At 70.4% G+C, this 56,159-nt stretch carries 49 protein-coding genes and 1 pseudogene (1 of these 50 running past the window's edge); 28 read left to right on the top strand and 22 right to left on the bottom strand.

The annotated features are described in order from the left end of the window. The 5 genes from AB0N07_RS29230 to AB0N07_RS29210 form a co-directional block, all read right to left on the bottom strand. Positions 1 to 689 carry the 5' portion of an electron transfer flavoprotein subunit beta/FixA family protein gene (locus AB0N07_RS29230; RefSeq protein WP_365840057.1) on the bottom strand. Its footprint begins 103 nt before the window's first position, so 689 of the gene's 792 nt are visible here — the first part of the coding sequence; the start codon lies at positions 687 to 689; its stop codon lies off the left edge, out of view. Between the two features lie 24 nt (positions 690 to 713). Beyond that, positions 714 to 1,646, bottom strand: coding sequence for a 3-hydroxybutyryl-CoA dehydrogenase (locus AB0N07_RS29225; protein WP_365840055.1), 933 nt, complete (start codon positions 1,644 to 1,646; stop codon positions 714 to 716). Positions 1,647 to 1,755: 109 nt separating this feature from the next. Further along, positions 1,756 to 2,934, bottom strand: a complete 1,179-nt coding sequence (locus AB0N07_RS29220) for an acyl-CoA dehydrogenase family protein (RefSeq protein ID WP_365840053.1) — start codon at positions 2,932 to 2,934, stop codon at positions 1,756 to 1,758. 53 nt (positions 2,935 to 2,987) lie between these two features. Then, positions 2,988 to 4,142: a CoA transferase gene (locus AB0N07_RS29215; RefSeq protein WP_365840051.1), complete on the bottom strand. Its 1,155-nt coding sequence runs from the start codon at positions 4,140 to 4,142 to the stop codon at positions 2,988 to 2,990. Then, positions 4,139 to 5,647, bottom strand: a complete 1,509-nt coding sequence (locus tag AB0N07_RS29210; protein ID WP_365840049.1) for an aldehyde dehydrogenase family protein — start codon at positions 5,645 to 5,647, stop codon at positions 4,139 to 4,141. Before AB0N07_RS29210 ends, AB0N07_RS29215 begins: the two co-directional genes overlap by 4 nt. Positions 5,648 to 5,909: 262 nt before the next feature. Between AB0N07_RS29210 and gabT the strand changes: the two genes are divergently transcribed. From gabT to AB0N07_RS29190, 4 genes are all read left to right on the top strand, one after another. Next, entirely contained in the window at positions 5,910 to 7,286 is a 1,377-nt protein-coding gene (gene gabT / locus AB0N07_RS29205; protein ID WP_365840047.1) for a 4-aminobutyrate--2-oxoglutarate transaminase, read from the top strand. Between the two features lie 147 nt (positions 7,287 to 7,433). Beyond that, a complete protein-coding gene (locus tag AB0N07_RS29200) occupies positions 7,434 to 8,315 on the top strand; it encodes an ABC transporter substrate-binding protein (RefSeq protein ID WP_365840045.1) in 882 nt (293 codons plus the stop codon). Positions 8,316 to 8,320: 5 nt separating this feature from the next. Next, entirely contained in the window at positions 8,321 to 9,424 is a 1,104-nt protein-coding gene (locus AB0N07_RS29195) for an amino acid ABC transporter permease (protein WP_365840043.1), read from the top strand. Next, the gene (locus AB0N07_RS29190; protein ID WP_365840041.1) at positions 9,424 to 10,167 is read left to right on the top strand and encodes an amino acid ABC transporter ATP-binding protein; all 744 of its coding nucleotides are present in this window, start codon (positions 9,424 to 9,426) and stop codon (positions 10,165 to 10,167) included. Before AB0N07_RS29195 ends, AB0N07_RS29190 begins: the two co-directional genes overlap by 1 nt. 94 nt (positions 10,168 to 10,261) lie before the next feature. Here the strand turns inward: AB0N07_RS29190 and AB0N07_RS29185 are convergent, their stop codons facing one another. After that, positions 10,262 to 11,791 carry a PucR family transcriptional regulator ligand-binding domain-containing protein gene (locus AB0N07_RS29185; RefSeq protein WP_365840039.1) on the bottom strand — a complete coding sequence of 510 codons (1,530 nt, stop codon included), beginning with the start codon at positions 11,789 to 11,791 and terminating at the stop codon, positions 10,262 to 10,264. 89 nt (positions 11,792 to 11,880) lie between these two features. Here AB0N07_RS29185 and AB0N07_RS29180 point away from each other — a divergent pair, with 89 nt between their 5' ends. Genes AB0N07_RS29180 through AB0N07_RS29170 form a run of 3 tightly spaced genes read left to right on the top strand, consistent with a single transcriptional unit; the run spans position 11,881 to position 16,545 of the window. Next, a complete protein-coding gene (locus AB0N07_RS29180) occupies positions 11,881 to 13,374 on the top strand; it encodes an aldehyde dehydrogenase (RefSeq protein ID WP_365840037.1) in 1,494 nt (497 codons plus the stop codon). Between the two features lie 53 nt (positions 13,375 to 13,427). Then, positions 13,428 to 14,126 (top strand): type 1 glutamine amidotransferase, encoded by a 699-nt coding sequence (locus AB0N07_RS29175; protein ID WP_365840035.1) that lies wholly within the window; start codon positions 13,428 to 13,430, stop codon positions 14,124 to 14,126. A gap of 37 nt (positions 14,127 to 14,163) precedes the next feature. Continuing rightward, entirely contained in the window at positions 14,164 to 16,545 is a 2,382-nt protein-coding gene (locus AB0N07_RS29170; RefSeq protein ID WP_365840033.1) for a SpoIIE family protein phosphatase, read from the top strand. 90 nt (positions 16,546 to 16,635) lie between these two features. Here the strand turns inward: AB0N07_RS29170 and AB0N07_RS29165 are convergent, their stop codons facing one another. Next, positions 16,636 to 18,162: an amino acid permease gene (locus AB0N07_RS29165; RefSeq protein WP_365840031.1), complete on the bottom strand. Its 1,527-nt coding sequence runs from the start codon at positions 18,160 to 18,162 to the stop codon at positions 16,636 to 16,638. 199 nt (positions 18,163 to 18,361) lie between these two features. On the opposite strand from AB0N07_RS29165, the gene AB0N07_RS29160 reads away from it, so the two are divergent. Further along, the gene (locus AB0N07_RS29160) at positions 18,362 to 19,111 is read left to right on the top strand and encodes an FCD domain-containing protein (RefSeq protein WP_365840029.1); all 750 of its coding nucleotides are present in this window, start codon (positions 18,362 to 18,364) and stop codon (positions 19,109 to 19,111) included. Between the two features lie 44 nt (positions 19,112 to 19,155). Next, positions 19,156 to 19,890, top strand: coding sequence for a cache domain-containing protein (locus AB0N07_RS29155; RefSeq protein WP_365840027.1), 735 nt, complete (start codon positions 19,156 to 19,158; stop codon positions 19,888 to 19,890). Positions 19,891 to 19,968: 78 nt separating this feature from the next. Here AB0N07_RS29155 and AB0N07_RS29150 read toward each other — a convergent pair whose 3' ends face one another. The 7 genes from AB0N07_RS29150 to sigJ form a co-directional block, all read right to left on the bottom strand. Beyond that, a complete protein-coding gene (locus tag AB0N07_RS29150) occupies positions 19,969 to 21,192 on the bottom strand; it encodes an FAD-dependent oxidoreductase (protein ID WP_365840025.1) in 1,224 nt (407 codons plus the stop codon). Between the two features lies 1 nt (position 21,193). Beyond that, positions 21,194 to 21,382 (bottom strand): ferredoxin, encoded by a 189-nt coding sequence (locus AB0N07_RS29145; RefSeq protein ID WP_365840022.1) that lies wholly within the window; start codon positions 21,380 to 21,382, stop codon positions 21,194 to 21,196. A gap of 48 nt (positions 21,383 to 21,430) precedes the next feature. Continuing rightward, positions 21,431 to 22,630 (bottom strand): cytochrome P450, encoded by a 1,200-nt coding sequence (locus tag AB0N07_RS29140; protein ID WP_365840020.1) that lies wholly within the window; start codon positions 22,628 to 22,630, stop codon positions 21,431 to 21,433. Between the two features lie 40 nt (positions 22,631 to 22,670). Then, positions 22,671 to 23,372, bottom strand: coding sequence for a gamma-glutamyl-gamma-aminobutyrate hydrolase family protein (locus tag AB0N07_RS29135; protein ID WP_365840018.1), 702 nt, complete (start codon positions 23,370 to 23,372; stop codon positions 22,671 to 22,673). Further along, entirely contained in the window at positions 23,372 to 24,109 is a 738-nt protein-coding gene (locus AB0N07_RS29130; protein ID WP_365840016.1) for an ABC transporter substrate-binding protein, read from the bottom strand. Before AB0N07_RS29130 ends, AB0N07_RS29135 begins: the two co-directional genes overlap by 1 nt. Next, positions 24,106 to 25,488, bottom strand: a complete 1,383-nt coding sequence (locus AB0N07_RS29125; protein ID WP_365840014.1) for a glutamine synthetase — start codon at positions 25,486 to 25,488, stop codon at positions 24,106 to 24,108. Before AB0N07_RS29125 ends, AB0N07_RS29130 begins: the two co-directional genes overlap by 4 nt. A 983-nt stretch (positions 25,489 to 26,471) precedes the next feature. After that, a complete protein-coding gene (gene sigJ, locus AB0N07_RS29120) occupies positions 26,472 to 27,419 on the bottom strand; it encodes an RNA polymerase sigma factor SigJ (protein ID WP_365840012.1) in 948 nt (315 codons plus the stop codon). 172 nt (positions 27,420 to 27,591) lie between these two features. Here sigJ and AB0N07_RS29115 point away from each other — a divergent pair. The 5 genes and pseudogenes from AB0N07_RS29115 to AB0N07_RS29095 form a co-directional block, all read left to right on the top strand. Beyond that, positions 27,592 to 27,954, top strand: a pseudogene (locus AB0N07_RS29115) (NAD(P)H-dependent oxidoreductase); the annotation flags it as partial. Positions 27,955 to 27,979: 25 nt separating this feature from the next. Further along, entirely contained in the window at positions 27,980 to 28,813 is an 834-nt protein-coding gene (locus AB0N07_RS29110) for a radical SAM protein (protein ID WP_365840009.1), read from the top strand. A gap of 135 nt (positions 28,814 to 28,948) precedes the next feature. Then, positions 28,949 to 30,541, top strand: a complete 1,593-nt coding sequence (locus AB0N07_RS29105) for an alpha/beta hydrolase (RefSeq protein WP_365840007.1) — start codon at positions 28,949 to 28,951, stop codon at positions 30,539 to 30,541. Between the two features lie 62 nt (positions 30,542 to 30,603). Continuing rightward, complete coding sequence (locus AB0N07_RS29100) at positions 30,604 to 31,002, top strand: RidA family protein (protein ID WP_365840005.1); 399 nt, start codon at positions 30,604 to 30,606, stop codon at positions 31,000 to 31,002. A 20-nt stretch (positions 31,003 to 31,022) separates the two neighbouring features. Then, positions 31,023 to 31,523: a GNAT family N-acetyltransferase gene (locus tag AB0N07_RS29095; protein ID WP_365840085.1), complete on the top strand. Its 501-nt coding sequence runs from the start codon at positions 31,023 to 31,025 to the stop codon at positions 31,521 to 31,523. A 7-nt stretch (positions 31,524 to 31,530) separates the two neighbouring features. Here the strand turns inward: AB0N07_RS29095 and AB0N07_RS29090 are convergent, their stop codons facing one another. After that, on the bottom strand, positions 31,531 to 32,106 hold the full coding sequence (locus AB0N07_RS29090) for an adenylosuccinate lyase (protein ID WP_344398037.1): 576 nt from the start codon (positions 32,104 to 32,106) through the stop codon (positions 31,531 to 31,533). A gap of 397 nt (positions 32,107 to 32,503) precedes the next feature. On the opposite strand from AB0N07_RS29090, the gene AB0N07_RS29085 reads away from it, so the two are divergent. From AB0N07_RS29085 to pssA, 9 genes are all read left to right on the top strand, one after another. After that, entirely contained in the window at positions 32,504 to 34,309 is a 1,806-nt protein-coding gene (locus AB0N07_RS29085; RefSeq protein WP_365840003.1) for a 3-hydroxybutyryl-CoA dehydrogenase, read from the top strand. A gap of 136 nt (positions 34,310 to 34,445) precedes the next feature. After that, a complete protein-coding gene (locus tag AB0N07_RS29080; RefSeq protein WP_365840001.1) occupies positions 34,446 to 35,264 on the top strand; it encodes a TetR family transcriptional regulator in 819 nt (272 codons plus the stop codon). A 390-nt stretch (positions 35,265 to 35,654) separates the two neighbouring features. Then, positions 35,655 to 36,998, top strand: coding sequence for a crotonyl-CoA carboxylase/reductase (ccrA, locus tag AB0N07_RS29075; RefSeq protein ID WP_365839999.1), 1,344 nt, complete (start codon positions 35,655 to 35,657; stop codon positions 36,996 to 36,998). A gap of 17 nt (positions 36,999 to 37,015) precedes the next feature. After that, positions 37,016 to 39,064 carry a protein meaA gene (locus tag AB0N07_RS29070; protein ID WP_365839997.1) on the top strand — a complete coding sequence of 683 codons (2,049 nt, stop codon included), beginning with the start codon at positions 37,016 to 37,018 and terminating at the stop codon, positions 39,062 to 39,064. After that, positions 39,061 to 40,026: a CoA ester lyase gene (locus AB0N07_RS29065; protein WP_365839995.1), complete on the top strand. Its 966-nt coding sequence runs from the start codon at positions 39,061 to 39,063 to the stop codon at positions 40,024 to 40,026. Before AB0N07_RS29070 ends, AB0N07_RS29065 begins: the two co-directional genes overlap by 4 nt. Before the next feature lie 15 nt (positions 40,027 to 40,041). After that, complete coding sequence (locus AB0N07_RS29060; RefSeq protein WP_030936941.1) at positions 40,042 to 40,569, top strand: MaoC family dehydratase; 528 nt, start codon at positions 40,042 to 40,044, stop codon at positions 40,567 to 40,569. 3 nt (positions 40,570 to 40,572) lie between these two features. Then, complete coding sequence (locus AB0N07_RS29055; protein ID WP_365839993.1) at positions 40,573 to 41,778, top strand: acyl-CoA dehydrogenase family protein; 1,206 nt, start codon at positions 40,573 to 40,575, stop codon at positions 41,776 to 41,778. A gap of 170 nt (positions 41,779 to 41,948) precedes the next feature. After that, positions 41,949 to 42,605 carry a phosphatidylserine decarboxylase gene (locus AB0N07_RS29050; RefSeq protein ID WP_365840083.1) on the top strand — a complete coding sequence of 219 codons (657 nt, stop codon included), beginning with the start codon at positions 41,949 to 41,951 and terminating at the stop codon, positions 42,603 to 42,605. A 22-nt stretch (positions 42,606 to 42,627) separates the two neighbouring features. Beyond that, entirely contained in the window at positions 42,628 to 43,446 is an 819-nt protein-coding gene (gene pssA / locus AB0N07_RS29045) for a CDP-diacylglycerol--serine O-phosphatidyltransferase (RefSeq protein WP_365840081.1), read from the top strand. 168 nt (positions 43,447 to 43,614) lie between these two features. On the opposite strand, the gene AB0N07_RS29040 is transcribed toward pssA, so the two are convergent. Further along, a complete protein-coding gene (locus AB0N07_RS29040; RefSeq protein WP_365840079.1) occupies positions 43,615 to 44,733 on the bottom strand; it encodes a glycerate kinase in 1,119 nt (372 codons plus the stop codon). 204 nt (positions 44,734 to 44,937) lie between these two features. Here AB0N07_RS29040 and AB0N07_RS29035 point away from each other — a divergent pair, with 204 nt between their 5' ends. Both AB0N07_RS29035 and AB0N07_RS29030 read left to right on the top strand, forming a co-directional pair. Beyond that, positions 44,938 to 46,011, top strand: a complete 1,074-nt coding sequence (locus tag AB0N07_RS29035; RefSeq protein WP_365839991.1) for an ADP-ribosylglycohydrolase family protein — start codon at positions 44,938 to 44,940, stop codon at positions 46,009 to 46,011. A gap of 278 nt (positions 46,012 to 46,289) precedes the next feature. Further along, complete coding sequence (locus tag AB0N07_RS29030) at positions 46,290 to 46,784, top strand: NUDIX hydrolase (RefSeq protein WP_365839989.1); 495 nt, start codon at positions 46,290 to 46,292, stop codon at positions 46,782 to 46,784. Between the two features lie 12 nt (positions 46,785 to 46,796). On the opposite strand, the gene AB0N07_RS29025 is transcribed toward AB0N07_RS29030, so the two are convergent. After that, a complete protein-coding gene (locus AB0N07_RS29025; RefSeq protein WP_365840077.1) occupies positions 46,797 to 46,997 on the bottom strand; it encodes a DUF2191 domain-containing protein in 201 nt (66 codons plus the stop codon). Between the two features lie 82 nt (positions 46,998 to 47,079). Here AB0N07_RS29025 and AB0N07_RS29020 point away from each other — a divergent pair, with 82 nt between their 5' ends. Continuing rightward, positions 47,080 to 47,817 (top strand): Sir2 family NAD-dependent protein deacetylase, encoded by a 738-nt coding sequence (locus AB0N07_RS29020; RefSeq protein WP_365839987.1) that lies wholly within the window; start codon positions 47,080 to 47,082, stop codon positions 47,815 to 47,817. A 34-nt stretch (positions 47,818 to 47,851) separates the two neighbouring features. Here AB0N07_RS29020 and AB0N07_RS29015 read toward each other — a convergent pair whose 3' ends face one another. From AB0N07_RS29015 to AB0N07_RS29005, 3 genes are all read right to left on the bottom strand, one after another. Next, positions 47,852 to 49,105 (bottom strand): serine hydrolase domain-containing protein, encoded by a 1,254-nt coding sequence (locus AB0N07_RS29015; RefSeq protein WP_365839985.1) that lies wholly within the window; start codon positions 49,103 to 49,105, stop codon positions 47,852 to 47,854. 181 nt (positions 49,106 to 49,286) lie between these two features. Beyond that, on the bottom strand, positions 49,287 to 49,784 hold the full coding sequence (locus AB0N07_RS29010; RefSeq protein ID WP_365840072.1) for a methylated-DNA--[protein]-cysteine S-methyltransferase: 498 nt from the start codon (positions 49,782 to 49,784) through the stop codon (positions 49,287 to 49,289). 20 nt (positions 49,785 to 49,804) lie between these two features. Further along, on the bottom strand, positions 49,805 to 51,274 hold the full coding sequence (locus AB0N07_RS29005; protein WP_365840070.1) for an AlkA N-terminal domain-containing protein: 1,470 nt from the start codon (positions 51,272 to 51,274) through the stop codon (positions 49,805 to 49,807). Positions 51,275 to 51,433: 159 nt separating this feature from the next. On the opposite strand from AB0N07_RS29005, the gene AB0N07_RS29000 reads away from it, so the two are divergent. Next, complete coding sequence (locus tag AB0N07_RS29000; protein ID WP_365840068.1) at positions 51,434 to 52,579, top strand: MFS transporter; 1,146 nt, start codon at positions 51,434 to 51,436, stop codon at positions 52,577 to 52,579. Positions 52,580 to 52,927: 348 nt separating this feature from the next. Here AB0N07_RS29000 and AB0N07_RS28995 read toward each other — a convergent pair whose 3' ends face one another. Together AB0N07_RS28995 and AB0N07_RS28990 are read right to left on the bottom strand one after the other, a co-directional pair. Beyond that, positions 52,928 to 53,815 carry a M56 family metallopeptidase gene (locus AB0N07_RS28995; RefSeq protein WP_365839983.1) on the bottom strand — a complete coding sequence of 296 codons (888 nt, stop codon included), beginning with the start codon at positions 53,813 to 53,815 and terminating at the stop codon, positions 52,928 to 52,930. Between the two features lie 93 nt (positions 53,816 to 53,908). Then, entirely contained in the window at positions 53,909 to 54,292 is a 384-nt protein-coding gene (locus AB0N07_RS28990) for a BlaI/MecI/CopY family transcriptional regulator (RefSeq protein WP_266962662.1), read from the bottom strand. Positions 54,293 to 54,581: 289 nt separating this feature from the next. On the opposite strand from AB0N07_RS28990, the gene AB0N07_RS28985 reads away from it, so the two are divergent. Then, complete coding sequence (locus AB0N07_RS28985; RefSeq protein ID WP_365840067.1) at positions 54,582 to 55,937, top strand: hypothetical protein; 1,356 nt, start codon at positions 54,582 to 54,584, stop codon at positions 55,935 to 55,937. Positions 55,938 to 56,159: the final 222 nt, after the last annotated feature.

Below are 56,159 nucleotides of genomic sequence, written 5' to 3'. Positions count from 1 at the left end.
TGTACCACCTGCGAACGCGCGGTGACGAAGCTCTGGGAGCCGGCGGCCGGGAACAGCTCGTCCAGGTCGAGGGTGCGGATCGGCTTCTTCTTGGCGGCCATGATCCCTTTGAAGGAGGGGTAACGAGGCTCGTTGATCTTCTCGGTGACGCTGACCAGGGAGGGCAACGGCGCCTGGAGCGTCTCCTCGCCGTCCTCGGTGACGCGCTCGGCCCGCACCTGCCCGTCACCGATCTTCAGTTCGCGTACCTGGGTAAGCTGAGGCAGACCGAGCAGATCGGCGACGGCTGCCGGTACGGCGCCGGCGCGTCCGTCCGTGGCCGCGTTGCCCGCCAGTACCAGGTCGACGTCCTCGACGGTCCGGACAGCTGCGGCGAGCACGCGTGCGGTGGTCGGTACATCGGAGCCGAGCAGCGCCTCGTCGCAGACGTGGATGCCGGCGTCGGCCCCCATGGCAAGAGCCTTGCGCAGGGCGTCGGCGGCCGGGGCGGGGCCCATCGTCACGACCGTGACATGGGCGCCAGTGGTTTCCTTCAGCCGCAGGGCTTCTTCGACGGCGCGCTCATTGATCTCGTCCAGGACGGGATCCAGGGACTCTCGATCGAGCGTGATGTGGCCGTACTCCCCTTCCGTGAGGGTGCGTTCGGCGCTGGTGTCGGGGACCTGCTTGACGAGGACGACGATGTTCATGGGGGGTTCTTCTCTCGGCGGAGCTCAGCGGGAGTAGTCGTGGAAGCCGCGGCCGGTCTTCTTGCCGAGGAGCCCGGCGTCGACCATGCGCAGCAGGAGGGGCGGTGGGGAGTGCAGGGGCTCCTTGAACTCCTCGTACATGGAGTCGGCGATGGCCTTGAGCGTGTCGAGGCCGATGAGGTCGGCCAGCCGCAGGGGGCCCATGGGGTGGGCGCAGCCGAGGACCATGCCGTTGTCGATGTCGGCGGCGGAGGCGAAGCCGGATTCGAGCATGCGGATGGCGGAGAGCAGGTACGGCACGAGCAGCGCGTTGACGACGAACCCGGCCCGGTCCTGGGAACCGATGACCTGCTTGCCGAGCACGCCGGTGACGAACTCCTCGGTACGGGCGCGGGTCTGGCTGCTCGTCAGCAGGGAGGGCACCAGTTCCACGAGGCCGAGGACCGGTACGGGGTTGAAGAAGTGGATACCGATGACCTGGCCGGGCCGGTCGGTGGCCATCCCGAGTTTCATGATGGGGATGGAGGAGGTGTTGGAGGCGAGGATCGCGCTCGGGCTGGTGACGACTTTGTCGAGGGTGGTGAACACCTCGGTCTTGATCTGCTCGTCCTCCGCGACCGCCTCGATCACGAGGTCGCGGTCGGCCATGTCCGCGAGGTCGGTGGTGAAGTGGATGCGTCCGAGTGCGGCGTCGCGGTCGGCTTCGGTGAGCTTGTTGCTGCGCAGACCGCGGTCGAGGGAGGCGACGACTCTTCGGCGTCCTGCGTGCGCGGATTCGGGTCCCGTCTCCCTGACGAGGACGTCGAGGCCGGAGCGTGCGCAGATCTCCGCGATGCCGCTGCCCATGAGTCCGGCTCCGACGACGCCCACGCGGCGGACGTCCTCGTGAGTGACGCCGTACGCGGCGGACTGGCGCCGGGGCGACGGTGGTGGGGTGGATGGTGCCGATGGGGCCATGGAATCTCACTCCCTGACGGGAACAGAAAGAAGCAACGGACAGGGTCGGGCCCGGTTCCGGACGCGGGAAGGCCGCTTGCCGCGTCCGGAACCGGTGTGTGGGGCCGCGTCAGCGGTAGGCCGCGTGGCCGGTGAGGGCCTGGCCGACGACGAGGGTGTGCATCTCGCTGGTGCCTTCGTAGGTGAGCACCGACTCCAGATTGTTGGCGTGGCGCAGCGGCGAGTACTCCAGGGAGATGCCGTTGGCGCCGAGGATGGTGCGGCACTCGCGGGCGATGGCGATCGCTTCGCGGACGTTGTTGAGCTTGCCGACGCTGATCTGCTCGGGGCGGATGCGGTGCTGGTCCTTGAGCCGGCCCAGGTGCACGGCGAGCAGCGCGGCGTTGCCCACGGAGACGCTCATGTCGGCAAGCTTCTTCTGGGTGAGCTGGAAGGCACTGATGGGCTTGTCGAACTGCACCCGGGAGTCGCCGTACTCGATGGCCGCCTGCAGGGAGTCGCGGGCCGCGCCGACCGCGCCGAACAGGATGCCGAAGCGGGCCTCGTTCAGGCAGGACAGCGGCCCGCGCAGGCCCTGGGCGTGGGGCAGTCGGGCCGCGTCGGGCAGCCGGACGTTGTCGAAGTACAGCTCGGAGGTGATGGACGCGCGCAGCGACATCTTCTGCTTGATGTCCTGGGTGGTGAATCCGGGCGTGCCGCGCGGCACGAGGAAGCCGCGCACGCCGTCCTCGGTCTGCGCCCAGACGGTGGCCACATCGGCGATGCCGCCGTTGGTGATCCACATCTTGGAGCCGTTCAGGATCCAGTCGTCGCCGTCGCGGACGGCCCGGGTGCGCATACCGGAGGGGTTGCTGCCGAAGTCGGGTTCGGTCAGGCCGAAGCAGCCGATGGCCTCACCGGCGGCGAGGCGCGGCAGCCACTCCTGCTTCTGTTCCTCCGATCCCCACTTCCAGATGGAGAACATCGACAGCGAGCCCTGAACGGAGACGAAGCTGCGGAAGCCCGAGTCCGCCGCCTCCAGTTCCAGACAGGCCAGCCCGTAGGAGACGGCGTTGGTGCCCGCGCAGCCGTAGCCGTCCAGGTGCATGCCGAGTACGCCCAGCTTGCCGAGTTCGGGGGCGAGTTCGCGTGCGAAGTGGGCGTTCTCGAACCATTCGCCGATGTGCGGGCGGACCCGGTCGGCGAGGAACTTGGCGACGGTGGCCTGGATCTCGCGCTCCTCGTCGCTGAGGACGAAGGAGAGGTCGATGAGGTCGAGGGGGTCCTTCATCGCTTTGGCGCTGCTCATCATGTGCTCCTGGAGAGGGGTGATCGGGGCGGGAGAGGGGATGCGGCGGGCGGTCAGGCGTCCAGCCAGGCACTGAGATCGTCGGTGTGCTCGCCGAGGCGGGGCGGGCGGCGTTCGTAGCGGGGCGGGGTGTGGGAGAGGCCGATCGGGTTGGTGACCAGGTCCAGGGGGGAGCCGTCCGGCCCGGTGACCGTGGCGCGCGGGCTCAGGCCGAGCGTGTCGGCCAGGTCGAACGCCTGCGCGAGGTCGTTCACCGGTCCGCAGGGCACGCCGAGCGGCGTGAGGCGGTCGAACCATTCCGCTGCGGTCCGCGCCGACAGCAACCTGCCCAACCGCTCCGCGAGTTCGTCGACGTGTGCCACCCGGTCGGTGTTGGTCGCGAAGCGGGGGTCGCCGGCCAGATCCGGGCTGTCGAGCCCTTGGCACAGGGCACGGAACTGCCGGTCGTTGCCGACGGCGACGACCAGCGGCCGGTCCTGCGTCGGGAAGACCTCGTACGGTGCGATCGAGGGGTGCCGGTTGCCCAGGATGCCCGGCACCGCGCCGGCCAGGGTGTAGCCGGCGGCCTGGTTGACCAGGCTGGACAGCAGGCAGGAGAGGAGGTTGACCTGGACGTGCTGCCCTTCTCCCGCGGCCTCACGGTGCCGCAGCGCGGCCAGCACTCCGATGGACGCGTGCAGCCCGGTCAGGACGTCCACCAGGGCCACGCCCGTCTTCACGGGCTGACCGGGGGCCGACCCGGTGACGCTCATCAGGCCGCCGACCGCCTGGATCAGCAGGTCGTAACCGGGCAGGGCGGCCCCGGCCCCGGCGCCGAAGCCGGTGATCGAGCAGTAGACCAGCTGCGGGTTGAGTTCACGCGCCCGGTCGTAACCGAGCCCGTACTTGGCCATGGTGCCCGGCCGGAAGTTCTCGAACAGGACGTCGGCCCGGCGTACCAGCTCCCGCGCCCTGCGCAGGTCCCGCTCGTCGCGCAGGTCGAGCGCGAGCGAGCGCTTGTTGCGGTTGACCGAGAGGTAGTACGTGGCTTCGCCCTGGGCGTGGGGCGGTCCCCAGGCCCGTGTGTCGTCCCCGGTGACCGGCTGCTCGACCTTGATCACGTCGGCCCCGAGGTCGGCCAGCAGCATCGTGGCGTACGGGGCGGCCAGGACGCGCCCGAAATCGGCGACGAGCACGCCGGAGAGGGGGCCGCCGGATGCCGCGCTCACCGGTCGCGCCTCTCCGACGGGCGGACGTACACCGTCTTGGTCCGGGTGAAGAACTCGCGGGCCGCGCGGCCCTGCTCCTTGGGGCCGTACGCGCTCTGCTTGGCACCGCCGAAGGGGACGTGCGGGTCGGCCCCCGCGGTCTCGGAGTTGATGTGGAGCACGCCCACGTCGACCTGCTCCGTGGCGGCGGCCACGGCCCGCAGGTCATCGGTGAAGACGGCCGCGGAGAGGCCGAACTCGCTGTCGTCGGCCAGGGCGAACGCCTCCTCGACGTCGCGGGCCCGGCGCACGGACAGCACGGGGCCGAACAGCTCCTGTCGCCACAGCGGGTCGTCCCCGGCGAGTTCGACGACGGTGGGCTGCAGGAACGCGCCCGTCATACGGTCGTCGTCGTACGGGCGCCCGCCCGCGAGACACTCCACCCCAGGGCGCTCCGTCCCCGCGTTCACCGACGACTGGATCTCGTCCCGGGCCTGGAGCGAGACCACGGGCCCCATCTCCGTACCCTCTTCCAACGGGTCACCGACACGCAGGGCCGACGCCCGCTTGGTCAGCAGGGCCAGGAACTCGTCGGCGATCGGCTCCGCCACGACGAGCCGCGAGGTGGCGGTGCACTTCTGGCCCGTGGAGCGGAAGGCGCCGGCGAACACCTCGCCGGCCGCGAGTTCCAGATCGGCGTCGGCGAGAACGACGGCCGCGTTCTTGCCGCCCATCTCCGTCTGAACGGGCCGGGCCAGCCGGCCGCACGCGGCGATCAGGTTCCGGCCGACGGACGTCGACCCGGTGAACGTCACCGCGTCCACTCCCGGATGCTCGACCAGTCGGCCCCCCAGTGCGCCGCCGCCGATCAGAAGCGACAGCACTCCCTCGGGCAGTCCAGCCTCGACGAGGGCCTCGGCCAGCCGTACGGCCAGCAGCGGGACCAGGCTCGCGGGTTTCCAGACCACCGTGTTGCCGTAGCTGAGGGCGGGGGCGATCTTCCAGGCCGGGATCGCGATGGGGAAGTTGAAGGGAGTGACCACGGCGACGACGCCCACCGGGCGGTGGATCACGTGGATCTGCTCGCCGGGCCGTGGTGAGGCGAAGACCTCGCCGACCGGGCGGGACGCCTCGCTCGCGTAGTAGCGGAAGATCTCCGCGGCGCGCCGTACCTCGCCGACGCCCTCGGCCCTGGTCTTGCCCTCCTCCCACGACAGTTCCGCGCCCCAGACCTCGGCGTTCGCGTCGAGGACGTCGGCGGCCCGGTCCAGGATCCGGCCCCGTACGTGGTGAGGCGTCGCCGCCCAGCGGGGGAAGACATCGCGGGCGGCGGTGACGGCCTGGTCGAGATCGCGGTCCTGGGCGAGCCGGCCGGCGGCCACGGTCTCGCGGGGTCGCGTGGGACTGACGTCGAGCAGTTCGTCGCCGTCGCCGGTTCGCCACTGTCCCGCGACCAGGTGGCGCAGCGACCGGGCGGACCGGTCGATTCCACCTGCCGTCGCGCTGCTGGCTGCGCTGTGTCGCATCGGCCTTCCTTTCAAACGGTCCTACGCGTCGAATCAAACGGCCCTACGCGTCGAAACGGGCGTACGCGTCACGCGTCCGAACGCGCCACGTCGGCTCCTCGGGGTCGTGAGGCCGCCATTCTTGGGACCGGACGGGCGATACCGCACTCGACGAGATGTCCTGCACTCCGCAGGAAGAGCACGCCGATCCGTCCATGGCCGACCGCGCACGGCGGTGCTTGGCTCATCGCTCCCAGCCCCTTCACATCCCGGAGGATGTTCCATGCCCGGTGCTTCCCGCCCGGTCGGCGGTCCCGACCTCGCACAGGTTCGGCGGGTCGTGAGCGAAATCCCCGGCCCACGCTCCCGTGAGCTGCTGGCCCGCCAGCGCGGCCTGGTGCCGGCCGGCGTCGGCGCCGTTCTGCCCGTGTTCGTGGAGGCCGCCGGAGGCGGGGTGATCATCGACGCCGACGGCAACTCCTTCATCGACTTCGGCAGCGGCATCGCGGTCACCACGGTGGGCAACTCCGCCCCGGCGGTGGCGGAGCGCGCGGCCGCGCAGCTGCGCCGTTTCACCCACACCTGCTTCCTGGTCAACCCCTACGAGTCCTACCTGGACGTCTGCGAGAAGCTGAACGAGCTGGCGCCGATCCCGGGTGAGAAGCGCACGATCCTGGTGAACTCCGGGGCGGAGGCCGTGGAGAACGCCGTCAAGATCGCCCGGGCCGCCACCGGACGCCCCGGCATCGTCGTCTTCGACCACGGCTTCCACGGACGCACGCTGCTCACCATGAGCCTCACCGCGAAGAACAAGCCCTACAAGCAGGGCTTCGGCCCGTTCGCCCCCGAGGTGCACCGGGCGCCGATGGCCTACCCGTACCGCTGGCCCGGTGGCTCCGAACGCTGCACCGAGGAGGCCGCGTCCGCCCTCGCCGACCTGCTGGACCGGCAGGTCGGCGCCGACAACGTGGCCGCGGTGCTGATCGAGCCGATCCAGGGCGAGGGCGGCTTCATCGTCCCGGCGCCCGGCTTCCTCGGGCGCGTCGCCGAGATCTGCCGCAGCCGGGGCATCCTGCTGATCGTGGACGAGATCCAGGCCGGCATCGCCCGCACCGGCCGGATGTTCGCCTGCGAGCACGAGGGCGTCCAGCCCGACCTGATCACCACCGCCAAGGGGCTCGCCGGCGGGCTGCCGCTGGGCGCCGTGACCGGCCGCGCCGAGCTGATGGACGCCGTCCCGGCGGGCGGACTCGGCGGCACGTTCAGCGGCAGCCCGGTGGCCTGCGAGGCAGCGCTCGGCGTGTTCGACGAGATCGAAGCGGGCGACCTGCTGGAGCGTGCTCGGGAGATCGGCGACACCATGCTCGAGTTCCTCGGCGATCTCAGCGACCGGTATCCGGTGATCGGAGACGTCCGGGGACGGGGCGCCATGATCGCCATCGAACTGGTGGAACAGGACGGTGACCGGGTGCCCGCTCCCGACCTCGCCGCCCGCATCGCCAGGCGCTGCCACGCGGACGGACTGCTGGTCCTGACCGCGGGCAGCTACGGCAACGTCATGCGGTTCCTGCCTCCGCTGTCGATCTCGGACGCCCTTCTGGAAGAAGGGCTGACCATTCTGGGCGAGGCGATCGCCAGGGAAGCCACCTGCGCCGCCTGAGCCGGTCCGGCCGCCGCCCCTGACATGCGTGAGCCGCTACGAACGCGACCCCCCGCAGCAGCACGGCATCGAACAGCCAAGGCTTCCGCTCCAAGCCGGCGGCTGCATATCCCGTCCCCTCTCCCCTTCTCGCCGTGGAAAGAAGCCATGAAGAAGAAGCTCTCCTACGCCGCCATCACCGTGACGGTTGCAGCGCTGGCGCTCACAGCGTGCAGTTCCCCGACCGACGCCGACACCTCCAAGGGCAGTGCCTCCTCCGGTTTCGGGGACTGCAAGGTCACAGGCAAGCCCGGCAGCATCAAGCTCAGAACCCAGAAGCCCGACACCCTGACGGTGTCCACTGTCCTGCCGAATCCGGGGTGGTGGAACGGGATGAGCCCGGAATCGGTGAAGAGCGGCTTCGAGTACTGCCTGGCGGCGGACATCGCCCACCGAGCGGGCCTCAAGTCCGTCCGGTTGAAGAACCTCGCCTGGGACCAGTACATCTCCGGCACGGCCACCGGCTACGACATCGGGATGGCGTCCACGACGATCACCGACGAGCGCAAGAAGGTGTTCGACTTCTCCCGCCAGTACTTCTCGTCGAACCTGGGCGTCGCGACCAAGAAGGACTCGAAGATCACCGCGGACGACATCCGCGACGCGAAGATCGGAGTGCTTCAGGGCAACATCGGCGCCCAATGGGTGGCCGACGTGCTCAAGCCGACCAGAGCCGCCGCCACGTTCCAGAGTCAGGCCGACATGTTCACGGCACTGAACGCGGGACAGGTCGACGCCGTCGTCACCGACACGACACTTGCCCTGACGAGCGTGAAGGCATCGGCGGGAGCGCTGACCGTCCGAGGCCAGTTCGCCCTGAACCAGGGCTACGGCATTGTGATGCCGCTTCACTCGAAGAACACGACCGCGGTGGACAAGGCCGTGGGCCAGATGGCCTCGGACGGCACGCTCAAGGCGCTGGCCGCCGAGTTCCTGGAGCCGACGTTCGGTGTCAACCCGAACTCCGTCCCGGTCTGGAGCCTCAAGTGACCTCAGTGAGTGCATCGCCGGCAATCGAAGCGTCCAAGCTCAGCCCACCACCGAAAAGCCGGGTGCTCGCGGTCACAGCTGCCGTGTTCGCGCTCGCTCTGCTGCTGTTCATGGCCGCGCTCGGCAGCTCCGCCATGAACAGCAGCGAGCCTGGAACCACACCCCGCACGATCGGCTGGCTGCTGAGCACCGCCGGCGTGCTGGTCTCGGCGGTCGTGTTGTGGATCGCGGTCCGCGCACTGCGCGGGTCCCTGCGTGCCTCCCGAGAGGCAGGCCTGGGAAAGGTCCTCGATGCCCGGACCACCGCGGCGGCATCGATCCAGGACGCACTGTTCACGCTCGGACTCGGACTCACGGTCCTTCTGATCCTCCTCGGTGCGCTCATGCTCACCGTCGACGACGGAATCATCCAGAAGACCTTCCTGCGCTGGGACCTCATGGCCGAGAGCGCCAAGGACGTCGTCGCGGCGTTCGGTCTCAACGTGTGGATCGCGGTCATGGCCGAAGTCCTCGTCCTGGTCCTCGGCCTGCTGCTCGCCGTCGCCCGGCTGGTCCCGGGCCGAGCGGGGCGCCCCGTTCGTGCCCTCGCCATCGCGTACATCGACGGGATGCGGGCGGTGCCGGCGATCATCATCATCTACCTCATCGGATTCGGGCTGCCGCTGCTGAACCTTCCCTTGCTCTCCGGCCTGTCTCCCGAGTGGTTCGCCATCATCGCCCTGACCCTCACCTACAGCGCCTACACGGCCGAGATCTACCGTGCGGGCATCGAAGTGATCCATCCGTCCCAGTGGTCGGCTTCTCGTTCACTCGGGTTCTCCTACGCGAAGACGCTCCGCTTCGTCATCCTGCCCCAGGCGGTCCGCGGGGTGATCCCACCTCTGCTCAGCGCCTTCATAGCCCTGCAGAAGGACACGTCCCTCGTGAACATCATCGGCACGATGGACGCCTTCAACCAGGCGAAGTTCTACTCCTCGGCCAGCTTCAACCTCTCCTCCGTGACGGTGGTCGCCGTCCTGTTCATCATCATCACGATCCCGCAGACACGCTTCGTCGACTGGATGCTCGCACGAGGTATGTCCCGCCGCGGCCGCGCAGGAGGCAAGTGATGTCCTTCATCGAACTCGTCGGACTGCACAAGAGCTATGGCCGGCACACGGTGCTCCAAGGCATCGACCTGCAGGTCCAGCGCCACCAGGTGGTCACGCTGATCGGCGCCTCCGGCTCGGGAAAGTCCACCCTGCTGCGGTGCCTGAACGCCCTCGAACCCATCGACGCCGGCGAGATCCGCCTCGACGGAGACGTCGTCAGCGGACCGGGAGTGGACGTCAACCGCCTCCGGCGCAGGGTCGGCATGGTGTTCCAGTCCTTCAACCTGTTCCCGCACATGACGGTGCTGGACAACATCGCTCTCGGGCCGATCAGGCTCCTCGGTGCGGAACCGAGGACCGCGCGGGACCGTGCCCGGTCGCTGCTCGAGAGGGTGAACCTGGCCCACCGCGCCGACTACTACCCTGACCAGCTGTCCGGCGGCCAGCAGCAGCGCGTCGCGATCGTGCGCACCCTCGCGATGGATCCGGACGCGGTCCTCCTGGACGAGATCACATCGGCTCTCGATCCGGAACTCGTGGCAGAGGTCCTCAATATCGTCCGAGAGCTCGCCGCGGACGGCATGACCATGATGCTCGCCACGCACGAAATGCACTTCGCGCGCGAGGTATCAGACCTTGTCGTCTTCCTGGAGCAGGGGCAATTGCTGGAGCAGGGCCCACCGGAGCAGGTCTTCGGTGACCCCGTCGAGCCCCGGACCCGCGAGTTCCTTCGACAGATCGTCGAGGCAGGACGCCTCTAGAGAGGGGGTCATGAACCCCGAAGCCCCCGGCACGATTCTCGCGAACACGTCACGCTCTCTCCTCGGGCCGGGCGACGCGGAGCAGCCGTACCGGTCACACGCGCCCGCGCCCTCCCCGCCATGCCGACAACGCCAGCAGCAGCTCGGCCCGCACATGGGCCGAGTCCAGATCCGCACCGAGCAGGCTCTGGACCCGGTCCATTCGGCTGCGCAGAGTGTGACGGTGTATGCCTAGGGCCGTGGAGGACGCCTCCCACTGACCGTGGTGTTCCAGGAAGGTGCGCAGCGAGGCGACCAGGTCGGTGCCGTTGTCCGCGTCGTACGAGGCCAGCGGGCCGAGGCGTGACTCGGCCAGGGACTCCAGGAGCCTTCTCGTCTCGGGGACGCCGGTGAGCAGGTGACCGGCCAGCGACTCGAAGCCGACGACGTCCGCGCTCGCCCGGGCATGGGCGACCGAGGCGGCGTTCAGGGCCTCGGTCAGGGCCGCGCGGCCCGCGGTCACCTGGTGGACGGCGCTCAGGCCGGCCCAGGTGCGCGACCGCAGACGGGCTCGCGCGCCGTCCGTGACCGTCTGTGCCGTGATGCCGTGGCCGGCGGGCAGCAGCACGGCCGCGCAACCGTCGTGCACGCGCCCGAACAGGGGCAGGCCGCGCTCGGCCAGCTCCGCACCCACCGCCTGGAGCGCCTGTCGCGGGCTGCCGCCCCGCAGGGCGAGGACGCGGATGCCGTCGCGGACGGGGAAACCCGCGTCGGTGAGGTGGTCCAGGGCGGCAGCCGCCTCGACGGTCCCGTCGAGCAGCATCCTCAGAAGCATGGCGTTCACGCGGTTCTGCTCGTCACGCAGGCGCAGCGGCTTCTCCGCCTCCAGCGCGACCAGCGACGCGGCGTGGCCGAGCAGGAGGTGGTCGGCCGGCGTGAGCGTCCGGTCGGCGACCAACGCCAGACGGCCGTGGACGCGCGGCCCCACACGGACCTGCTGCAAGGCCACCACGCCGTCCGGGCCGGCGCTCACGGCGGACGCCGCCCCGTCCGGCGCACGGGCGCCCGTCAGGTCGTCGGCCTGGGGGATGCCGGTACCGGGCGGGTGCGCGGCGCGGGCCTTGCCCTCGTGGTCGAGGAAGACCACGCAGGCGCCGGTGGACACGGCCAGCTCCCGCACCACGGCCTGGGCCCCGCCGTGCAGTGCGGCCCGGGTCATGCGCGGCTGGATCCGTGACGCCTGGACGACACCCTCGTACTGCTGCTCGGCCAGGCGTTCCATCACCGCCTTGGTCACGGCCACGAAGGGCGTGGGCAGCGGCACCTCCAGCAGAACGAGCCCGGCCGCCTCGGCCGCCTCCGCCAGTTCCGCGGGCACCTGCTCGTGGGTCAGGCCGATACCGAACCCGACGGCGGCGACTCCGGCCCTGGCCAGGCGCTGTATGTAGTCGGCGCGCGCCGAGGGCGACGTGGGCAGCCGCAGCCCGGTCGTGAGCACCAGCTCGCCGCCGGCGAGCCACGGTGCCGGATCGGTGAGTTCGATGCTGTGCGCCCAGATCACTTCCCGGTGCAGCCCGCTGCGGCCCGCCACCAGCCTCAGGTGCAGTTCCTGGCGCCGCAGCAGCCAGGCGAGGGGGACTCCCATCCACTTCACCGTCCGACGCCGAGGGATTGACCTTTAAAACTGGAGTTTACTATATTTCATGGATCCGTACTGCCCAGGAGAGGTCTCTCATGCCCAGCTCCGCCACCCGAGACAGCTTTGCCGACCAGGCCCGGAAGATCTCACCGCCGTCCGACGCCTTCATCGGAGGCCGATTCGTGCCGGCCGTATCAGGGCGGCGGTTCTCCTGCCTCTCCCCCCGCGACGGAGCCCTTCTGGCCGAGGTGGCCGAGTGCGGGCCCGAGGACGTCGACCGTGCCGTGCGGGCCGCCCGTGAGGCGTTCGAGGCAGGCCCCTGGCCTCGTCTGTCCCCCCAGGGACGCCGCACGATCCTCCTGCGCTTCGCGCGCCTGATCGACGAGAACACCCACGAGTTGGCGTTGCTGGAATCGCTGGACATGGGCAAGCCGGTCATGGACGCGCTCCACGTCGACGTGCCGCTGACCGTGCGCTGTTTCGAGTTCTACGCCGAGGCCGTCGACAAGCTGTACGACGAGGTGGCGCCCACCGGCCACGACGTGGTGGCCACCATCACCCGGGAGCCGCTCGGAGTCGTCGGCGCCGTGGTCCCGTGGAACTTCCCCTTGATGCTGGCGGCATGGAAGATCGCCCCCGCGCTGGCAGCGGGCAACTGCGTCGTGCTCAAGCCCGCCGAACAGTCCCCGCTCACCGCCCTGCGGATCGCCGAACTCGCGCATGAGGCCGGATTCCCGCCGGGCGTCCTCAACGTCGTCCCCGGTTTCGGCCCGACGGCCGGAGCGGCGCTGGGACGCCACCCCGAGGTGGACCTCATCGCCTTCACCGGGTCCGGGCCGGTGGGCCGCCTGTTCCTGCGGTACGCCGCCGAGTCCAACCTGAAGCAGGTGGCGCTGGAGCTCGGCGGAAAGAGCCCGCAGCTCGTCTTCCCCGACGCGGACCTGGACCAGGCCGCACAGGCCGTGGCGGGCGGCGTCATGTTCAACCAGGGCGAGGTGTGCGCCGCCGGTTCACGGCTGCTGGTGCACGAGTCCATCCGTGAGGAGTTCGTGGCCAAGGTGGTCGAAGCCGCCAAGGCATGGACGGTCGGCGACCCGCTGGACCCCGCGACCCGGGTCGGCGCACTCGTCGAGGAGAAGCACCTTCAGCGGGTGCTCGGCCACGTGGAAGCCGCACACGCCGACGGCGCCAGGCTCCTGCTCGGGGGCAACCGGGCGCGGGTCTCCTCGGGCGGCTGGTACCTGGAGCCCACGGTCTTCGACGAGGTGCGTCCCGACGCCCGGCTGGCTCAGGAAGAGGTCTTCGGCCCGGTCCTGGCCGTCCTCGGCTTCCGCACCACCGAGGAGGCCGTGGCCCTCGCCAACGGCACGCGGTTCGGCCTGGCGGCCGCCGTGTGGACGCAGCACCTCACCACCGCCCACCAGGTGTCCCGCGCTCTGAAGGCGGGTTCGGTCTGGGTGAACAACTTCAACGACAGCGACATCACCACCCCCTTCGGCGGCTACAAGGAGTCCGGCAACGGACGCGACCGGTCCCTGCACGCGCTGGACAAGTACACCCAGCTGAAGACCACCTGGATTCAGCTCTGACCACCGGGGCGGACCATCGCCGTCTCTCTTCTTGTTCGCCGTCAGGAGGCATAGTGACCGGCTCCCGCCGTTGTGTCGTCGTCGTCCACGATCCGCAGGACAGCATCGGCGTCCTCCCGGACATCGCCGCCGAGCTGGACCTGGACCCCTTCGTGGTCTCGGTCGAGGACGCTCTGCCGGCCCCCAGCGAGGTCGACTGCGCGATCGTCCTGGGCTCGCCCGAGTCGGCGTACGACAGCCGCCTTCCCTGGCTCGCCCCGGAACAGCTCTGGCTCCGCGCGCTGGTCAGTGCCTCCATACCGGTGTTCGGGGTCTGCTTCGGGAGTCAGGCGCTGGCCCGGGCCCTCGGCGGCAGCGTCCATCGCAACCACACCCCCGAGATCGGCTGGACGCCGGTCGACACCGCGGACCCGGCGCTCCTCGCCCCGGGCCCCTGGCTGAACTTCCACTTCGACGCCTTCACCGTGCCCCCGCGCGCGACGGAGGTCGCTCGCACGGCGCTGGCCCCTCAGGCGTACGTCGAAGGCCGTTGCATGGGCGTCCAGTTCCACCCCGAGATCAGCGAGGAAATGTACGAGGGCTGGCAGCGCTACTGGCGTGGCTCCCCCTCGGGGGCGCGGATGCTCGCCGGTCTCGGCGACCTGCCGGAGCGCCTGCGGGCCGAGCTGCGGGAGCGGGGCGACCTGAACGCCAAGATGTGCGCGGAACTGCTCGGCGCCTTCCTGGAGCGCACCGCCACGGTCGGCGAGTAGCCTGCTGGGAGGGGGCGGAAGGCATGGGCAGGCCCCGATGACGACAATCCACAGCACAGGGCGGACAGGTGACGGCCTACCGGGCGGCGGCAACCCGTACAGCCCGCTGACGGCCGCCACCGCGGTGCTCGACCAGGACGGCAAGGTCATCGGCTGGACCGGTGCCGCGGAGGACCAGTACGGCTTCACCGCGGCGGAGGTCCTCGGACGTCCCTTCCACGAAGTTCTGGAGTACGCGCAGGACAGCTCACCGCCGACGCCCTTCCCGGACGGACATGCGCGGCGCGGCCGGTGCGAGAGCCGCACCCTCCGCCACCGCGACGGCCGGCCCGTACCCAGCATGGCGCACCTGAGTCCGATGAGCGCAGACAGCTCAGGTGCCGCCTGGCTGGTGGTTCTCGTTCCCACCGATCGCCTGCAGCGGTGGGCCACCGACCAGGCCATGCTGGGCGGACTGTTCGCCCAGTCGCCCGTCGCTCTGACGGTGTACGGTCCCGACACCCGCGTGGCGTGGGTGAATGACGCGCTGGAGGTGCAGTTCGGACTGCGGCCCGAGGACTGGGTCGGGCGCTACATCAAGGACGTACTGCCGCAGGGCGAGATCGTCACATCCGAACACCAGGGCCGCCCGCTCGAGGACGTCATCGCCCAGGTGTTCACCACCGGTGCCCCCGTGCTCAACCTGCACTATCGCAGCCCTACCGCCGCGGACCCCTCCCACCTGCGCGTCTGGTCGTGTTCGTACTTCCAGCTGCAGGACGCGGACGGGCGTCCGCTGGGCGTCTGCGAGTCGGCCTTCGACATCACCGACCGCTACGAGGCACGCCGCCGCCTGGCCCTCCTCGGTCGGGCCAGCACCATCGGCCGGAGCCTGGACGCCTCCCGGACGGCCGGGGAACTGGCGACGGTCGTCGTGCCCGAGTTCGCCGACGCGGTGAAGGTCGAACTCGCCGAGCACGTCCTGGCCGGAGAGGAACCGCCCTCCGCGTCGGCGGGTGAGCCCTACCCGCTGCGCTGTGTCGTGGAACGAACAGCCGACGGAAGTGCGGCCGTCAGGGGATACCCCTCGGAATCGGCCGAAGGACGACTGCGGCTCGTACTGCCCCTGCAGGTGGGGGGAGTTCCTCTGGGGCGGGTGACCCTGGCGCGGTTCGCCGCGCGCGACCCGTTCAGCGACGAGGACCACGCCCTGGCGATGGAGCTGGTGTCGCGTACGGCGGTGTGCGTGGACAACGCCCGCCGCTACGCCCGCGAACACGCCACCGCACTCACGCTCCAGCGCAATCTGCTGCCCGCCACACTGCCGGAGCGGACCGGCGTCGAAATCGCTCACCACTACGCCCCCGCGACCGGCCCGAAGGGCGTGGGCGGCGACTGGTACGACGTGATCCCGCTGTCCGGGGCCCGGGTCGGACTGGTGGTGGGCGATGTGGTGGGCCACGGGCTGAACGCGGCCGTCACCATGGGCCGCCTGCGTACGACGGTACGTGCCCTGGCCGCGCTCGATCTCGACCCCGGTGAGCTGCTCACCCGGCTCGACGACCTGGTCGCGCAGGCGCGGATCGGCATCCATCCCGCCGAGGGCGACCTCAGCGAGGACCAGGCGATCGGGACGCGCTGTCTGTACGCCGTGTACGACCCGGCCTCCGGGCGCTGTGCGGCGGCCAGCGCCGGACATCTGCCGCCGGTCGTGGCCCTGCCGGACGGGACCGCCGAACTCCTGGACATGACGATCGGCCCGCCGTTGGGCATCGGCGTGCTGCCCTTCGAGTGCACGGATCTCACCCTGCCGGAGGGAAGCGTCCTCGCCCTGCTCACCGACGGACTCGTGCAGGGCCCGGACGGCGATCTCGACTCCGGCCTGGCGCAGCTGTGCCGTGTGCTGAGCCGGCAGGAGCTGGCACCCGCGGACGCGTGTTCCGCGATCATCGCTTCGTCGGCGATCGGCGCCACGCGCGACGACGCGGCGCTTCTGCTGGTTCGCGTCCATCGTCTGGCCGAACCCCACATGGCGAGCTGGGCCATCGGCGCGGACCCCTCGGAGGTGGCCAGGGCCCGGAACATGGCCGCACGGCAGCTGACCGACTGGGGGCTGGACGATGTGGCGTTCAGCGTGCAGCTGGTCGTCAGCGAGCTGGTGACCAACGCCGTCCGCTACGGCGGTGCTCCCGTCTGCCTCCGCCTCCTGCGGGACCAGGACCGCACACTGATCTGCGAGGTCTCGGACGGCGGCCACACCTCACCGCACCTTCGGCGGGCCGGCCTGGACGACGAAGGCGGCCGTGGGCTTTTCCTGGTGGCCCAGCTCACCGAGCGTTGGGGCACCCGTTACACGCGCGACGGAAAGACGATCTGGACCGAGATCCCGCTCGGCGCCGCAGGCGGAGAGCCCGCCATGCTCGCCTTCGACCTTCTGTGATGCGCGGCAGGCTTCTCTGCCACACAGCGAGTGGGCTCTCGGCCGGCCATCGGTCGGGTGCCCACCCGCGTGCGGATCGAGGAGCCTGCGTCAGACAGAGGCAGCCGATGAGGACGCCTCGGCCACCGGACCACCCGGCTGAGTCGCCACGGCGTCCCCGGCCGGCGCGTCACCACGCAGGTGCGGCTTGGCCACGGCCATGTACAGTCCGCCGATTCCGACCACGACCACGCCGCTGACCAGCACGATGTAGTTGTCGTACCACGGCGTGCCCGGCGTGCGCGGCCAGCAGATGTTGACCAGCGCCACGATGCCGTAGACGAGGCCGCCGACCGTGACCGGAAGTCCCCAGCGTCCGAGCCGGTAGTCACCGGAGGGCACCCAACCGCGGATCCGCGCCCGCAGTGACGCGAAGACCACCATCTGGAAGGCCAGGTAGATACCGAGCGTCGAGAAGGAAATGATCTTGACGAGGGCGTCGGCGGAGAACGCGGACCCCACGATGATGAGCGCGGGCAGGACGGCGGCGAGCAGCAGCGCGTTCGGCGGCACGTGCAGCCGCTCGGAGAAGCTCGACAGCACGCGGCTGCCGATGATCATCCGGTCACGGGCGAACGAGTAGGTCAGCCGGCTGGCCGCCGCCTGCAGACTCATGGCGCAGGACAGGAAGGACAGCAGCACGACGACGAGGACGGCCCGGGCGCCACCGCTGCCGAACGCCTCGGTGAGCACGGAGGTCACCGGATCGGCGTCCTTGCCGCTGATCACGGCACCGAAGTCGGTGACGGAAAGGGTCAGAGCGAGACACACACCGATCGAGGCGGCGCCGCCGATGTAGATGGTGCGCCGCATGGAGGTCGGGATGCGCCTGCCGGGGTTGGGGACTTCCTCGGCCACGTCACCGCACGCCTCGAAGCCGTAGTACTGGAAAACACCGATGAGCGCCGCCGCCGAGAAGGCGTAGAGGTAGGAGTGGTCGCCCTGGGCTCCGAAGCTGTCGAACAACACGCTCAGCCCGTGGTGCCGGTGGGCGATGAGCAGCCACGCGCCCACCACTATGGCGCCGATGATCTCGGCCACGAATCCGAAGACGGCCGCCGCGGAGAGCACCTTCATACCGCCGAAGTTGATCAGAGTGGCGAGAAGGAGCAGGCCGAGGGCACAGAAGATGGTCGCCTTCGTGTCCGAGGTGAAACCGAAGACCGCGGCCACGTAGGGGCCCGCGCCGTAGGCAACCGCCGAGATGGTGGAGAGCAGCGCGAGGAGGTAGATCCACCCCGTCATCCACCCCCATTTGCGACCCCACAGGCGCCTGGCCCACGGATAGACCCCGCCGGCCACCGGGAACTGCGCCACGACCTCACTGAACACCAGGGCCACCAGCAGCTGCCCCACGCCGGCGATGACGAACGCCCAGATCATGGGCGGACCGCCGGCCATCAGCGAGGCGGCGAAGAGGGTGTACACACCGACGACGGGCGAGAGGTAGGTGAACCCGAGCGAGAAGTTCGCCCACAGGCTCATGTCCCGTTTGAACTCGGACTCATAGCCCAGCGCGGCGAGGCGCTGGGAGTCGGCGTCGGCCGGGGGCTGCGGGGTGGGTGTGGCGTCGCGCATGGACGAACTCCTTGATGCAACACGCTACTGGGGTTGAGGTCGACGGGACAGCGGGGAAGCGGCGTCGACGGGGCCGGCAGATGGCCGGCGTCTTGGGTGACCGAAAACCTACGACATTGAAGGTCATAGGACAAGGGTTTGGTTGGTATCCTGAGGCGATTTCGGGTTACGGCTGTGTTGCGACCGTCGAGGAGGGGCCGTGGCTGCAGTGAACGGCCACTCGCCGGTGATGAGCGCGGTGTTCGCACCCCTGACCGACTCCGGCCGCGCGGACATGGTGGTCCGCAGGATCGCCGAGGCGGTCACGCTGGGCCTCATGGCCGAGGGCGAGCAGCTCCCCAGCGAGAGCGACCTGGCCGAGCAGCTCGGCGTGGCCAACGGCACCGTCCGCGAAGCGCTGGCCATCCTGCGCGAGCAAGGGCTCGTGGAGACCCGGCGCGGGCGCAACGGCGGCAGCTTCATCCGCGCGCCCGAGGAGGGGCTGGCCAGGATCCACCAGGGCCGCCTGAAGGAGATCGGTCTGTCGGAGTTGCGCGATCTCGGCGACGAAAAGTTCGCGGTGTCGGGCGCCGCGGCCCACTTCGCGGCCGAGCGCGCCCCCTCGGACCTCGCGGACCGCCTGGAGAAGCTGGTCACGGCCCTGCGCAAGGCGGAGACACCCGCCGACCGCCGCAAGGCCGACGCGCGCTTCCACATCGAGGTGGCCGTGGCCTCACAGTCGGTGAGACTGACCCGCCTGGAGGTGCGTTTGCAAGCGGAACTCGGCCCTTTGCTGTGGCTGTCGGACCTCGACGCCCCCGACGTCTCGGTGTGGGCCGACCGGCACCATGAGATCCTGGTCTCGATCGCCGCCGGAAACGCGTCCGCCGCCCGCAGGCTCGCGGAGGAGCACACCGTCGCGGGCGCCCACCACCTCGTACGGACCCATCTGCGGTTGACCGACGCCTGATCCCCCGGTGGCGGCACGCCACCCGTTGCCCCGACGGAGCAGTGATGACCAGCAACGCAGCGACCGGCATCGCCCGATGCGCCGACTCCCTCCGCGTCGCGGTGGAGTCCGTGTTCTCGTCGCTGAACGTCCTGGGCGCAGAGGCGCAAGCTCTTCTGAGCACGGCGACCGCGCGCGGCAGACACCCCAGGAGCGAAGATCTCGTGCCACTGCGGCCGGTGATCCAGTCGATGCTGGACGCGCAGGAGGGGCGTTTCAACGGCACGGGCGTGGTCATGGCACCGGACGCGCTGTCCGATGCCAGTTTGCACCTGGAATGGTGGCAGCGGGCCGGCCAGAAAGGCTTCCGGCCGCTGCGCCTCGACCTCAATCCGCGCAGCGAGAACTACTACGACTACACGCTCAAGCCGTGGTTCGCGATCCCCCGGGACGAGGGCCACGGCACGGTCATGGGTCCGTACGTCGACCTGCACGGCGCCGACCTCTACCTCCTGACGTTCGCCCTTCCGCTGATGGCGGACGGCAGGTTCGTGGGCGTCGTGGGGGCGGACGTACCGGTGAGCGGTTTCGAACAGCTCGTCGTACCGGCACTGAAGCAGCTCGGCTGCGACGCCGTCGTGATCACGGGCGAGGGCCGGGTGCTCGCTGCGAACACGCCCGTGTGGGCGGTGGGCGCCCTGGCCCGGGACCTGGTGTCCGAGGAAGCGGGCACGGAACGAGCACGCGTGCGCACCCCTGAGGTCGACTGGAGCGTGATACGCGTCGACGCCCCACAGTGAAGCCCAACATCGCCCGGACACACGAAACGCGTGGGTGCCGCCCTGCCTGTGACAGAGGGCGGCACCCACGCGTGGCGTTCATGCCGGTACGGCGACGCCCGCGTCCACCAGCTCGCGGTAGTGGGGAGCCCGGGCCGGAAGGTTCACGGTGACCACTCCCACGAGTGCGGCACCTCGCCGATAGCCCACCGCGACTCCCTTCGCCAGATCGGAGGGGGCCGACAGCACTCCTTCCAGGACTTCCACGCGGTCGGCCAGGGCCGGGGCGCCGAAGCTCTGCAGGCGCAGGTCGAACTGGTCGCTCCAGAAGGCCGGCAGGGGCGTGAACGCCTGCTCGTCCACCGCCTCAGCGGCGAGGTGGGCCGCCAGGGTGCGGGCCGCGCGGCGGGCCGTCTCCGTGGGCATGCACCAGTGCTCCACCCGGCGCACCGTCGCATCGAAGCGGGGGTTGGGGAAGCGGGCGACATCCCCCACGGCCACGACGTCCGGGCGGCCCTCGACGCGCATCAGGTTGTCGCACAGCAGGCCGTCGGACAGATCGAGTCCCGTGCCCTCCAGCCACTCCACGTTGGCGTACGAGCCCACGGCCTCGACCACGACGGATGCCCGCAGGACCGTTCCGTCGTCGAGCTCGACGCCGGTCACCCGCTCGCCTCCGTGCAGCGCGGCCACGACCCTGCCGAGACGGAAACGCACCCCCTCGGCCTCGTGCCGGCCCTGGACCAGCCGGCCCAGCTCGTCGCCCAGGGCACGTCCCATCGGTACGCCTGCGGGCTCGACGACGGTGACGTCACACCCGAGCCGCCTGGCCGTGGCCGCGACCTCGCAGCCGATGAATCCCGCGCCCACCACCACGACCCGGGCGCCCGGGGTGAGGTCCGCGCGCAGGCCCACGGCGTCCTCGACGGTGCGCAGCACATGGCGGCCACAGCTCGGCTCCGGCATGGGCAGGCGCCGGGGCCGCAGACCGCTGGCGACCACGAGACCGTCGTACGACAGCGTCGTACCGTCGGCGAGCCCTACAAACCGCTGTTCCAGATCAGCCGAGACCACCGGCACGCCGAGCCGCCAGTCGACGTCGTCCAGGGACGCCCGCCTGCGGAAAGCGAGCCCGGCGTGTGCTTCGGCCGGGTCGGTCGCCTGCCCCGCCAGCACTTCCTTCGACAGGGGCGGACGGTTGTAGGGCAGATGGGGCTCCGCTCCCACGACGGTGACACCGCCGTCCCACCCGGCCGCCCTGAGCTGTTCCGCGGCCCGCAGGCCGCCCATGGAGGCCCCGACGATCACTACCTGTCGGGACACCTCAGTCCTCCACGGTGATGGCCTGCTCGGGGCAGACGTCCGCGGCGTCCTCCACGTCCTGGCGCAGCCGTTCGTCGGGTTCGGTCACCCAGGTCAGCTTGCCGTCGTCGCCGAACGCGAAGGCGTCGGGGGCGGCGATGACGCACTGTCCGTGGTCCTGGCATTTGTTGAGGTCGACACAGATCTTCATGTTGGTTGCTTCTTCCGTGGGGCGTGGCGGGGTGGTGAGGCCGGTGGGTCAGTTGCCGGGGGTGAAGCGGAGAGGCAGTTCGATGGGCCCGGTGTTGCCGCTGGCGGGCAGCCAGGTGGCGGTGCCGTCGATGCGCGGTTCGCGCAGGCGGCGGGCGAGCAGGGGCAGGGCCTCGCTCATGTCGCTGCGGGCGACGAAGTGGCCGAGGCAGTGGTGGGCGCCGCCGCCGAAGCCGAAGTGCGGAGGGCGTTCGGCGGTGATGTCGAACCCGGGGTCCGGGATGGCGTCCGGGTCGGTTCCGGCGACCTGGGAGAACAGGTGGACGGTGGTGCCCTTGGCGATGTCCACGCCCTCGTGGGTGAAGTCCTCGACGGCTTCGCGGGTCACCCAGGTCACGGTGGGGTTGACCCGCATGACCTCCTCTACGGCGGCGCCGCCGAGGTCCGGCCGCTCGGCGAGCAGGCGCCACTGGTCGGGGTGCCGCATGAACGTCTGCAGCGCGAGGCCCAGTTGGTTGCGGGTGGTGTCCATGCCGCCGAAGATCAGCAGGACGAGCATGATCCGCAGTTCCTCGTGGCTGAGGCTGTCGTCGTCGCGTTGGGCTATCACCAGGCGGCTGACGAAGTCCTCGCCGGGGTTCACGCGCCGGTCGGCGATGAGGTCGTCGGCGTAGCCGTACAGGCCCTCCAGCGCGTCCTCGATCTTCGGCAGGTCCTGCTTGAACGTGACGCCCAGGGCGAGCCCCATGTCCGAGGACCAGGTCGCGATCGTCCTCCACTCGCTCTGCGGAATGCCCAGCATCATGCAGATCACGCGGGCGGCGTACGGCTCGGCGAACTGCGCGACGAACTCGCACCGGCCCTCGTCGGGGAAGGCGTCGATGAGTTCCTCACCCAGCGCGCGGAACTGCGGGCCGAGCGAGCCGATGAGCCTGGGCGAGAAGGCGGGGTTGACCAGCCGGCGCAGCCGGGCGTGGTCAGCGCCCTCCTTGTTGAGCAGGACGTGCCCCCACCAGTCGGCGAAGGGGCCGGTCACGCCGTTGTGCCGGGGCCAGGCGTGGCTGCCCTGGCGCAGCCGCCGGTCCTTGAGCAGCGTCTTGACCGCCTCGTAGCGGAGCGCGGCGAGTCCGTAGTCGGTCCGCGCGCACCAGCTGCGGGCGCGGGCGGCCACGACCTCGTCCGACGTCATCGCGAAATCGGGGTCGGCGACATTGAGGAACGGCAGTTCCTGGGTGCTGGATACCGCCATGGTGACGGCCCTCCTTGTGATGATCTCGGTGGTGATCTCGTCAGGCGGCGGCCACGGCGGCGCGGGCCATGTCGACATGTGCGGTGAAGAGCGCCTGTTGCTCCGCGACCAGGTCCGCGTTGTCCTCGGGATGCCACTGCACGGCGAGGACGGGGGCGTGCTCGTGCTCGACGACCTCGATCACGTCGTCGATCGCACGTCCGGTCACTGTCAGGCCGGAGCCCAGACGCCGGATGGCCTGGTGGTGGTAGGACGAGACGACGACTTCGTCGCTCCCCATGACCTTGGCCGTTCGGCTGCCGGGAGTCAGGGCGACCCTGTGGTAGCCGTCGCGGTGAGGCACGCAGGTCTCCGCCAGGTCAGGGATCAGGTCACCGCCCAGGGCGACGTTGAGAACCTGCATGCCGCGGCAGATGGCGAACAGGGGGATGCCGTCGGCCACGACCTGTCGGGCCACGGCCAGGTCGAACACGTCCTGGATGTCCTCGGCGGTGTAGGTCGACAGGCCGCGCCGGGAACCGCCGTAGCGCCGGGGGTCGACATCCGCTCCCCCGGGCAGCAGGACGCCGTCGAAACGAGCCAGCAGCGGCCCCACCGGCCGGCTCGTGGGCGGCAGGATCACCGGATCCCCGCCCGCCCGGAAGACGGCTTCGAGGACCTTCTCCGCAGCAACCACACCACGTCTCCGCAAGCCCTTGACCTGCGAGGAGGGCATGCCGGTCACGGCGATCAACGGCCGCATCAGGCTCCTCCCCCGTCCGACGCCGGCGCCCCCGCGAAGGGGTAGGCGAGGTCGGGCATCCACCGCTTCCACACCGCCTCCAGGCGGCCGTCCCACGCCACTTCCACCAGCGCGGCGTCGAGCGCGGAGAGGAGACCGTCGTCGCCCTTCGCGACGCTGATGCCCCATGCGTTGCGGGTGGGCACGGTGAACGCGATGCGCAGGTCCGGCTGTTCGGCGAGCGGCACGAGGGCGACGTCGTCGTCGACGAAAGCATCGATCTCGCCGAGCCGGAGAGCGGCGACCATGTCTCCCAGGACGTCGTCACTCGAACCGGCGAAGGGCACCAGCCCGACGTCCTTGAACGTCTCGGCCAGGGCCATGTTGGTGCTGCCCGCGATCGCCCCGACCCGGCGTCCCGCGAGGCCGTCGGGGCCGGTGACCGTGCTGTCCGCGCGCGTCAGGACGGACTCGTCGAAGACCGCGTACGGCCGGGTGAAGTCGACCAGGCGCCGCCGCCGCTCGGTGATGCCCTGGCCGCACAGGATGGCGTCGCCGTTGCCTGCGTTCAGGTTCGGCACGAAGTCGGCCCACGCGCTGAAGACCCAGCGCACCGGCCGCCCGAGGACCTCGCCCAGCAGCAGGCCGACCTCGGGCTCGAAGCCGAGCCGTTCGCCCTCCTCTCCGGTCCAGAAGAGCGGCCGGGCGTCCAGGTCGGCGCAGATGATGCGCAGTTCGGTTGCTTCGTTCGCGGTCACGGCAGGTACTCCAGGTACATCTCGCGGTCCCAGTCGGTCACGGCCCCGCAGGAGCGGGCCCACTCGTCGGCCTTGAGCCGGCCGAAGAGAGTGGCCAGTTCCTCGGGGAAGGCGGAGCGGACGATCTTGTCGCGGTCGAAGGCCGCGAGCGCGTCGCCGAGGGTGAGCGGCAGTGCCTCCTCGGCAGGGCCGCCCCCGTCGTAGCTGCTGGAGGTCTGCGGCTCGCCCGGGTCGAGCTCGCGCTCCAGGCCGTCCTGCATGGCGGCCAGGAGCGCGGCGTGCGAGAGGTACGGGTTGACGCTGGCGTCGGGGAGCTTGTACTCCAGGCGGCCGTTGGAGGACAGCCGGACCGTGCAGGTCTTGTTGTCCAGGCCCCAGTTGACCCGCGAGGGGGCGAACTGGCCGGCATCCCAGAAGCGCTTGTAGGAGTTGACCGTGGAGGCCATCACAGCCATGGAGCCGGGCACGTGGGTGAGCAGTCCGCCCAGCGCGTGGCGACCGCGCTCGGTCAGGTGCAGCTCACGGCGTCCGGCGTCTTCCAGGATGTTCTCGTCGCCGTGCCAGAGGCTCAGGTTGTGGTGGCAGCCGTTGCCCATGCTGCCGGTGGTCGGCTTCGGCATGAAACTGGCGGTGACGCCGAACTCCCGGGCGACCTGCTGGCAGATCTGGCGGTAGGTGATCAGACGGTCGGCGGTCAGCTCGCAGGAGTCGTACATCCAGTTCAGTTCGAGCTGTCCGGCGTCCTCGTAGTCGCCCTCGATCATGTCCAGGCCCATGGCCTGCGCGTAGTCGATGAGCTTCTGGTAGATCGGCCGCATCAGCTCAAGGTTCCCGGCGTGATACGCGGGGCTCGCCCCCGGGCGGACCTTGACCTCCAGTGACGGGCCGAGCCACGTCATCTCCGGCTCGCACCCCGACTTCAGGCGCAGCCCCGTGGTCGCCGTGAAGGCGTCGTGGAGCCGGAAGAGGTTTCCGCGCGGGTCGGTCGCCAGCGGCTCACCGCCGCGTACCGGCACATGGGAGGGCTCGTAGAGGCGACAGAGGAACCGGCCCACGGACGGGTCCCAGGGCAGCACCCGGAAGGTGTCCGCGTCGGGCATGGCGGTGAACTCGGCGGCCGCCGCTCCACCACCCAGCAGCTCGCCGTGCCGGTCCGACTGAAGGTCCGAGACGGCGGTGCGGTGGAACTGTACGCCGCGCTCCAGGTTGCGGCGCAGATGCTCGGCGGGCACCACCTTGGCCAGCACACGGCCGGTGAGCGTGACGACCTGGTAGTAGACGTACTTAACGCCGCTCGCGGTGACCTGCTCGGTGAGATCTCGCAGGAGCCGCCCTTGCGAGTTCGTCTCCCTGTGTCCGTCCAACGCCGTTGCCGTCATGCACGGCCTCCTCAATCGGTTCTTGCGGCTGCCCGGCAGCCGACATCCGTGCGCCCGACGCGAGCGCACCGCACTTGAAAGATTTAAGCTCTAGTTTTGCAGGTATTCAAGACCCGTGAGGCTGCCAATCCAGACGGCGGAAGCGCAGGGGCCTAGCCGATGCTCACCGCTCACGCGGCTACGGACGGCTGCCTCTGTGACATGCGCGGGGTGGCCACAGCTCGGGTGACCCGCGAAAGCAGCAGCCTTGATAGAGCCCCGTCAGGACAGTCGTTCGCGGCACGCCGTCGCCTCTCGAAGCCGTACCGAGGGCGCCATCGTCACGCAAGCGCGACCTGCGAGCGGCGCTCGTTGTCACCACGAATCACTTCGGAACCTACTGGTGAGCTACTCGCCGAAGAAGCCGGGCTTCTTCCAGAGACACGAAAGAAGGCGTCTGGCCTGGGACTTTGCCCGCCAGACGCCTTCCTCTCAACTCACCCAGAGCAAGGACCGACCCACGTCATCACTCCCGCCCGAGGACATCTGAAGAAAGCCAGCAGCTTTCATGGGCCTGCGGAGAACACTGCCGCGGGTTGTGATGGCGCACCGGGAACCTCTGGCTGTCCGTGGGCCGGCAGGGGTTCCCGCCATGTGTCCCGGCACGAGTCTCTCCGGCGCGGTCCGCAGTGCGGCGGAGGCCGAGGCGGGTCCGGGGGATGCGGCCGCTCGCGGTTGTTCGCAGGGGCTGGTCTGCCGTGCGGGGTCGGGAGAGGTCCGGCTTGGAGTGGGGTGGTGTGTGGTGCCGTGGTCGTGGGCGAAGTGGTTGGTTTCCATTTCCATCGCCGATCCGTCATCCTCGCGGAGGATCGCCAGGGCGAGGTGGACGGCGTCGCGGCCATCTGTTCGGGCTTCGCCAGGAGGAGCCCCGGGTCGGCGACCGCGTGGTGCGGGCCGCCGGGCGCCTGGTTGCAGGAGGTGCCGCGCTGTCGAGGTCCAGCAGGTCAGCCCGCCGTCCACGGGCGGAGTTTGTCGGGGTTGCGCACTGCCCAGATGTGCGTGATCCGGTCGTCCGCGACGTCGAACGCGTACACAGCCACGGTGACGCCTTCGTGTTCGATCACCAGACCGGCCAGGCCGTTGACCGTGCGCTCCAGGACCGTCAGGCGGCCGGACGCCCGGACTGCGAGATCGGTGAGGTAGCGTGCGATTCCTTCGCCGCCCTCGATCGGGTGGAGCGCCGCGGCGACCACGCCGCCGCCGTCCGCGGTGAACGTCGCGCCGGGGGCGAGGAGTCTGACGAGGGCGTTGATGTCCTGCGCGTCCCACGCCTGCTTGAAGTCCCTGACGAGGCCCGCCTGGTGGGCTGCCGGGGCCGCAGCGGGCAGGGAGGTGCGGACGCGGCGCCGGGCGGAGGAGGCCAGTTCGCGGCATGCCGCCGGGCTGCGGCCGGTGATCCCGGCGATCTCGGCGAACGGGTAGCCGAAGACATCGTGCAGGATGAGCGCGACGCGCTGAGCCGGGGTCATGGATTCGAGGGCGACAAGGAACGCCATGCTCACCGACTCGTCGAGTGTGACCCGGTCGGCCGGGTCCGCGGGATCGGTCGTGGCGCTGCCTGTGCGCCCGCTGATCCAGTCGGTCCGCTCGGGCAGGGGCTCTGGGATCCATTCGCCCATGTAACGCTCGCGCCGGACCCGCGCCGAGCCGAGGAGGTCCAGGCACACGCGGGTGGCGACCGTCGTCAGCCAGGCGCCGAGGGACTCGATGGCGTGCTGCTGCTGTCGGGACATGGTGTACCAGCGGGTATAGGTCTCCTGGACCGCGTCCTCGGCCTCGGCCAGGGAACCGAGGAGGCGGTAGGCGAGACCGATCAGCCGCCGCCGCTCGCTGATGATCGCGTCCAAGCCTGCGTCGGACTCGTCGTGCCGTGACTTCGCGTGATCGGTCATGGTTCCGGTGGCTCCCTGATCTCTCGGATCGTCCCTCGGGCAGTCCGACGAGACAGCACGCCCGATTGTCAGGTCTTCGAATCTCCCTGACGTTCCGCGGGGTTGTGTCGTCGTACCGCTCACAGACGCCACCGGCCCGGAGAACCCGGGCGGGACACCTCAGGAGACAGCGATGACCAGGATCGGAATACTCATCGGCAGCACACGCCCCGGCCGCAAAGGCGACCAGGTCGCCCGGTGGGTCCACGAGCGGGCGGCCCGCCGCGGCGACGCCGCATTCGAGGTGATCGACCTGCTCGACCACCCGCTGCCGCACCTGGACGAGCCGCTGCCCGCGCTCGCTGGGCGGTACCAGCACGGGCACACCCGCACGTGGGCCGACACCATCGCCCGCTTCGACGGATTCGTCATGGTCACCCCCGAGTACAACGCCTCCATCCCCGGCGTGCTCAAGAACGCGATCGACTACCTGTACGCGGAATGGGCCCACAAGGCCGTTGGGTTCGTCTCCTACGGCGCCGACGGCGGCACTCATGCGGCCCGGCAGCTGCGGGCACTGTGTGAGCTCCTTCAGATGCGTGTACTGCTTCGCCCGCAAGACGCACACCTATCTGGACCTCGACTCGGGCCTCGACTTCGACTCGCAGATCGTGGTCAAGGTGAACGCCCCGGAGCTGCTGCGCCGCCAGCTCGGCTCGCGCCGCTGGCAGGGCGAGCACATCGCGATGGGCACGAACGTCGACTGCTACCAGCGCGCCGAGGGCCGCTACCGCCTGATGCCGGGCATCCTCTCCGCCCTGCGCGACCACGCCAACCCCTTCTCGATCCTGACGAAGGGCACGCTGATCCTGCGCGACCTCGATCTGCTGGTGCAGTCGGCCCAGGTGACGGACGTCGGCATCTCGGTGTCGGTCGGCTTCACCGACCCCGAGCTGTGGCGCACGGTGGAGCCGGGCACGCCCGCGCCGGAGCGCCGCCTGGAAGTGGTCCGCACACTCGCCGAGCACGGCATCGGATGCGGCGTGCTGATGGCCCCGGTGATCCCGTTCCTGAGCGACCGGCCGGCCCAACTACGCGCCACCGTGCGGGCGATCGCGGCCTCCGGAGCCACCTCCGTCACCCCGCTGGTGCTGCATCTGCGCCCCGGCGCCCGCGAGTGGTTCATGGCCTGGCTGGGCCGGCACCACCCGCACCTTGTGCGCCGTTACGAGCGCCTGTACGCGGACGGCGCCTACGCCCCGAAGTGGTACCAGCGCCGGATCACCCGTCAGGTCCATGAGCTGGCACAGGAGTACGGGATCGGCCCCGCGCGCGCGGGCATGCCACGGCGGATCCCACCGCCCGAGGCGACCGAGCCGACGGTGTCCGAACCGACCCAACTCACGCTCATTTGAGAGCATACGAGCGCATCCCGCGACCCAATCGGGTCAAGTCCTGCCAGAACGAGTTCTTCCGAGGCGGCTTTCCGGGACGATGCGGCGAGGACCGTGAGCCTCGCGGTCCGAAACCCTCCGTCCTGGGAGGACTTCATGAGAAAACGCGCAGCGGTGCTGTGCGGTGCCGCCGTCGTCGTGGCCGGAAGCTTCACGGCTCCGCCCGCCGGCGCGAGCACCGCGCAGTCCCCGCAGTCCGCTCCTGCCGCGAAACTCACCTGGAAGAACTGCGCCACCACGAACTATCCGACGCTCCAGTGCGCGTCGCTCAATGTGCCGCTCGACCACCTGCATCCGCACGGGCAGCAGATCACGCTCGCTCTCTCGCGCGTGCAGCACACCGCGCCGAAGAGCCAGGGCCCGCTGCTGGTCAACCCCGGCGGTCCCGGCGGCAGCGGTCTCACGCTCGCCGGGTTCGTCGCCTCCTCCCTGCCCAAGGCGGTCGCGGCCCAGTACGACGTCATCGGCTTCGACCCGCGCGGGGTGGGCAAGAGCAAGCCCGCACCGGACTGCGAGCCGGGCCACTTCAACCCGGTGCGCCCGGACACCGTGCCGAGCACACCGGCCCTGGAGAAGACCAACCTCGACCGGGCGAAGTCCTTCGCCGCCGCCTGCGGAACGAAGTACGCGAGCCTGCTGCCGTACATCAACACCGTTCAGACCGTGCAGGACATGGACTCGATCCGCGCGGCCCTGGGCGCCCGGCAGACCAGCTACTTCGGCTACTCGTACGGCACCTACCTGGGCGCCGTGTACGCCAAGCTCTTCCCGCAGCGCGTGAAGCACCTGGTCCTGGACTCGATCGTCGACCCGACCGGCGTCTGGTACGACGACAACCTCGCGCAGGACTACGCCTTCGACGCCCGGCACAAGGCCCTGATGGCCTGGATCGCCAAGTACGACTCGACGTACAAGCTCGGCACCGACCCGGCCCAGGTCGAGGCCAAGTGGTACGCGATGCGCAAGGCGGTCGCCAAGAAGCCGGCCGGCGGCAAGGTGGGCGCCTCCGAGCTGGAGGACACGTTCATCCCGGGCGGCTACTACAACGGCTACTGGCCGTATCTCGCCGAGGCGTTCGCGGCGTACGTGCACGACAAGAACTCCGACCCGCTGGTCGAGGCGTACCAGAACTTCGGCGCCGTCGACGCATCCGGGGACAATGGCTACAGCGTCTACGCCTCGGTGCAGTGCCGTGACGCCTCCTGGCCGCGCGACTGGAACCAGTGGCGCAAGGACAACTGGGCGGTCTACGACAAGGCGCCGTTCATGGTGTGGAACAACGCCTGGTACAACGCACCGTGCGCCTTCTGGCCGACGGACTCGCTGAAGCCGGTGCACGTCGCCAACGACAAGCTGCCGCCGGTGCTGCTGTTCCAGGCGACCAACGACGCGGCGACCCCGTACGAGGGCGGCGCGACGGTCCACCGTCTGCTGGCCGGCTCGAGCTTCGTGGTCGAGCAGGGCGGCGGCAACCACGGCATCACGCTGAGCGGGAACGCCTGCCTGGACAAGTACCTGGCGACGTACCTGTCCGACGGCACGGTGCCGCGCAGCGGCGGCCCGGTCGACGCGGTGTGTCCGAAGAAGCCCGACCCCAAGCCGCTCAGCACCAAGGAGGCGATGAGCACCAAGGCGGCTCAGACGTCCGGCGGCGCCACGCTGCACACGCTGATCGGCTTCCGCGGCTGAGCACGACCCGAAGATGAGGTCCCGTCGGGGGCGTTGTCACACCCATGGTCCACGATGGACACATGAGTGAGCTGACCAGGATCACCGCCCCCGCCGGGGTCTTCCCCGCCGCGCAGTACAGCCACGTCGTCATGGGCACGGGCCGTTTCGTCGCGATCGCCGGCCAGCTCGCGCTGGACGAGGAGGACAAGCTCGTCGGCGAGGGCGACGCCGAGGCCCAGGCCCGCCAGGTCTTCGAGAACCTCCGTCGCTGCCTGGCCGCCGCCGGGGCGACCTTCGACGACGTCGTCAAACTCACCTACTTCGTCACGGACACCGCGCACCTGCCCGCGATCCGCACGGCCCGCGCCGCCCACATACCCGACGACCGCCTCCCCGCTGCGTCCGCGGTACAGGTCGCCGCCCTGGTCCGACCCGAGTTCCTGATGGAGATCGAGGCGTTCGCGGTGGTGGCCGAGTGAGTGCCCTTCAGGTCCGCGAAATGACCCTGCGGGACTGCGAGCGCGCGGCAGAGATCCGCGTCGGCGGCTGGCAGACGGCCTACCGGGAGATCGTCCCGCAGTCCTACCTCGACAGGATGAGCGTGCCGGAGAACACCGAACGCCAGCGGATGCGCTTCCTGCAGCCCAACCCCGGCGTGCTGAACCTGGTCGCCGTGCAGGACGGGGAGATCACCGGCTGGCTCTGCCACGGCCCGTACCGGGACGGCGAAGCACACACGGACGACGCCGAGTTGTACGCGCTCTACGTCGCCCCGGGCCGGTACCGCGGCGGCATCGGGCGAGCCCTCCTCCGGCAGTCCACGCGTCGCTGTGCGGCCGCCGGGCACGGGCGCATGTTCCTCTGGGTCCTCAAGGAGAACGACGGCGCGCGCCGCTTCTACGAGGCCTGCGGCTTCGTTCCGGACGGCGCCGAGGAACCCTTCGAGGTGGACGGGGTCGAGGTGCCGGAGGTGCGGTACGTCAGGAAGCTCACCGGCTGACGCGGCCTCACCTCTGTCTCGGGATCCGGGCCAGCGCCCGCACCGCCGCCTCGGCCAGGGCCGGGTGCGCCAGTGCCTCGTTCAGTACGGGTCTGGCGCGGGCGTCCTCCAGGGCGCCGAGGCCCTCCACGCAGGCGAGCGCCACCCGGCGGTACGGGTCGTGCGGGCGCAACCTGCGCTCCAGGGTGGTGATCAGCGCGGGTACGGACTCGGGGGCGCGCAGCTCGGCAAGGAGCCGGACCGGGTGCAGGGCGTAGGCGACGCGGAGTTCGTTGGTGGCTAGGGCGGCTGCCGCGCGCGCGGTGCGCGGGTCGTCGAGACGGGCGAGGGCGTGGGCGGCGGAGGCGCAGCGCTGCGGATCGCGGTGGTTCAGAAACAGGACGAGGGACTCGAAGGCACGCCGGTCACCCGCGAGCCCCAGCCGGAAGGCGGCCAGCTCCCTGGCCCACAGCGGCTGTCCGGGCTCGGTGAGCACCCGCGCCAGCTCGTCGGGATCCTCGGTGGCCACAAGACGGTCGTATGCGGCCGTCGCCCCCGACTCCGCCCGTAAACGCTCCGTGAGTGATCGCAACTCTTCGTCCATGACACCGAAGATTAGAGGGGCCGCCGATCCCTCGGGACGTACATCACAAACACGGGGACTAGCGCGCTCGTTACCCGCCGGTTAAGCTCAGACGAGCGAGTTACCCACTCGCATCCCTTGCGGCGGCCTGGTGACGCAGCTGCCGTAGGAGCAAGTCGGTTCGGTACCTCAGGTATCGCAGCACGACCCGGCCACGGGACAAGGCCGGTCGGATTTCTCACCGTTCGCTCCAGGCGTGTGCGCGCCCACGGCGACGGCACCGGGCGTGTGCGCTTGCAGCCCGGCAACACCCGCATCTCTTTCACGCACCCGGTGCGCCAGGTCCGGCTTCGGCCGGCCTTCCCTCGGCGCACCCGGGCGCTCTCCCAGTCGTCACCCTCATGCCTGGAGTCCCGTGATGGCCACTCCCCTGCCCCACACCCCTTCCGCTTCGCTCACGACCATTGCCGTCGTCGGCCTCGGCACCATGGGCACCGGTATCACCGAGGTCCTCACCAAGGCCGGCCGCGAGGTCGTCGGCATCGACATCAGCGAGGCCGCGGTCGCCAAGGCCGTCGCCACCCTGGAGACGGCCACGGCCCGCGCCGTGGAGAAGGGCCGGCTGACCGAGCAGGAGCGCGCGGACGCCCTCGCCCGCGTGAGCACCTCCACCGACCTGCGAGCCGCGGCCGACGCCGACCTCGTCATCGAGGTGGCTCCGGAGTCGTACGAGATCAAGCACCAGATCTTCCGCGAGCTCGACGGGATCGTCCGCCCGGAGACGATCCTGGTGACCGGCACGAACGCCCTGTCCGTGACCCGTCTCGCCGCCGACTCGGCCCGTCCGGAGCGCGTGCTCGGCCTGCACTTCTTCAACCCGGCGCCGGCGATGAAGCTCGTCGAGGTCGTCTCGTCCGTCCTCACCGCGCCGACCGCCGTCACCGCGGTCACCAACCTCGCCCTCGACCTCGGCAAGGAGCCCGTGGCGGTCGGCGACCGGCCCGGGTTCGTCGCCGACGGGCTGCTGTTCGGCTATCTCAACCAGGCCGCCGCGATGTACGAGGCGAAGTACGCCTCCCGCGAGGACATCGACGCGGCGATGCGGCTCGGCTGCGGTCTGCCGATGGGCCCGCTCGCGCTGCTCGACCTGATCGGCGTCGACACCGCACGCACGGTCCTGGAGGCCATGTACGCCGAGTCCCACGACCGGCTGCACGCCCCCGCGCCGATCCTCAAGCAGCTCAGCGAGGCGGGCCTGACCGGCCGCAAGTCGGGCCGCGGCTTCTACACCTACGAGGCTCCCGGCAGCGCCGCCGTCGTGCGGGACGCACTGACGCCGCTGGACGGCGCCGCCCTCATCCCGGGCCGCGAGATCCGCTCCGTCGGTGTCGCGGGCTCCGGCACCATGGCCTCCGGTATCGCCGAGGTCTTCGCCAAGGCCGGGTACGAGGTCGTCCTCGCCGCCCGCAGCGAGGAGAAGGCGCAGGCCGCCAAGGCCCGTATCGGCAAGTCGCTCTCGCGTTCCGTCGACAAGGGCCGGATGACCGCCGAGGCCGCCGCGCAGACCCTGGACCGGATCACCGCAGCGGGCTCCTACGAGTCCTTCGCCGACGTCGACCTGGCCGTCGAGGCCGTCGCCGAGGACCTGGAGATCAAGCAGCAGCTGTTCCAGGCGCTGGACAAGGTCTGCAAGCCGGGCGCGGTCCTGGCCACCACGACCTCCTCGCTGCCCGTCGTCGCCTGCGCCCGCGCCACCTCGCGCCCGCAGGACGTGATCGGCATGCACTTCTTCAACCCGGCGCCGGCGATGAAGCTGGTCGAGGTCGTCCGTACGGTGTTGACGGCCGAGGACGTCCACGCGACGGTTCGCGAGGTGTGCGGACGGATCAAGAAGCACGCGGTCGACTGTGGCGACCGTGCAGGCTTCATCGTGAACGCCCTGCTTTTCCCGTACCTCAACAACGCGATCAAGATGGTGCAGGAGCACTATGCATCTCTTGACGACATCGACGCGGCGATGAAGCTGGGCGGCGGCTACCCGATGGGCCCCTTCGAACTCCTGGACGTCGTCGGACTCGACGTCTCCCTGGCGATCGAGAAGGTCCTGCACCGCGAGTTCCGCGACCCGGGCCTGGCCCCCGCGCCGCTCCTGGAGCACCTGGTGGCCGCGGGCTGCCTCGGCCGCAAGACGGGCCGTGGCTTCCGCGAATATGCCCGCCGCTGACGGCGCCGGCGACTGGTTCAGAGGCGAGACGGACTGGGGCGGACTGCTCGGCCCCACCGGAGGGCCCCCGCCCGTGCAGGGCGGGGTCACCCCCGTACATGCGCAACAAGCTGCGCACATGCAGTACGTTCGGGTCATGTCCCAGCCCGCCAAGTCCTCACGTACACCAGCCACGCCCGACGCGCCGGAAAGTGCCGCAGGCGGTCGCGCGGCCGCCCAGCGGCTCAAGATGCGCCGCGAGCTGGCGGCCGCGGCGATGGAGCTGTTCGCGACCAAGGGGTACGAGGCGACCACCGTCGACGAGATCGCGGCCGCTGCCGGGGTCGCGCGCCGCACCTTCTTCCGCCACTTCCGCTCCAAGGAAGAGGCGATCTTCCCCGACCACGACGACACGTTGATCCGTGCGGAGGCCGTGCTCAATGCGGCTCCCGCGCACGAGCACCCGCTCGACACGGTGTGCCGCGGCATCAAGGAAGTCATGCGGATGTACGCGGCGCGGCCCGAGATCTCCGTCGCCCGCTACAAGCTCACCCGCGAGGTGCCCACCCTGCGCGAGGCGGAGATCGCGTCGGTGGCGCGTTACGAGCGCCTCTTCACCCGCTATCTCCTCGGCCACTTCGACGAGCACGCGCACGACGACGACGCCAACGACGACCCGCTGCTCGCGGAGGTCGCCGCGTCCGCCGTGGTCACCGCCCACAACCACGTCCTCAGACGCTGGCTGCGGGCGGGCGGCCAGGGCGACGTGGAGGCGCAGCTCGACCACGCCTTCGCGATCGTGCGCAAGACGTTCGGGACGGGCATCGGGGCAGGGCGCAGCACCACGACGACGACCCCTCCGCCGGCTCCCGCGGCCGTCTCCACCCAGGGCGAGGTCCTGGTCGCCGTCGCCCGTACCGACGCCCCGCTGGACGAGGTCATGCGGACCATCGAGCAGGCGCTGAAGGACCGCTGAGGTCTCTTCCGCCCTGTGATGACGGCCACCCTTCAGGGTGGCCGTTTTGGCATGTCAGAGCCCCTTTTCCAGCATCTTTCAGGGGCCGTTCGATCGATCATCGCTCATTTGTTACGTAAAGATTTCACCTGAGAGCAATCTCTGGCACTCAGTGCCTTGCAAGGTGACACGCGGTGTCATACGTTGAAGGAGTCCGGGCGGCCGGCGTGCAGAGACCATGCGTACGTCGGCTGTCCCAACAAGTCATCGGCTTGCCCCGCCCGGACGCCTGCGTCACAGGCAACCTCCCGCGCCACAAAGCGCTGCCGCACAGCATGACCGCCGAACCGACGGCACCGACGTAACCCTCAGCGTCCCTCCCTCAGGACGCGTATCGCCGGAGGCAACACCGTGACCACCAAGGACATCCTGGACGCGATCCAGTCGCCGGAATCGACGCCGGCCGACTTCGCCGCCCTGCCGCTCCCCGAGTCGTACCGCGCGATCACCGTGCACAAGGACGAGACGGAGATGTTCGCGGGCCTGGAGACCCGTGACAAGGACCCGCGCAAGTCGATCCACCTGGACGAGGTTCCGCTGCCGGAGCTCGGCCCGGGCGAGGCCCTGGTGGCCGTCATGGCCTCCTCGGTCAACTACAACTCCGTGTGGACCTCGATCTTCGAGCCGCTGTCGACCTTCGGGTTCCTGGAGCGCTACGGCAAGCTGTCGGAGCTGACCAAGCGCCACGACCTGCCGTACCACATCATCGGCTCCGACCTCGCGGGCGTCGTCCTGCGCACCGGCCCGGGCGTCAACGCCTGGAAGCCCGGTGACGAGGTCGTCGCGCACTGCCTGTCCGTCGAGCTCGAGTCCTCGGACGGCCACAACGACACCATGCTCGACCCCGAGCAGCGCATCTGGGGCTTCGAGACGAACTTCGGCGGCCTCGCCGAGATCGCGCTCGTCAAGTCCAACCAGCTGATGCCCAAGCCGGACCACCTCAGCTGGGAGGAGGCCGCCGCCCCGGGCCTGGTCAACTCCACCGCCTACCGCCAGCTGGTCTCCCGCAACGGCGCCGGCATGAAGCAGGGCGACAACGTCCTGATCTGGGGCGCGAGCGGCGGCCTCGGCTCGTACGCCACCCAGTTCGCGCTGGCCGGCGGCGCCAACCCGATCTGTGTCGTCTCCAGCCCGCAGAAGGCGGAGATCTGCCGCTCGATGGGCGCCGAGGCGATCATCGACCGCAACGCCGAGGACTACAAGTTCTGGAAGAACGAGCACGAGCAGGACCCGCGGGAGTGGAAGCGCTTCGGCAAGCGCATCCGCGAACTGACCGGCGGCGAGGACGTCGACATCGTCTTCGAGCACCCCGGCCGCGAGACCTTCGGCGCCTCCGTGTACGTCACGCGCAAGGGCGGCACCATCGTCACCTGCGCCTCGACCTCGGGCTACAACCACGAGTACGACAACCGCTACCTGTGGATGTCCCTGAAGCGGATCATCGGCTCGCACTTCGCCAACTACCGGGAGGCCTGGGAGGCCAACCGGCTCATCGCGAAGGGCAAGATCCACCCGACGCTGTCGAAGGTCTACTCCCTGGAGGAGACCGGGCAGGCGGCCTACGACGTGCACCGCAACCTCCACCAGGGCAAGGTCGGCGTGCTGTGCCTGGCCCCCGAGGAGGGCCTCGGCGTGCGCGACGAGGAGCTGCGTGCCAAGCACATCGACGCCATCAACCGCTTCCGCAACATCTGAGACACCCGGGGTCATAGATGACTGAGCGTCAGCCCGCCGAAGGTGTGCGGGAGAAGGACCGGCCGTGGCTCATGCGCACGTACGCCGGTCACTCCACGGCCGAGGCGTCCAACGAGCTGTACCGGCGCAACCTCGCCAAGGGGCAGACAGGCCTGTCGGTCGCGTTCGACCTGCCGACGCAGACCGGCTACGACTCCGACCACATCCTCGCCCGCGGCGAGGTCGGCCGGGTCGGTGTGCCGGTCGCGCACCTCGGTGACATGCGCCGGCTGTTCCAGGACATCCCCCTGGAGCAGATGAACACCTCGATGACGATCAACGCCACCGCCATGTGGCTGCTGGCGCTCTACCAGGTCGTCGCCGAGGAGCAGGGTGCGGACATCACCCGGCTCCAGGGCACGACCCAGAACGACATCGTCAAGGAGTACCTGTCCCGCGGCACGCACGTCTTCCCGCCGGGGCCGAGCCTCCGTCTGACGACGGACATGATCGCGTACACGGTCTCCCACCTCCCGAAGTGGAACCCGATCAACATCTGCAGCTACCACCTGCAGGAGGCGGGCGCCACGCCGGTCCAGGAGATCGCGTACGCGATGTCCACGGCGATCGCGGTCCTGGACGCCGTCCGGGACTCCGGCCAGGTGCCGCAGGAGCGCATGGGCGATGTCGTCGGCCGTATCTCCTTCTTCGTGAACGCGGGCGTCCGCTTCGTCGAGGAGATGTGCAAGATGCGTGCCTTCGGCCGGATCTGGGACAAGATCACGCTTGAGCGCTACGGCATCCAGGACCCCAAGCACCGCCGCTTCCGCTACGGCGTCCAGGTCAACTCCCTGGGCCTGACGGAGGCGCAGCCGGAGAACAACGTCCAGCGGATCGTGCTCGAGATGCTGGCCGTGACCCTCTCCAAGGACGCACGCGCGCGTGCCGTCCAGCTCCCGGCCTGGAACGAGGCGTTGGGCCTGCCCCGCCCCTGGGACCAGCAGTGGTCGCTGCGCATCCAGCAGGTCCTGGCGCACGAGAGCGACCTGCTGGAGTACGAGGACATCTTCGAGGGCTCGCACGTCATCGAGGCGAAGGTCGCGGGGCTCGTCGAGGAGTCCCTGGCCGAGATCGAGCGGATCCAGGAGATGGGCGGCGCGATGGCCGCCGTCGAGTCCGGCTACCTCAAGTCGCAGCTCGTCTCCTCGCACGCCGAGCGGCGCGCCCGTATTGAGTCCGGTCAAGAGAAGATCGTGGGCGTCAACATCTTCGAGACGACCGAGCCCAATCCACTCACGGCCGATCTCGACACAGCCATCCAGACGGTCGATCCGGCTGTCGAGGCCCGGGTCATCGCCTCGCTGCAGCACTGGCGCGACACCCGCTACCAGCCGCCCTTCAACCACCCGCGCCCCTGCAAGGCGCTGGAGAAGCTGAAGGAGGCCGCCAAGGGCACCGACAACCTCATGGAGGCCACCCTGGAGTGCGCCCGCGCCGGAGTCACGACCGGCGAGTGGGCCGGGGCCCTGCGCGAGGTGTTCGGCGAGTTCCGGGCGCCGACGGGCGTCTCGTCCGCCCCGGTCGCGGTCGCCGCGGCGGAGGGCTCGGCGCTGAACGACGTGCGCCGCAAGGTGGACGACACCGCCCGCGACCTCGGCGTCGGCAAGCTCCGCTTCCTGGTCGGCAAGCCCGGCCTGGACGGGCACTCCAACGGCGCCGAGCAGATCGCCGTGCGGGCCCGCGACGCCGGCTTCGAGGTGGTCTACCAGGGCATCCGGCTCACCCCCGAGCAGATCGTGGACGCGGCCCTCGCCGAGGACGTGCACGCGGTCGGCCTGTCCATCCTCTCCGGCTCGCACGCGCAGCTGGTCCCGGACGTGCTGGAGCGCCTCCGTGTGGCCGGTGCCACAGATATACCGGTGATCGCCGGTGGCATCATCCCCAATGGCGACGCCGAACAGCTGCGGGCCGCCGGAGTGGCCGCGGTCTTCACCCCGAAGGACTTCGACATCACCGGAATCATCGGCCGCATCGTCGACGAGATCCGGAAAGCGAACAAGCTCGACCCCCTGGAGGTCCCCGCATGACCACGCCCGTCAACCGTCTGCGTCCGCGACGCTCCTGCCTCGCGGTCCCCGGGAGCAACCCCCGCTTCCTGGAGAAGGCGCAGGGCCTCCCCGCCGACCAGGTCTTCCTCGACCTCGAGGACGCGTGCGCCCCGCTCGCCAAGCCCGAGGCGCGGCACACCATCGTCAAGTTCCTCAACGAGGGCGACTGGACCGGCAAGACGAGGGTCGTGCGCGTCAACGACTGGACGACCGAGTGGACGTACCGCGACGTCGTCACGGTCGTCGAGGGTGCCGGCCAGAACCTCGACTGCATCATGCTGCCGAAGGTGCAGACCGCCCAGCAGATCGTCGCCCTGGACCTGCTGCTGACGCAGATCGAGAAGACGATGGGCTTCGAGGTCGGAAAGATCGGCATCGAGGCGCAGATCGAGAACGCCCAGGGCCTCAACAACGTCAACGAGATCGCGACGGCCTCCCAGCGCGTCGAGACGATCATCTTCGGCCCGGCCGACTTCATGGCGTCGATCAACATGAAGTCGCTGGTCGTGGGCGAGCAGCCGCCCGGCTACCCGGCGGACGCCTACCACTACATCCTGATGAAGATCCTGATGGCCGCCCGCGCCAACAACCTCCAGGCGATCGACGGTCCCTACCTGCAGATCCGCAACATCGACGGCTACCGCGAGGTCGCCCAGCGCGCCGCGGCCCTCGGTTTCGACGGCAAGTGGGTGCTGCACCCGGGCCAGGTCGAGGCGTCCAACGAGATCTTCTCGCCCTCCCAGGAGGACTACGACCACGCCGAGCTGATCCTGGACGCGTACGACTACTACACGTCCGAGGCGGGCGGCAAGAAGGGCTCCGCGATGCTCGGCGACGAGATGATCGACGAGGCCAGCCGCAAGATGGCGCTGGTCATCTCCGGCAAGGGGCGTGCGGCCGGTATGCAGCGCACGTCGAAGTTCGAGACCCCCGACAACTGAGGAGCCCTGAGCGCGATGCAGTTCGGACGCACCTACGAGGAGTTCGAGGTCGGGGCGACGTACAAGCACTGGCCGGGCAAGACGGTCACGGAGTACGACGACCACCTGTTCTGTCTCCTCACCATGAACCACCACCCGCTCCACATGGACACCAACTATGCGGAGAAGACGACGGACTTCGGCAAGAACGTCGTCGTGGGCAACTACATCTACTCCCTGCTGCTCGGCATGTCCGTCCCGGACATCTCCGGCAAGGCGATCGCCAACCTGGAGATCGAGTCGCTCAAGCACGTGGCGCCGACCTTCCACGGCGACACGATCTACGGCCAGACGACCGTGCTCGACAAGTGGCCGTCCAAGTCCAAGAACGACCGCGGCATCGTCTACGTCGAGACCAAGGGCTACAAGCAGGACGGCACGCTGGTCTGCGTGTTCCGCCGCAAGGTGATGGTGCCGACCGAGACGTACATCAAGGAGCGCGGCGGCGAGCAGCCCGGCCGCCCGGAGCTCACCGCACCTGCGGAAAAGAAGTCGGAGAAGTAAGCCATGGCCCGTCTCGCCCAGACCGCCGGTCTGACCGACATCCAGCAGGAGGTCCTCTCCACCGTCCGCGACTTCGTGGACAAGGAGATCATCCCGGTCGCCACCGAGCTGGAGCACCGCGACGAGTACCCGCAGCAGATCGTCGACGGCCTCAAGGAACTCGGCCTGTTCGGCCTGATGATCCCCGAGGAGTACGGGGGCCTGGGCGAGTCGCTCCTCACCTACGCCCTGTGCGTCGAGGAGATCGCCCGTGGCTGGATGTCGGTGTCCGGCATCATCAACACGCACTTCATCGTGGCGTACATGCTCAAGCAGCACGGCACGCAGGAGCAGAAGGACCACTTCCTGCCGCGCATGGCGGCCGGCGACATCCGCGGCGCCTTCTCCATGTCGGAGCCGGGCCTCGGCTCGGACGTGTCCGCCATCACCTCCAAGGCGGTCAAGGACGGCGACGAGTACGTCCTCAACGGCCAGAAGATGTGGCTGACCAACGGCGGAACGTCAAGTCTGGTCGCCGTACTGGTCCGAAGTGATGAAGGACACCCCGAAGGCACAGCGCCCCACAAGTCGATGACGACCTTCCTGGTCGAGAAGGAGCCCGGCTTCGGAGAGGTCCGCCCCGGCCTCACCATCCCCGGGAAGATCGACAAGATGGGCTACAAGGGCGTCGACACCACCGAACTCATCATGGACGGCCTGCGAATTCCGGCCAACCGGGTGCTCGGTGGCCAGACCGGCCGGGGTTTTTACCAAATGATGGACGGCGTGGAGGTCGGCCGTGTGAACGTGGCGGCGCGTGGCTGCGGCGTCGCTCAGCGCGCGTTCGAGCTCGGCGTCCAGTACGCCCAGCAGCGTCACACTTTCGGCAAGGCGATCGCCCAGCACCAGGCCATCCAGTTCAAGCTGGCCGAGATGGCTACCAAGGTCGAGGCCGCGCATGCCATGATGGTCAACGCAGCACGCAAAAAGGACTCCGGGGAGCGAAACGACCTTGAGGCCGGCATGGCGAAGTACCTCGCCTCCGAGTACTGCAAGGAGGTCGTGGAGGACGCCTTCCGGATCCACGGCGGCTACGGCTTCTCCAAGGAGTACGAGATCGAGCGCCTCTACCGCGAGGCCCCGATGTTGCTGATCGGTGAAGGTACGGCCGAGATCCAAAAAATGATCATCGGTCGCAGGCTGCTCGAAGAGTATCGGTTCCAGGGCTAGATGTCCGGATACGGGGTGTTTTCTTGGAGAAGAAGATCACACCCCGTCAGCACTCTTCGGCCGCCGACTCGGCTTCCTGGCTTGCCCAGTTGCGGCCCGCGACCGGTACCATCCCGGGAAAGCCGCCGTCCCCCGTTCCAGCGCGGCATCATCCGCTACGAAGGTCATCCATGCCCCACAGCCAAACCTCTGCACCACGCGACAGCCGGGCCGGCGTACGCCTCGCGCGCGGAGCATCGCCGTGGCTTCTGCCGACCGTCGCCACCGCAGCCCTCAGCCTGGCCCGTGCGCGCCGCTCCGGCGTCGCCAAGGCCGTGGCCGTGCCCGCCACCGCGCTCGCGGCGGGCATGCTGTGGTTCTTCCGCGACCCCGAGCGCGAGATCGCCCCGGGCCGGGTCATCTCGCCCGCCGACGGTGTGGTGCAGAGCATCATGCCGTGGAAGGACGGCCGTACCCGCGTCGCGATCTTCATGAGCCCGCTCAACGTCCACGTCAACCGCGCGCCGCTCTCCGGCGAGGTGACCTCGGTCGAGCACATCCCCGGCGGGTTCGTGCCGGCGTTCAACAAGGAGAGCGAGAACAACGAGCGCGTAGTCTGGCATTTCGACACCGAACTCGGCGACATCGAGATGATCCAGATCGCCGGCGCGGTGGCCCGCCGCATCGTGCCGTACATCCCGCAGGGGACGAAGGTCGAGCAGGGTGACCGCATCGGTCTGATCCGCTTCGGCTCGCGCGTCGACATCTACCTGCCCGAGGGCGTGGAGGTCGCGGTCGAGGTCGGCCAGAAGACCGTGGCTGGGGTGACTCGCATTGACCGTGATTGATCCTGATACCCAGGCGGGCTGGGTGCCCGAGGCCGACGGGGTGGACGAAGAGGAGGAGATGCCCCTCTCTCTCCGCCTCTCAATAGCGGACACCCTCACCCTCGGCAACGCCACGTGCGGCTTCATGGCGGTGTACTTCACCACCACCGGAATCCTGATCCCGCACCTCACCGGCGACCAGGAGACCGGCATGGCCCGCCACAGCGCGGCCACCGCGGTCATCCTGATGCTGTGCGCGGCGGTCTTCGACCTGTTCGACGGCCTGGTGGCACGCAAACTGCGCTCCTCCCCCATGGGCGCGGAGCTGGACAACCTGTCGGACCTGATCAGCTTCGGTCTGGCGCCGGCGTACTTCGTCCTCGTCTACGGCATGGTCGCGGACGACGCACATCAGCGGGTGGCCGCGGTCGGGGCAATCGTGGTGCTCCTGGCCGTGGTGCTGCGTCTGGCGAGATTCTCCTGCGTGACCGTCCCGAACGGCATGTTCCAGGGCATGCCGTCACCGTTCGGCGCGCTGACGGTCGTCTCGATCGTGCTCCTCGAGCTGCCCTTCGTGGCAACCCTCCTGGCGATCCTGGGCACGGCCTGGCTGATGGTGAGCCGGGTCGAGTACCCGAAGCCGCGGGGCCGCCTCGCCGTGGCGATGCTGACCTGGATCGTCGTGTCGATGGGTCTGCTGGCGGCCTGGGCGTTCGACGCCCCGAGCGGCCAGCTGCTCCTCCAGACGGGTTGCGCGCTCCAGCTGGTCACCGGTGCGGTGATCCCCCTGTTCGCCACGGCTCGCCGGGTGAACAACTTCCGCGACAACCGGCGCGAGGCGCGGGCGGCGCAGTTGCCGTAGCGGCGCTTGTACGACGCCGAAGGGCCCCGAACCCATTGGGTTCGGGGCCCTTCGGCTGCTGATTGGCTCAACCAGATCCAGCCCCTCCGGCGTTTGAGGAGCCGGGGGTCCGGGGGTCGGCCCCCGGGTCGGGACGGGTAGGGGCGGCGGGGGCGAAAAAGCCTGGTCTCAGGTCAGGAAGTCCCGGCCGATCTGCTCCGCGACCCGTTCCAGGATCGGCCCCGCATCCGCAATGCACTTGGCGACGTCCGGCTCCACGGAGGTCAGCGGATACGCCCGTCGGATCCCCGCCCGTCCCAGCGCGTCCGGCGGCAGCGCCAGGCGGCCGCACACCGCGACGACCTCCTTGTCCGCGGCGCGTGCCGCGGCGGCGACCCCGGCCGGGGCCTTGCCGTGCAGGGTCTGCTCGTCCAGGGAGCCCTCCCCGGTGATCACCAGGTCCGCCCACTCCAGTGCCGGCGCGAAGCCGAGCACGTCGAGCATCACCTCGATGCCGGGGCGGAAGGCGGCGCCGAGGAGCAGGGCGCCGTAGCCGATGCCGCCCGCCGCACCCGCGCCCGGGGACGCGGCGAATTCCGCCGCCTTCGCGCCGACCGCTTCCTCCAGCACCTTCGCGTAGTGCGCGAGAGCCGTGTCCAGGGCCTCCACATCGTCCGGGGAGGCGCCCTTCTGCGGGCCGTAGACGGCGGGTGCGCCCTTCGTGCCGGTCAGCGGGTTGTCGACGTCGCTCGCCAGGACCAGGTCGACGGAGGCGAGGCGCGGGTCCAGGCCGAACAGGTCAGCGGAGGCGAGCTCGCTCAGACCGCCGCCGCCCGGGGGAACCGGCTCACCGTCCCCGTCGAGGAACCGCGCACCCAGCGCGGACAGCATCCCGGCGCCGCCGTCGGTGGTCGCGCTGCCGCCGACACCGAAGACGATCGTGCGCGCGTCCGCGTCCAGCGCGGCCCGCAGCAGCTCGCCGGAGCCGTACGTCGATGCCGTGAGCGGTGCGAAGACGCCGGCCGGCAGTCGCTGCAGCCCGCTCGCCTCGGCCATCTCCACGACCGCCGTGCCCGCGCGCAGTGCGAAGGCCGCCGTCACCTCGTCGCCCAGCGGCCCCGCGACGCGCACCTCGCGCCGCTCGAAACCGGCCGCGACCGCCGCGTCCACCGTCCCGTCGCCGCCGTCGGCCACGGGCAGCGACTCCACCTGGAGCTCCGGCACGACCCGGCGCAGCCCGGCCGTCACCCGCTGGGCGACCTGCACGGCCGTCAGCGACCCCTTGAACTTGTCCGCGGCGATGAGCACGCGCTGTGTCACCTGTTTCCCCTTGCTCTCCGGGCCTCGCGCACGTCAAGGCCAGTCGCGCCGCTGCGACCTTAACCGGGGGAGACCCCCGGCGTCATTCCGTGACCGGAGCCTGGGACACCGGTGGGTGCCTGCCGGGGGTCTGCTGTGCGTCCCTTGCCGGACACCGCGCAGGCCTCGCCCAAATTGGGTAAACCTTCTGCTATGACCCCTGTGGGCACTGAGCCAGAGCTCGCGGACCGCATCCTCGGGGGCTGGCTGGGCCGGATCTCGGGCAACATGCTCGGCAAGCCGGTCGAGCAGGGCGACCTGTGGACGCGGGACCGTATCGACCGCTATCTGCGGCAGGCCGCCGCACTGCCCCTCACCGACTACCTTCCCGAGCCCGCCGACGAGAGCGACGGCTTCGAGCTGCGCCCGGAGTGGCGCCAGTGCGTGCGCGGCCGTATCCACGGCAGCTGCCGTGACGACGACGTCGACTACGCGATCCTGGGCCTCGACCTCCTGGAGACTCACGGCTTCGACTTCAGCACCGAGCAGGTCGGCGAGCTGTGGCTGCTGCGGCTGCCGTATCTGCAGACGTTCACGGCGGAGCGGGCCACGTACCGCAATCTCGCCAACGGGCTGAAGCCGCCGCTGACGGCCACGTACGACAACCCGTACCAGGAGTGGATCGGCGCCCTGATCCGCGCCGACATCTACGGCTGGACCTGCCCCGGCGTACCGCGCCGCGCCGCCTCCCTGGCCCGCCGGGACGCCGTGCTGTCGCATACCGGCAACGGCGTGTACGGCGCGATGTGGGCGGCGGCGCTGATCGCGGCGGCCTTCACCGCTCCCACCGTGCGGCACGCGATCGACCAGGCCCTCGCGGTCGTCCCGGCGAGCAGTCGGCTCGCCCGTACCGTGCGGCGGGTCGTCTCCCTCCACGACACGCGGATGACCTGGGAGGACACGCTCACCACGGTCGCCGAGGAGACCGCCGGGCTCGGCTGGATCCACACCATCCCGAACGCCGCGGTACTCACCGCGGGCCTTCTGTACGGCGACGGCGACTTCACCCGCACCATCACGCTGACCGTCCGCGGCGGCCTGGACACCGACTCCAACGGGGCGACGGCCGGCTCGGTGGCGGGCGTACTGACCGGGGCGGACGCGATTCCGGCGCAGTGGAAGGAGCCGCTGCAGGACACGGTCCGCAGTGCGGTGTTCGGCTTCGACGGGGTGCGGATCAGCGAGCTGGCGCAGCGGACGGTGCAGCTGGCCCAGGCGGAGACCTAGCTAGGGCCTGTCGTTTGGATCAGCCCGGCGTCGCGGGGTCTGGCACGCACTCCCCCACTGCCTCAAGGGCGTGGGGGACCTCCAGCCGCGTTGTCGTCACTCTCCCCCACTCTCGACTTCGCTCGAGCGGGGGGGACCCCCATGACCCCGCTCGGGGCTGGCTATGGCCGACCTGATCCAAACGACAGGCCCTGGCCGAGGGCGAGCCTGGTCCGTCGCTTCCCCGGGCCGGGCAGCGACGGCAAGATGGGGCTGCGCGAGCTGGTTACCCTTCCTGGATGACCTCCACGCCAGACTTCGCCACGTATCTCGCCGGCCTGCCCCGCATTCTCGCCGGGGCCGCCGCCCTCTTCCGCGACGCCGAGGGCCGGGTGCTGCTCGTCGAGCCCAACTACCGTGAGGGCTGGGCGCTGCCGGGTGGCACGATCGAGTCCGACGACGGCGAGACCCCGCGTCAGGGCGCGCGCCGCGAGACGCTCGAGGAGATCGGCCTCGACCGCGAACTGGGCCCGCTGCTCGCGGTCGACTGGGTGTACAAGCCGAGCTGGCCGCCGCTGGTCGCCTATCTGTACGACGGCGGTGTCCTCGACGAGGACGACCTCAAGGCGATCCGCCTGCAGGAGGAGGAACTGCTCTCCTGGCGCCTCGTCCCCCGCGAGGAACTCGACGAATACCTGCTGGGCACCCTCGGCCACCGCGTCCGGGTCGCCCTGGACGTCCTGGCGGAGGGCTCGGGCACGGCCGAGCTGGAGAACGGGCAGCGGGTGGCCTGACCGGGCGTCGGCTCAACCTTGGGGGTCTCGGGGCTTGACGTCCACCTCGCGCAGCCCCTCGTCCCGCGCGGCGACTCGGGCCTCGGTCCGGTGGCCGCGCTCGATGTAGTCGCGGACGACGAGCTCGACGGCGTCCTGAGGGTTGCCGACGCCTGCCAGGACCATGACTTCCACGACGAGTTCGGCATCGAGCGAGACGGTGACCTTGGCCATGGCCATGGCCGGAATCTAGCACCGGACTGCGCGCACGAATATCCGTTCGCCCCGGCCGGTCCCCCGTCCTACCCTCGGTGCCATGAGCAAGCCCCTCGTCGCGATCCTCAGCGGTGCCGGTATCTCGACCGACTCCGGGATCCCCGACTACCGCGGTCCGAACGGGCTGTGGCGGAAGGATCCCGAGGCCGAGAAGCTCGTGACGTACGAGTACTACATGGGCGATCCGGAGATCCGTCGGCGGTCCTGGCAGATGCGGCGCAAGAACCGCACGCTGAAGGCCGAGCCCAACGCCGCGCACCGGGCCGTGGCGGAGCTGGAGCGGTCCGGGGTACCCGTGCGGGTGATCACACAGAATGTCGACGGGCTGCATCAGCTCGCCGGGTTGCCCGCCCGCAAGGTGCTCGAACTGCACGGCTCCGCACGGAGTTTCGTGTGCACCGGTTGTCATGCGCGCGGTCCGATGGAGGACGCGCTGGCCCGGGTCGAGGCCGGCGAGGACGACCCGGCGTGCCTGGAGTGCGGGGGCATTCTCAAGTCGGCGACGGTGATGTTCGGCGAGCGCCTCGACCCGGTGGTCCTCGGTGAGGCTCTCGCCATCACCAAGGCCTGCTCGGTGTTCATCGCCGTCGGCACCAGCCTGCAGGTACAGCCCGCGGCCGGACTCGCCGGCGTCGCCGCCGACAACGGCGCACGGCTCGTCATCGTCAATGCCGACCCGACGCCGTACGACGACCTCGCGGACGAAGTCGTACGGGAACCCATCGGCACCGCACTGCCCGAACTCCTGGACCGGTTGCACGCCGAGAGCCGCAGGTAGAGCCCGGACCGCCGTCCGGCGCGTCCACGACGGATCAGCTCCCGGCCGGGACGATGGTGCCGAAGGAGGCTGCGGCGATTTGCTGGATGTAGCGCATCTCGGTGCCGTCGAGGTTGTCGGGGTTGAGCGAGTAGACGATCTTGCGGGAGAGGTCGCTGGTGGCGAAGACGCCACTGGTGTAGCCGGGGCGGGAGCCGGTCTTGCCCCAGACCACGACGCCGTTGGCGGCCTTGACCCGCATCAGGCCCATGGTCATGCAGGCCCGGCCGGCGTCCGTCTGGGTGCGGCACTGGCTGCTGTGGTAGCTGGGGACGTCGGGGACCGCGAAGAGCTCGGCCTGCTGGGCCGGCGGAAGGAGCCGGCCGCGGAACAGTTGGGTGATGAAGCGGTCGAGGTCGGCGGGGGTGGAGATCATGCCGCCCTCGGCCCAGGGCCAGGGGCTCTGCTCGGTGACGTCCACCGGGTGCCTGGTACCATCCGCGGACTTGACCATCAGATAGCCGTGCGAGTGGGGGCCTGGCAGGGTCGCGTCGGCGGCGTCAGGGACGTAGGTGTCGTGCAGGCCGAGGGGACGGGTGATCCGGGACTGCACCTCGTGGGCGAAGGTGTGCCCGGTGATCTTCTCGATCAGCACACCGGCGACGTAGTAGTTCATGCCGTTGTACTGCTGCGCGGTGCCCGGCGCGAACTGCATCGGCTGACCGGCCATCAGGTCGATCACCTGCTGCGGGGTGAAGCTCTTCAGACGGTTGGCGGCGAACCATTCGGGGCTGCCGTCGCCGAAGTCCGGGCTGTCGGCCCCGCGCGGCAGGCCGCTGGTGTGGTTGAGCAGCCGGCCCACCGTGACCGGTGGCAGTCCCGCGGGCAGCACGCCCGGCAGGTAGTGCTGCACGGGTGTGTCCAGGTCGATCCGGTGCTCGGCGGCGAGTTGGAGCACGACGGTCGCGGTGAAGACCTTGGAGATGCTGCCGATCCGGAAGTGCCCGTTGCGTGGGACGCCCCGGCCGGTCTCCAGGTCGCCCACGCCCGAGGAACCCGACCAGTGGCCGGCGCTGCCGGTGATCCGCAGCAGCGCGCCGGTGACGTCCGCGCTGGGCAGACCTCCGATGGCCGCCCTGAGCTTGACCGGATCGAGCGCGGGCAGCGGCGTGCTGGCCGCCGCGGCCGCAGGCGCCGTAGCGGGGATCGCGGCGGAGGCGGGGGCGGCCACGCTCACGGCCAGGGCGGCCAGCACGGCGCCGGCGGCTGCCACGGTGGACCAACGGGTACGACGCACGGAGCAGTTCACGGCAAGGCTCTCCCAAGGTGATGGTCGGACCGGCGAACGCCCGGCCCGACCACGAGTCTCATGCACCCCGGCAGCCACGATCATCAGGAGCGTCCCCGAGTAACCCCCCACCGCACCCTGACAACTGACTCGGGGTCAGGCTCATACCTGATCAGGGTGACCCTGCCTGAACAACCCGATCTCAAGGCCCGCCCATCTGGAACAGTGCGGTTCCCCGCTCGAAATCGAGCAGTCGTCGCTTTCGGTCCAGGCCGCCGCCGTAACCCGTCAGGCTGCCGTTCGCGCCGACGACCCGGTGGCAGGGGACGATGATGCCGATCGGGTTCTTGCCGTTGGCGAGGCCGACGGCGCGGGACGCGGACGGGTTACCGAGGGCCGCGGCGAGTTCGCCGTAGGAGCGGGTCTCGCCGTAGGGGATCTCGCGGAGCTGGTCCCACACCATGCGCTGGAACGGGGTTCCGTGCAGGTGCAGTTCGAGGGTGAACTCCTTCAAGTCGCCTGAGAAATAGGCCTCCAGTTGTTCCTCTGCCGCTGCGAAGAGGGTCTCGTCCCGTGCGCCGAAGGACTCCTCCGGTGGGCGATGGCGCTGCTCGGTCATGTAGAGGCCGCACAGGATGCCGTCGTCGGCCACGAGGGTGAGGGGGCCGTACGGGCTGTCGATCACGGTGTGGTGCTTCACGGGGTTCATCGCGAACGTCCTTATACGGGCAGGAAGTTGATCGGATGGCTGTCGGTCGCCCACAGGTACTGGACGGCGTACGCCCGCCATGGGCGCCAGGCCGCCGCGCGGGCGGTGAGGGCCGCCGGTGTGGACGGGAGGCCCAGTTCCTGGGCGGCGCGGCGGATGCCGAGGTCGGTGGGGAGGAAGGCGTCGGGGTCGCCGAGGGCGCGCATGGCGATGACGTCGACGGTCCAGGGGCCGAAACCGGGGAGGGCGAGGAGCTGGGCGCGGGTTTCGGGCCAGTCGCTCTCGGGGCCCAAGTGGATGGTTCCGTCAGCGAGTCGGCGTACCAGGGTGGTGAAGCTGGTGCGGCGGGTGCGGGGCATGGCCAGGGACTCGGGGTCGAGGGCGGCGAGTGCCTCGGGGGTGGGGAAGAGGTGGGTGAGGCCGCCGTCGGGGTCGTCGATCGGGTCGCCGTGTGCCGTGACCAGGCGGGAGGCGTGGGTGCGGGCGGCGGCCGTGGAGACCTGCTGGCCGAGTACGGCGCGTACGGCGAACTCCGCCTCGTCGACCGTGCGCGGGACGCGTCGGCCGGGCGCCTTGTCCACCAGCGGCGCGAGGAGGGGGTCCGTGCGGAGCTGGTCGTCGATCGCGACCGGGTCGGCGTCCAGGTCGAGCATCCGGCGGCAGCGGCTGATGGCGACGGGCAGGTCGCGCAGGTCGCTGAGGGTGAGGCGGCAGGCGATGTGGTCGGGTTCGGGCGCCAGGGTCGCGATGCCGTGGCCGTACGGGAGGCGGAGGGTGCGGCGGTAGGCGCCCTCGCGCCACTCCTCCACGCCGGGTACGGCGGTCGCCGCGAGGTGGCCGAAGAGATTGTCGGGGTTGAGGGGGGCACGGAAGGGGAGGCGGAGGGTGAGGGCGCCGGGGGCCGCGGGGGCGTTCTTCTTGGGCAGCCTCGCCCGCAGGTCGCTCGGGGAGAGCGCGAAGACCTCGCGCACGGTGTCGTTGAAGGTGCGGATCGAGGAGAAGCCGGCGGCGAAGGCGATCTCCGCCATCGGGAGCGGGGTCGTCTCGATCAACAGGCGGGCCGTCTGGGCGCGTTGGGCACGTGCCAGGGCCAGGGGGCCGGCGCCGAGTTCGGCCAGCAGCTGGCGTTCGATCTGGCGGGTGCTGTAGCCGAGGCGGGCGGCGAGGCCGGGGACGCCGTCGCGGTCCACTGTGCCGTCGGCGATCAGGCGCATCGCGCGGGCCACGAGGTCGGCGCGCTGGTTCCACTCCGGGGAGCCCGGGCTGGTGTCGGGGCGGCAGCGCTTGCAGGCCCGGAACCCGGCCTGCTGGCAGGCGGCCGCGCTCGGGTAGAAGGTCATGTTCTCGGGCTTGGGCGGTACGACCGGGCAGCTGGGCCGGCAGTAGATGCGGGTGGTCAGGACCGCCGTGAAGAACCATCCGTCGAAGCGGGCGTCCTTGGACTGGACGGCGCGTACGCAGCGCTCTCGGTCGGTGTGCATCCCGTTCTGCATGCGTCCAGCATCGGCGATGGGCGGGACCGGGGCTGGCGAGAATCCGACATCAAGGTGGTGTGGGCTGGAGCGGTCCGGATCACCCTCTCCTGTGCACGGTACGTGGTGGGTACGCTGCCCTGCATGGACCGTGGACGGCAGCGACCGATGTGGCCGCTGTACGCGGCGGGGTTCACCACCGCCTTCGGGGCGCACGGTATCGCCGCGAACCTCGGGGGTGCCGGAAAGGGCGCGGTCACCTCGCTGCTCGTCCTGGGCGGTCTGCTGGCGCTCTACGACGGGGCGGAGGTCGTCCTGAAGCCGGTCTTCGGCACGGTGGCCGACCGGGTGGGGGCACGGCCGGTGCTGCTCGGCGGGCTGGTGGCGTTCGCCGCCGCGTCCGCGGTGTACGTCCTCGCGGACAGCCCGGGGTGGCTGTGGGCCGCGCGGCTCGGGCAGGGCGCGGCGGCGTCCGCGTTCTCGCCGGCCGCGTCCGCGCTGGTGGCCCGGCTGAATCCGGCGGCCAAGCACGGGCGGGTCTTCGGGAGTTACGGCTTCTACAAGTCCGTCGGCTACACCCTGGGACCGCTGCTCGGCGGGATGCTGGTGTGGGCGGGCGGGCTGCGGCTGCTGTTCGCCGTACTGGCGGTGCTCGGTGCCGCCGTCGCGGTGTGGGCGCTGGTCGCCGTGCCCGTCGTGGCGCCGCTCCCCCGCGCCCGGCAGACCCTGCTGGACCTGGCGCGGCGGCTGACGGACCCGGCGTTTCTCGTACCGACGGCCGCGCTCGCGGGGGCCACGGCCGCGCTCTCGGCCGGGGTGGGCTTTCTGCCGGTGTCCGGTGCGGTGGCGGGGCTCGGGACGGTGGCGACGGGGGCTGCGGTGTCGGTGCTGGCGGGGTGTGCGGCGATCGTACAGCCGCGTGCCGGGCGGGCCTTGGACGCGGGGCGGCTCACCGCGGGCGCGGGGCTCACCACCGGGCTGCTGCTCGCGGCAACCGGCCTGGCCTGCGCGATGCTGCCCGGCCTGAGCGGGGTCCTGCTCGCCGCCGCCCTCATCGGCACCGGCACCGGCCTGATCACCCCACTGGGCTTCGCGACCCTGGCCTCCGCGACCCCGCAGGAACGGCTCGGGCAGACGATGGGCGCGGCGGAACTCGGCCGCGAGCTCGGGGATGCTGGCGGCCCGTTGCTGGTGGCGGGGGTGGCGGCCGCAGCGACCCTGACGTATGGGTTCGGGGCGTTGGCGGTGGTGCTGGGGTGCTTGGCGGTGGGGGTTGCGGCGGGGGTACGGAGGGCGACGGCCGGGGCACGCTGAGGCGGGAGCGGGGCGGACCGGATGACGGGCGGGCGCACGCTGCCCATGCGAGCAGTTCGCACACGCTGTCGACGCCAGACAGCGCCCGCCCGCGTCCACTCCGGGGAAGGCGCTGCCCCCGTGCAGTCCGTGCGAGCGGCGGCGCCCCCGTCCGGCCCGGGCATGCGCCCGCACCCCATCGAGTCCAGGCGAGCACCAGCGCCATCACCGGCCCGCGCCGCCACCTGCAGCCGGCGCTCACGTCTCCCGCCGGTCCGGACCAGCGCCCGCCCCCCGTCCACCCCGGGCAAGAGCCCACCAGTCCAGGCGAGCGCGCATCCGCCATCACCCCCAGGGCAGGCGCCCGCCTTACGTCAGCACGCTGCCCAGCAGATGCAGCAGATCCCCCGTCGCGTCCGCCGCGCCGAGGGCGGGTAGGACGCCGAGGGCCAGTACCGCCGCGGCGATCGGGCGCAGGTGGGGTGGCGGGGCCGTCTGCAGGGCGGCGACGCGGCGGGTGACGGCGCGGTCGGAGAAGTTCAGTGCGCAGCCGGGGCGGTGGGCGACCAGGGCGGCTCGGGCCAGGGCCTGGGCGGTGGTCCGGCGGTCGCCCACTGCCTCGGCAGCGCATTCGTCGGCCCAGCGCTCCACCAGGTAGGCGACCGTCGTACGCACCGGTGCGAGCAGGGGGTTCACCGCTGCGGCGAGGGTGACCGCGTGGACGAGCAGGGAGTGGCGGTGCGCGAGGTGGGCGCGCTCGTGGGCGAACAGGACGCGGCGTTCGGCGGGGCGCAACGCGGCGAGCATCGCGGAGGTGACCAGGATCCGGCCCGGGGTTCCGGGCACCGCGAACGCCTGCGCGCTCGGTGAGGCCGCGACGACGAGTTCGGTGCCGTCCGGGTGGCCCTCGCACAGGTGTCGCAGGGTGCGGCGGGTGGCGCGTGCGGCGCGGACCGCCCGCAGGACCCGGCAGGCGGCCACCGCGAGAACCGCCAGCGCGGCGAGGGCGACGATCTCCGGGACGGGATCGGGCAGTACCCTGCCGTCCTCACGGGCGTCTGCGACGATCGGCGGCGCCTCGCCGACGAGGGTGACGGTCAGCAGGACCAACGCCCAGGTGGTGGCGCCCGCGGCGAGGACGGCGGCCGCGGTCAGGGCTCGGGCCGCCGGAGCGGGCGCGAGGCGCAGGCCGACCTGCGGGCTGACGAAAGCGAGCAGCAGGGAGAGCAGGAGCGGGGTGTAGACGTCGATCCTCATGGCCCGCGCCGCCTCCTTCGCCCGCTGCCTCTGCGCCTCCTTGTCGAAACAGGCGCGTCTCGTGAACTCCGTGCCGGTGCTGCGGCCGCCGCCTCACGCACCGCTCTCGCCGAGGAGTGCCCGCAGCGCGGCCTCCTCCGCCGGGCTCAGTCCCGTGACGAACTGCTGGAGGGCGGCTATCGGGTCGGGGCCGCGGTCCAGGGCCTGGTGCATGGCCTCGGCGGTCATCTGTGCCGCGTTCTTCGCCGGACGGTAGGCACCGCGCCGGCCGTCGGCGTCCCGCAGGACGAGGCTCTTGTCGTGCAGTCGCCGCAGGATCGTGTGCACGGTGTTGTAGGCGAGGTCGCCGCCGAGGTCGGTCTGGATCTCGGCAGGCGTGAGGGCCCGGTCCGTCGCCCACAGGGTGGCGAGGACCTCGCTCTCCAGCTCGCCGGGGCTGCGTCGCTCGCCCCTGCCGCGAGAAGTCGTGCCTGCCATGGCCACCACCTTACGGTGCGTAGGGTTCGGCGGTCACCAAGTCGTACCCGCCCCTTACCCGGCTCCGGTTCGACCCCGACCTACAACCTGTAGGGTGAGACCAACCCTACAACCTGTAGGGCCGGATGGGTGAACGATGACGAGGACCCCCGACACCGCTCCGACCCGCGCCTATCAGCACGGGCCGCCGGCGACCGACCGGCCGCCGTGGCGCTCCGCGGGCGAGTGGTGGCTCGCGGCGGTGGCGGCCGCCTTCACACTGCTCCAACTCGCCCTGGTGCGGCCCGGCATGGGCCTGGGCTGGGACGAGACGGTGTACGTCAGCCAGGTGAGCACCCACGCCCCGGCGGCCTTCTTCAGCGCACCGCGCGCCCGCGGCATCACTCTGCTGGTGGCTCCGGTCGCCTCCTGGTCCTCGTCCACCGCGCTGCTACGGGTGTACTTGGCGGTCCTGTCCGGGCTCGGTCTCCACTGGGCCCTGCGAGCCTGGCGGGGCCTGTTCCCGGTAGGGGTGATCGCGGCCGGCGGCGCCCTGTTCGCATCGCTGTGGATCACCCTCTTCTACGGCCCACAGGCCATGCCCAACTACTGGGTGGCCGTGGGCGCGTCGGCCACCGTGGCCTTCTTCCTGCACGCCCGGTCCGACCGTACCCGGCGCCGCGCCCTGTGGGGCGTGGCCGCGGGTGCGGCGCTGATGGCGTGGATGCGGCCCACGGACGCCGTCTGGGTCGGCCTCCCGCTGCTCGCGCTCGTGCTGTTCGTCCGCCCCCGACGCCATCCGTGGCTGCTGCCGGCCCTGGTCACCGGCCTTGTGGCAGGGGCAACCGAGTGGATCGTCGAGGCGTACGTCGACTACGGCGGCGTCGGCGCCCGGCTGGCCGCCGGCTCCCGCATCCAGGGCGGCCTGGGCCTGCACAACGCCGTCGTCGACCAGCTCCGCAGCCTCGGCGGACGCGCCCTGTGCCGCCCGTGCACGGGGGCGATCGCGAGCCCGCCGGTGATCGCCTGGTGGTTCGTCCTGCCGCTGCTCGCCGCCGCCGCGCTGGTCATCGCCGTACGGGCCCGCCGTACGACCCCCACGCTGCTGCCGCTGGCCTGCGCGGCGACCGCGGCCGTGCCGTACCTCTTCCTGATCGGCTATGCCGCACCCCGTTTCCTGCTGCCCGCCTACGCCCTGCTCGCGATCCCGGTCGCGGACGCCCTGGCCCGTCTGGTCACCGCACCGAGCGGCCACTGGCGGACCTCGGCGGTGACGCTGGTGGCCGTGGGGCTCGCGGGCCATCTGGCCGTCCAGTTCGACGTGTTGGAGCGCGCCGTGTCCAGAAGCACCGTCGACCACCGTGTCTGGGGCCGCAGCGCCGCGGACCTGCGCCGTCTCGGCGTACACCCACCGTGCCTGGTCACCGGGGGCGATTCCGTGCCGGTCGCCTTCGCGGCAGGCTGCGCCTCCGCCCACACGGGCGGCCCCGACGCCAACACCACACCGGCGGAACTCGCGCGAACCGGCCGCCGGATGCCGGTCGTTCTTCTCACCGCTCATCTCGGCCACCCGCCGTCGTACGCCCGCACCTGGCAGCCACACCGCCTGAGGGGCGGTTATGCGTACCTGTCTCCCGGCGCCGCAGTGAAGGGCGGGCAGGGATGACCACGTCCGTGGACAAGGCAGCACGCATGAACGCCGAGGCCGCCACCTCCCTGACCGCCGGCAGCTCAAGCGCCCCTGGCGAGATCCGGTGCGGTTCGGCAGCCTTCCCAAGGGGTCCGGGGCTGTATCGATCCGCGGCTCCGCCGCGGGGCGCGACCAGCCACCGCGAAGCCGTGGACGAAAGACGCCCCCTCCCCACCCCCCGGCGGAGCCGCACCTCTG

Origin of the sequence: Streptomyces sp. NPDC051172 (assembly GCF_040682555.1) — a bacterium.
Lineage (GTDB): Bacteria > Actinomycetota > Actinomycetes > Streptomycetales > Streptomycetaceae > Streptomyces.
The sequence above is the reverse complement of the archived record's forward strand: the minus strand, read 5'-3'. Positions and strand labels throughout refer to the sequence as shown.

What these genes read in the sequence shown, in the direction of transcription:
- AB0N07_RS29225 (WP_365840055.1), bottom strand. Translation starts at nt 1,646, where the DNA reads ATGGCCCCATCGGCACCATCCACCCCACCACCGTCGCCCCGGCGCCAG.
- AB0N07_RS29220 (WP_365840053.1), bottom strand. Translation starts at nt 2,934, where the DNA reads ATGAGCAGCGCCAAAGCGATGAAGGACCCCCTCGACCTCATCGACCTC.
- AB0N07_RS29210 (WP_365840049.1), bottom strand. Translation starts at nt 5,647, where the DNA reads ATGCGACACAGCGCAGCCAGCAGCGCGACGGCAGGTGGAATCGACCGG.
- gabT (WP_365840047.1), top strand. Translation starts at nt 5,910, where the DNA reads ATGCCCGGTGCTTCCCGCCCGGTCGGCGGTCCCGACCTCGCACAGGTT.
- AB0N07_RS29200 (WP_365840045.1), top strand. Translation starts at nt 7,434, where the DNA reads ATGAAGAAGAAGCTCTCCTACGCCGCCATCACCGTGACGGTTGCAGCG.
- AB0N07_RS29190 (WP_365840041.1), top strand. Translation starts at nt 9,424, where the DNA reads ATGTCCTTCATCGAACTCGTCGGACTGCACAAGAGCTATGGCCGGCAC.
- AB0N07_RS29185 (WP_365840039.1), bottom strand. Translation starts at nt 11,791, where the DNA reads ATGGGAGTCCCCCTCGCCTGGCTGCTGCGGCGCCAGGAACTGCACCTG.
- AB0N07_RS29180 (WP_365840037.1), top strand. Translation starts at nt 11,881, where the DNA reads ATGCCCAGCTCCGCCACCCGAGACAGCTTTGCCGACCAGGCCCGGAAG.
- AB0N07_RS29170 (WP_365840033.1), top strand. Translation starts at nt 14,164, where the DNA reads ATGACGACAATCCACAGCACAGGGCGGACAGGTGACGGCCTACCGGGC.
- AB0N07_RS29165 (WP_365840031.1), bottom strand. Translation starts at nt 18,162, where the DNA reads ATGCGCGACGCCACACCCACCCCGCAGCCCCCGGCCGACGCCGACTCC.
- AB0N07_RS29155 (WP_365840027.1), top strand. Translation starts at nt 19,156, where the DNA reads ATGACCAGCAACGCAGCGACCGGCATCGCCCGATGCGCCGACTCCCTC.
- AB0N07_RS29145 (WP_365840022.1), bottom strand. Translation starts at nt 21,382, where the DNA reads ATGAAGATCTGTGTCGACCTCAACAAATGCCAGGACCACGGACAGTGC.
- AB0N07_RS29140 (WP_365840020.1), bottom strand. Translation starts at nt 22,630, where the DNA reads ATGGCGGTATCCAGCACCCAGGAACTGCCGTTCCTCAATGTCGCCGAC.
- AB0N07_RS29135 (WP_365840018.1), bottom strand. Translation starts at nt 23,372, where the DNA reads ATGCGGCCGTTGATCGCCGTGACCGGCATGCCCTCCTCGCAGGTCAAG.
- AB0N07_RS29125 (WP_365840014.1), bottom strand. Translation starts at nt 25,488, where the DNA reads ATGACGGCAACGGCGTTGGACGGACACAGGGAGACGAACTCGCAAGGG.
- sigJ (WP_365840012.1), bottom strand. Translation starts at nt 27,419, where the DNA reads ATGACCGATCACGCGAAGTCACGGCACGACGAGTCCGACGCAGGCTTG.
- AB0N07_RS29105 (WP_365840007.1), top strand. Translation starts at nt 28,949, where the DNA reads ATGAGAAAACGCGCAGCGGTGCTGTGCGGTGCCGCCGTCGTCGTGGCC.
- AB0N07_RS29100 (WP_365840005.1), top strand. Translation starts at nt 30,604, where the DNA reads ATGAGTGAGCTGACCAGGATCACCGCCCCCGCCGGGGTCTTCCCCGCC.
- AB0N07_RS29095 (WP_365840085.1), top strand. Translation starts at nt 31,023, where the DNA reads ATGACCCTGCGGGACTGCGAGCGCGCGGCAGAGATCCGCGTCGGCGGC.
- AB0N07_RS29090 (WP_344398037.1), bottom strand. Translation starts at nt 32,106, where the DNA reads ATGGACGAAGAGTTGCGATCACTCACGGAGCGTTTACGGGCGGAGTCG.
- AB0N07_RS29085 (WP_365840003.1), top strand. Translation starts at nt 32,504, where the DNA reads ATGGCCACTCCCCTGCCCCACACCCCTTCCGCTTCGCTCACGACCATT.
- AB0N07_RS29080 (WP_365840001.1), top strand. Translation starts at nt 34,446, where the DNA reads ATGTCCCAGCCCGCCAAGTCCTCACGTACACCAGCCACGCCCGACGCG.
- AB0N07_RS29070 (WP_365839997.1), top strand. Translation starts at nt 37,016, where the DNA reads ATGACTGAGCGTCAGCCCGCCGAAGGTGTGCGGGAGAAGGACCGGCCG.
- AB0N07_RS29065 (WP_365839995.1), top strand. Translation starts at nt 39,061, where the DNA reads ATGACCACGCCCGTCAACCGTCTGCGTCCGCGACGCTCCTGCCTCGCG.
- AB0N07_RS29060 (WP_030936941.1), top strand. Translation starts at nt 40,042, where the DNA reads ATGCAGTTCGGACGCACCTACGAGGAGTTCGAGGTCGGGGCGACGTAC.
- AB0N07_RS29055 (WP_365839993.1), top strand. Translation starts at nt 40,573, where the DNA reads ATGGCCCGTCTCGCCCAGACCGCCGGTCTGACCGACATCCAGCAGGAG.
- AB0N07_RS29050 (WP_365840083.1), top strand. Translation starts at nt 41,949, where the DNA reads ATGCCCCACAGCCAAACCTCTGCACCACGCGACAGCCGGGCCGGCGTA.
- AB0N07_RS29035 (WP_365839991.1), top strand. Translation starts at nt 44,938, where the DNA reads ATGACCCCTGTGGGCACTGAGCCAGAGCTCGCGGACCGCATCCTCGGG.
- AB0N07_RS29030 (WP_365839989.1), top strand. Translation starts at nt 46,290, where the DNA reads ATGACCTCCACGCCAGACTTCGCCACGTATCTCGCCGGCCTGCCCCGC.
- AB0N07_RS29025 (WP_365840077.1), bottom strand. Translation starts at nt 46,997, where the DNA reads ATGGCCAAGGTCACCGTCTCGCTCGATGCCGAACTCGTCGTGGAAGTC.
- AB0N07_RS29020 (WP_365839987.1), top strand. Translation starts at nt 47,080, where the DNA reads ATGAGCAAGCCCCTCGTCGCGATCCTCAGCGGTGCCGGTATCTCGACC.
- AB0N07_RS29005 (WP_365840070.1), bottom strand. Translation starts at nt 51,274, where the DNA reads ATGCACACCGACCGAGAGCGCTGCGTACGCGCCGTCCAGTCCAAGGAC.
- AB0N07_RS29000 (WP_365840068.1), top strand. Translation starts at nt 51,434, where the DNA reads ATGTGGCCGCTGTACGCGGCGGGGTTCACCACCGCCTTCGGGGCGCAC.
- AB0N07_RS28995 (WP_365839983.1), bottom strand. Translation starts at nt 53,815, where the DNA reads ATGAGGATCGACGTCTACACCCCGCTCCTGCTCTCCCTGCTGCTCGCT.
- AB0N07_RS28990 (WP_266962662.1), bottom strand. Translation starts at nt 54,292, where the DNA reads ATGGCAGGCACGACTTCTCGCGGCAGGGGCGAGCGACGCAGCCCCGGC.
- AB0N07_RS28985 (WP_365840067.1), top strand. Translation starts at nt 54,582, where the DNA reads ATGGGCCTGGGCTGGGACGAGACGGTGTACGTCAGCCAGGTGAGCACC.